Annotated in this window: 47 protein-coding genes (2 of these 47 cut by a window edge); 31 read left to right on the top strand and 16 right to left on the bottom strand. The window is 61.6% G+C overall.

Annotated elements, in window-relative coordinates:
- Together CTATCC11996_RS22105 and map are read right to left on the bottom strand one after the other, a co-directional pair.
- Positions 1 to 2,459, bottom strand: partial view of a [protein-PII] uridylyltransferase gene (locus CTATCC11996_RS22105; RefSeq protein ID WP_042437996.1) — the 5' portion only. 184 nt of this gene lie to the left of the window's left edge; the window shows 2,459 of its 2,643 coding nt (coding positions 1-2,459); it begins with the start codon at positions 2,457 to 2,459; its stop codon lies beyond the left edge, outside the window.
- 189 nt (positions 2,460 to 2,648) lie between these two features.
- Positions 2,649 to 3,461, bottom strand: coding sequence for a type I methionyl aminopeptidase (map, locus tag CTATCC11996_RS22100; protein ID WP_003080687.1), 813 nt, complete (start codon positions 3,459 to 3,461; stop codon positions 2,649 to 2,651).
- A gap of 179 nt (positions 3,462 to 3,640) precedes the next feature.
- On the opposite strand from map, the gene purL reads away from it, so the two are divergent.
- Complete coding sequence (purL, locus tag CTATCC11996_RS22095) at positions 3,641 to 7,651, top strand: phosphoribosylformylglycinamidine synthase (protein ID WP_003080686.1); 4,011 nt, start codon at positions 3,641 to 3,643, stop codon at positions 7,649 to 7,651.
- Positions 7,652 to 7,783: 132 nt separating this feature from the next.
- On the opposite strand, the gene CTATCC11996_RS22090 is transcribed toward purL, so the two are convergent.
- Positions 7,784 to 8,050: a hypothetical protein gene (locus CTATCC11996_RS22090; RefSeq protein ID WP_003080684.1), complete on the bottom strand. Its 267-nt coding sequence runs from the start codon at positions 8,048 to 8,050 to the stop codon at positions 7,784 to 7,786.
- A gap of 503 nt (positions 8,051 to 8,553) precedes the next feature.
- Here CTATCC11996_RS22090 and CTATCC11996_RS22085 point away from each other — a divergent pair.
- The 6 genes from CTATCC11996_RS22085 to CTATCC11996_RS22060 all read left to right on the top strand — a co-directional run bounded on the left by CTATCC11996_RS22085 (position 8,554) and on the right by CTATCC11996_RS22060 (position 17,705).
- Positions 8,554 to 8,901 (top strand): helix-turn-helix domain-containing protein, encoded by a 348-nt coding sequence (locus tag CTATCC11996_RS22085; protein ID WP_003080681.1) that lies wholly within the window; start codon positions 8,554 to 8,556, stop codon positions 8,899 to 8,901.
- Between the two features lie 590 nt (positions 8,902 to 9,491).
- On the top strand, positions 9,492 to 10,871 hold the full coding sequence (locus CTATCC11996_RS22080; RefSeq protein WP_003080679.1) for an SWIM zinc finger family protein: 1,380 nt from the start codon (positions 9,492 to 9,494) through the stop codon (positions 10,869 to 10,871).
- Positions 10,868 to 12,625 (top strand): DUF5691 domain-containing protein, encoded by a 1,758-nt coding sequence (locus CTATCC11996_RS22075; RefSeq protein ID WP_003080676.1) that lies wholly within the window; start codon positions 10,868 to 10,870, stop codon positions 12,623 to 12,625. Before CTATCC11996_RS22080 ends, CTATCC11996_RS22075 begins: the two co-directional genes overlap by 4 nt.
- 37 nt (positions 12,626 to 12,662) lie before the next feature.
- Positions 12,663 to 13,745 (top strand): ATP-binding protein, encoded by a 1,083-nt coding sequence (locus CTATCC11996_RS22070; protein WP_003069729.1) that lies wholly within the window; start codon positions 12,663 to 12,665, stop codon positions 13,743 to 13,745.
- A gap of 178 nt (positions 13,746 to 13,923) precedes the next feature.
- Positions 13,924 to 16,497 (top strand): DUF5682 family protein, encoded by a 2,574-nt coding sequence (locus CTATCC11996_RS22065; protein WP_003080674.1) that lies wholly within the window; start codon positions 13,924 to 13,926, stop codon positions 16,495 to 16,497.
- 2 nt (positions 16,498 to 16,499) lie between these two features.
- Positions 16,500 to 17,705 carry a VWA domain-containing protein gene (locus tag CTATCC11996_RS22060; protein ID WP_003080673.1) on the top strand — a complete coding sequence of 402 codons (1,206 nt, stop codon included), beginning with the start codon at positions 16,500 to 16,502 and terminating at the stop codon, positions 17,703 to 17,705.
- Positions 17,706 to 17,738: 33 nt separating this feature from the next.
- Here CTATCC11996_RS22060 and CTATCC11996_RS22055 read toward each other — a convergent pair whose 3' ends face one another.
- Positions 17,739 to 17,948 (bottom strand): hypothetical protein, encoded by a 210-nt coding sequence (locus tag CTATCC11996_RS22055; protein WP_003080671.1) that lies wholly within the window; start codon positions 17,946 to 17,948, stop codon positions 17,739 to 17,741.
- A 142-nt stretch (positions 17,949 to 18,090) separates the two neighbouring features.
- Here CTATCC11996_RS22055 and CTATCC11996_RS22050 point away from each other — a divergent pair, with 142 nt between their 5' ends.
- The 4 genes from CTATCC11996_RS22050 (at position 18,091) to egtB (ending at position 22,657) form a co-directional block, all read left to right on the top strand.
- Entirely contained in the window at positions 18,091 to 19,110 is a 1,020-nt protein-coding gene (locus CTATCC11996_RS22050) for a DUF808 domain-containing protein (RefSeq protein WP_003080668.1), read from the top strand.
- 203 nt (positions 19,111 to 19,313) lie between these two features.
- Positions 19,314 to 19,928 (top strand): OmpW/AlkL family protein, encoded by a 615-nt coding sequence (locus CTATCC11996_RS22045; RefSeq protein WP_003080665.1) that lies wholly within the window; start codon positions 19,314 to 19,316, stop codon positions 19,926 to 19,928.
- Positions 19,929 to 20,286: 358 nt separating this feature from the next.
- On the top strand, positions 20,287 to 21,342 hold the full coding sequence (gene egtD / locus CTATCC11996_RS22040) for an L-histidine N(alpha)-methyltransferase (RefSeq protein ID WP_370511091.1): 1,056 nt from the start codon (positions 20,287 to 20,289) through the stop codon (positions 21,340 to 21,342).
- Positions 21,329 to 22,657 (top strand): ergothioneine biosynthesis protein EgtB, encoded by a 1,329-nt coding sequence (gene egtB / locus CTATCC11996_RS22035; protein ID WP_003080661.1) that lies wholly within the window; start codon positions 21,329 to 21,331, stop codon positions 22,655 to 22,657. Before egtD ends, egtB begins: the two co-directional genes overlap by 14 nt.
- A 27-nt stretch (positions 22,658 to 22,684) precedes the next feature.
- Here egtB and CTATCC11996_RS22030 read toward each other — a convergent pair whose 3' ends face one another.
- On the bottom strand, positions 22,685 to 23,962 hold the full coding sequence (locus tag CTATCC11996_RS22030; RefSeq protein WP_003080659.1) for an O-acetylhomoserine aminocarboxypropyltransferase/cysteine synthase family protein: 1,278 nt from the start codon (positions 23,960 to 23,962) through the stop codon (positions 22,685 to 22,687).
- Positions 23,963 to 24,170: 208 nt separating this feature from the next.
- Between CTATCC11996_RS22030 and CTATCC11996_RS22025 the strand changes: the two genes are divergently transcribed.
- Complete coding sequence (locus CTATCC11996_RS22025; protein ID WP_003080657.1) at positions 24,171 to 25,367, top strand: GGDEF domain-containing protein; 1,197 nt, start codon at positions 24,171 to 24,173, stop codon at positions 25,365 to 25,367.
- A gap of 72 nt (positions 25,368 to 25,439) precedes the next feature.
- Here the strand turns inward: CTATCC11996_RS22025 and CTATCC11996_RS22020 are convergent, their stop codons facing one another.
- The 8 genes from CTATCC11996_RS22020 to CTATCC11996_RS21985 form a co-directional block, all read right to left on the bottom strand.
- The gene (locus tag CTATCC11996_RS22020) at positions 25,440 to 26,084 is read right to left on the bottom strand and encodes a 3'-5' exonuclease (protein WP_034350006.1); all 645 of its coding nucleotides are present in this window, start codon (positions 26,082 to 26,084) and stop codon (positions 25,440 to 25,442) included.
- Between the two features lie 134 nt (positions 26,085 to 26,218).
- On the bottom strand, positions 26,219 to 27,001 hold the full coding sequence (locus tag CTATCC11996_RS22015) for an enoyl-CoA hydratase/isomerase family protein (RefSeq protein ID WP_003080653.1): 783 nt from the start codon (positions 26,999 to 27,001) through the stop codon (positions 26,219 to 26,221).
- A complete protein-coding gene (locus CTATCC11996_RS22010) occupies positions 27,001 to 28,557 on the bottom strand; it encodes an acyl-CoA synthetase (RefSeq protein WP_003080651.1) in 1,557 nt (518 codons plus the stop codon). Before CTATCC11996_RS22010 ends, CTATCC11996_RS22015 begins: the two co-directional genes overlap by 1 nt.
- A gap of 41 nt (positions 28,558 to 28,598) precedes the next feature.
- The gene (locus tag CTATCC11996_RS22005; RefSeq protein WP_003080650.1) at positions 28,599 to 29,723 is read right to left on the bottom strand and encodes an acyl-CoA dehydrogenase family protein; all 1,125 of its coding nucleotides are present in this window, start codon (positions 29,721 to 29,723) and stop codon (positions 28,599 to 28,601) included.
- Positions 29,724 to 29,761: 38 nt separating this feature from the next.
- Positions 29,762 to 30,592 carry an SDR family NAD(P)-dependent oxidoreductase gene (locus CTATCC11996_RS22000; protein WP_003080648.1) on the bottom strand — a complete coding sequence of 277 codons (831 nt, stop codon included), beginning with the start codon at positions 30,590 to 30,592 and terminating at the stop codon, positions 29,762 to 29,764.
- A gap of 30 nt (positions 30,593 to 30,622) precedes the next feature.
- On the bottom strand, positions 30,623 to 31,036 hold the full coding sequence (locus CTATCC11996_RS21995) for a MaoC family dehydratase (RefSeq protein WP_003080646.1): 414 nt from the start codon (positions 31,034 to 31,036) through the stop codon (positions 30,623 to 30,625).
- A gap of 14 nt (positions 31,037 to 31,050) precedes the next feature.
- Positions 31,051 to 31,491, bottom strand: a complete 441-nt coding sequence (locus CTATCC11996_RS21990; RefSeq protein WP_003080644.1) for a MaoC family dehydratase N-terminal domain-containing protein — start codon at positions 31,489 to 31,491, stop codon at positions 31,051 to 31,053.
- 10 nt (positions 31,492 to 31,501) lie between these two features.
- Positions 31,502 to 32,686 carry a lipid-transfer protein gene (locus CTATCC11996_RS21985; RefSeq protein WP_003080643.1) on the bottom strand — a complete coding sequence of 395 codons (1,185 nt, stop codon included), beginning with the start codon at positions 32,684 to 32,686 and terminating at the stop codon, positions 31,502 to 31,504.
- 125 nt (positions 32,687 to 32,811) lie between these two features.
- Between CTATCC11996_RS21985 and CTATCC11996_RS21980 the strand changes: the two genes are divergently transcribed.
- From CTATCC11996_RS21980 to CTATCC11996_RS21925, 12 genes are all read left to right on the top strand, one after another.
- Positions 32,812 to 33,831, top strand: a complete 1,020-nt coding sequence (locus CTATCC11996_RS21980; protein ID WP_003080641.1) for an AraC family transcriptional regulator — start codon at positions 32,812 to 32,814, stop codon at positions 33,829 to 33,831.
- Positions 33,832 to 33,943: 112 nt separating this feature from the next.
- Positions 33,944 to 34,567, top strand: coding sequence for a TetR/AcrR family transcriptional regulator (locus CTATCC11996_RS21975; RefSeq protein WP_233506260.1), 624 nt, complete (start codon positions 33,944 to 33,946; stop codon positions 34,565 to 34,567).
- Complete coding sequence (locus CTATCC11996_RS21970; protein ID WP_003080637.1) at positions 34,567 to 35,457, top strand: SDR family oxidoreductase; 891 nt, start codon at positions 34,567 to 34,569, stop codon at positions 35,455 to 35,457. Before CTATCC11996_RS21975 ends, CTATCC11996_RS21970 begins: the two co-directional genes overlap by 1 nt.
- Complete coding sequence (locus CTATCC11996_RS21965; RefSeq protein WP_003080634.1) at positions 35,454 to 37,097, top strand: acyl-CoA carboxylase subunit beta; 1,644 nt, start codon at positions 35,454 to 35,456, stop codon at positions 37,095 to 37,097. The genes CTATCC11996_RS21970 and CTATCC11996_RS21965 overlap by 4 nt, the downstream gene beginning before the upstream one ends.
- Positions 37,098 to 37,148: 51 nt before the next feature.
- Positions 37,149 to 38,327 carry an acyl-CoA dehydrogenase family protein gene (locus tag CTATCC11996_RS21960; RefSeq protein WP_003080632.1) on the top strand — a complete coding sequence of 393 codons (1,179 nt, stop codon included), beginning with the start codon at positions 37,149 to 37,151 and terminating at the stop codon, positions 38,325 to 38,327.
- A gap of 10 nt (positions 38,328 to 38,337) precedes the next feature.
- On the top strand, positions 38,338 to 39,171 hold the full coding sequence (locus CTATCC11996_RS21955; RefSeq protein WP_003080630.1) for an enoyl-CoA hydratase/isomerase family protein: 834 nt from the start codon (positions 38,338 to 38,340) through the stop codon (positions 39,169 to 39,171).
- A complete protein-coding gene (locus tag CTATCC11996_RS21950; RefSeq protein ID WP_003080628.1) occupies positions 39,168 to 41,141 on the top strand; it encodes an acetyl/propionyl/methylcrotonyl-CoA carboxylase subunit alpha in 1,974 nt (657 codons plus the stop codon). Before CTATCC11996_RS21955 ends, CTATCC11996_RS21950 begins: the two co-directional genes overlap by 4 nt.
- Positions 41,138 to 42,280 carry an acyl-CoA dehydrogenase family protein gene (locus CTATCC11996_RS21945; protein ID WP_003080627.1) on the top strand — a complete coding sequence of 381 codons (1,143 nt, stop codon included), beginning with the start codon at positions 41,138 to 41,140 and terminating at the stop codon, positions 42,278 to 42,280. Before CTATCC11996_RS21950 ends, CTATCC11996_RS21945 begins: the two co-directional genes overlap by 4 nt.
- Positions 42,281 to 42,382: 102 nt before the next feature.
- Positions 42,383 to 43,249, top strand: coding sequence for a beta-keto acid cleavage family enzyme (locus CTATCC11996_RS21940; RefSeq protein WP_003080624.1), 867 nt, complete (start codon positions 42,383 to 42,385; stop codon positions 43,247 to 43,249).
- A gap of 18 nt (positions 43,250 to 43,267) precedes the next feature.
- Positions 43,268 to 44,809, top strand: a complete 1,542-nt coding sequence (locus CTATCC11996_RS21935; RefSeq protein WP_034350003.1) for a class I adenylate-forming enzyme family protein — start codon at positions 43,268 to 43,270, stop codon at positions 44,807 to 44,809.
- Positions 44,806 to 45,609, top strand: coding sequence for an SDR family oxidoreductase (locus tag CTATCC11996_RS21930; protein ID WP_003080617.1), 804 nt, complete (start codon positions 44,806 to 44,808; stop codon positions 45,607 to 45,609). The genes CTATCC11996_RS21935 and CTATCC11996_RS21930 overlap by 4 nt, the downstream gene beginning before the upstream one ends.
- Before the next feature lie 63 nt (positions 45,610 to 45,672).
- Positions 45,673 to 47,271 carry a class I adenylate-forming enzyme family protein gene (locus CTATCC11996_RS21925; RefSeq protein WP_003080615.1) on the top strand — a complete coding sequence of 533 codons (1,599 nt, stop codon included), beginning with the start codon at positions 45,673 to 45,675 and terminating at the stop codon, positions 47,269 to 47,271.
- 48 nt (positions 47,272 to 47,319) lie between these two features.
- On the opposite strand, the gene CTATCC11996_RS21920 is transcribed toward CTATCC11996_RS21925, so the two are convergent.
- Positions 47,320 to 48,120 (bottom strand): SDR family oxidoreductase, encoded by an 801-nt coding sequence (locus CTATCC11996_RS21920; RefSeq protein ID WP_003080612.1) that lies wholly within the window; start codon positions 48,118 to 48,120, stop codon positions 47,320 to 47,322.
- Positions 48,121 to 48,434: 314 nt separating this feature from the next.
- Between CTATCC11996_RS21920 and CTATCC11996_RS21915 the strand changes: the two genes are divergently transcribed.
- From CTATCC11996_RS21915 to CTATCC11996_RS21905, 3 genes are read left to right on the top strand one after another with little or no spacing between them, the layout of a single operon-like run.
- Positions 48,435 to 49,184, top strand: a complete 750-nt coding sequence (locus CTATCC11996_RS21915) for an SDR family NAD(P)-dependent oxidoreductase (RefSeq protein WP_003080609.1) — start codon at positions 48,435 to 48,437, stop codon at positions 49,182 to 49,184.
- A 9-nt stretch (positions 49,185 to 49,193) separates the two neighbouring features.
- A complete protein-coding gene (locus CTATCC11996_RS21910; RefSeq protein WP_003080607.1) occupies positions 49,194 to 50,657 on the top strand; it encodes a flavin-containing monooxygenase in 1,464 nt (487 codons plus the stop codon).
- Positions 50,658 to 50,713: 56 nt separating this feature from the next.
- Entirely contained in the window at positions 50,714 to 51,655 is a 942-nt protein-coding gene (locus CTATCC11996_RS21905; protein ID WP_003080606.1) for an alpha/beta hydrolase, read from the top strand.
- 258 nt (positions 51,656 to 51,913) lie between these two features.
- Here the strand turns inward: CTATCC11996_RS21905 and CTATCC11996_RS21900 are convergent, their stop codons facing one another.
- Positions 51,914 to 53,920: a peptidase U32 family protein gene (locus tag CTATCC11996_RS21900; protein WP_003080604.1), complete on the bottom strand. Its 2,007-nt coding sequence runs from the start codon at positions 53,918 to 53,920 to the stop codon at positions 51,914 to 51,916.
- Positions 53,921 to 53,979: 59 nt separating this feature from the next.
- Entirely contained in the window at positions 53,980 to 54,714 is a 735-nt protein-coding gene (locus CTATCC11996_RS21895) for an NUDIX hydrolase (RefSeq protein WP_003080602.1), read from the bottom strand.
- A 169-nt stretch (positions 54,715 to 54,883) separates the two neighbouring features.
- Here CTATCC11996_RS21895 and CTATCC11996_RS21890 point away from each other — a divergent pair, with 169 nt between their 5' ends.
- The 4 genes in view from CTATCC11996_RS21890 to CTATCC11996_RS21875 are tightly spaced (each overlapping or abutting the next) and all read left to right on the top strand, a layout consistent with a single transcriptional unit that may run on beyond the window.
- Positions 54,884 to 55,435, top strand: coding sequence for an RNA 2'-phosphotransferase (locus CTATCC11996_RS21890; protein ID WP_003080600.1), 552 nt, complete (start codon positions 54,884 to 54,886; stop codon positions 55,433 to 55,435).
- The gene (locus CTATCC11996_RS21885; RefSeq protein ID WP_003080598.1) at positions 55,432 to 56,055 is read left to right on the top strand and encodes a 5' nucleotidase, NT5C type; all 624 of its coding nucleotides are present in this window, start codon (positions 55,432 to 55,434) and stop codon (positions 56,053 to 56,055) included. The genes CTATCC11996_RS21890 and CTATCC11996_RS21885 overlap by 4 nt, the downstream gene beginning before the upstream one ends.
- A complete protein-coding gene (locus CTATCC11996_RS21880) occupies positions 56,052 to 56,621 on the top strand; it encodes an NADAR family protein (RefSeq protein WP_003080596.1) in 570 nt (189 codons plus the stop codon). The genes CTATCC11996_RS21885 and CTATCC11996_RS21880 overlap by 4 nt, the downstream gene beginning before the upstream one ends.
- Positions 56,552 to 56,819, top strand: the beginning of a protein-coding gene (locus CTATCC11996_RS21875; RefSeq protein WP_395939631.1) for an ADP-ribosylglycohydrolase family protein. The gene runs 710 nt beyond the window's last position; 268 of the gene's 978 nt are visible here — the first part of the coding sequence; it begins with the start codon at positions 56,552 to 56,554; its stop codon lies off the right edge, out of view. Before CTATCC11996_RS21880 ends, CTATCC11996_RS21875 begins: the two co-directional genes overlap by 70 nt.

Below are 56,819 nucleotides of genomic sequence, written 5' to 3'. Positions count from 1 at the left end.
CCGGCGCGGTCTGACGCGGAGATGGACAGCAGCCAGTGCTGGGCTTTTTCATCGGGGCGCAGGATGACGCGCGGAGCGAATGGAAAGCTTTTGACGCGGCGCGACAGCCGTCTTTGCGATGGCGTGGGCAACGGGCCGCCCTGCAGCAGGGTCTGCGTCAGATCGCTTTCCACCATGTGCATGAGTTCGCGGTATTGCTCCTGCATGGTGGGTGCGACGACCTGAAAGGTGTCCAGTGCGTAATCGTTGTTGGCCGTGTGCACGCGCGCATCGAGAATGGAAAACCCGGCCCGATCGAAGTAGCTGCAGATGCGGGCAAACAGATCGGGCTGGTCAGGTGCATAGACCAGCACTTGCAGGCCTTCGCCGGCCAGCGACCGCCGGGCGCGTACCACAGGCTTGCCCTGGCCCACATGGCGTGAGAGATGGCGGGTATGCCAGGCGATGTCGGCCGCTTCATGGCGCATGAAGTAGCTCACATCCAGTGTCTCCCAGAGTTTCTTGTGGGACTCGAAAGGCTGGGCGGACAGGGCCAGCTGTACCAGTGCCTCACGCTTGCGGGCTTCGATTTCGGCGGCGGCATCCGGGGCGCGGCCACCCAGCACGCGCAAGGTCAGGCGGTAGGTGTCTTCCAGCAGCTTGCCTTTCCAGGCGCTCCAGACCTTGGGGCTGGTGCCGCGAATGTCGGCCACCGTCAGCAGGTACAAGGCGGTGAGCTTGCGCTCGTTGCCGACGCGTTCGGCAAAGGCGCGAATCACATCGGGGTCGGACAAGTCCTGCTTCTGGGCCACCTGGCTCATGGTCAGGTGCTCGCGCACCAGAAACTCGACCAGCTCCGCATCGGCCTTGTCGATCTGGTGGGCGCGGCAAAAACGCTTGACTTCGACGGCGCCGATCACGGAGTGATCGCCGCCTCGGCCCTTGCCGATATCGTGGAAGAGAGCAGCCAGATACAGGATCCAGGGCTTGTCCCAGCCCGCGGCGAGCTGGGAACAGAACGGATACTCATGGGCATGCTCGGCCATGAAGAAGCGCCGCACATTGCGCAGCACCATCAGGATATGCTGGTCCACGGTGTAGACGTGGAACAGATCGTGCTGCATCTGTCCAACGATGCGGCGGAAGGGCCAGAGATAGCGACCCAGTACCGAGGTCTGATTCATCAGCCGGATGGCATGGGTGATGCCGCGCGGCTGCTGCAGGATCTTCATGAAGGTGGCGCGATTGACCGGGTCGCGACGGAAGGCGCTGTCCATCACATCGCGGCTGGCATACAGCGCGCGCAGGGTGCGCGTCGACAGACCCGTCAATCCCTCATGCTGCTCATACATGAGAAAGGTTTCGAGAATGGCATGCGGATCGCGCTCGTACAGATCGTCGCTGACCACCTCGATGGTGCCGGCCTTCTCGCAAAAGCGATCATTGAGCTGAATCAGCTCGTGCGATCCGGGGTTCAGGCGCTCTTCGATGCTCATGCGCACGATCTGGCACAGCTGGGTCACCGCCTTGGCGGCCCAGTAATAGTGACGCATCAGGGTCTCGCCAGCGCGCATGGCCAGCTTGCGGCCTTCCGGCGTAGTGGAGCGGTAGCCAAAGGCTTCGGCCACGGCGGTCTGCAGGTCAAAGACCAGCCGGTCCTCATGGCGGCCGGCAGAGGCATGCAGGCGGGCACGGATCAGGCTGAGCAGGGATTCATTGGATTCGAGCTGCTGAACCTCGAAATGGGTGATCAGGTCCTGCTCGGCCAGTTCATGCCAGCTGTTGCCGAAGCCTGCTGCCTTGGCCAGCCAGAGCATGGTGTGCAGATCGCGCAGTCCGCCGGGCGATTCCTTGCAGTTGGGCTCGAGCGAATAGGGCGTGAAGTCATATTTGGCGTGGCGCTGGCGCATTTCCAGCAGCTTGCCTTCGACAAAAGCCTTGGGATCGAGTTGCGCGCGAAACGCCTGCTCGAAGTCGGCAAACAAGGCCTTGCTGCCGGTGATGCGGCGTGACTCCAGCATGGCGGTCTGCACCGTCAGGTCCTGCGCAGCCTCCTGCAGGCATTCGGCGATGCTGCGCACGCTGGAGCCGATTTCCAGGCCTGCATCCCAGCAACTGCTGATGAACTGCTCGATGCTGGCCGCCAATTCCGCAGCCGGCTGTGCACTGCTTTGGGGCAGCAACACCAGCACATCGATGTCCGAATAGGGAAAGAGCTGGGCGCGTCCATAACCCCCCACGGCCAGCAGGGCAGCGCCTTGCGGCATCTGCGCGCGTTGCCAGAGGGTGCGCAGAAGACCGTCGGCCAGTTCACTGAAATGGTGCAGCACTCCGCGCACGCTGCGTCTGCCCAGCGTAGGGTTGCGCAGCAACTCCATCTGCCGGGCCTTGGCCTCACGGTATTGCTCGCGCAGGCCCTGTAGCGAGGAGAGGTCGGAGACGTCGGCAGAGTGGGCGTAGGAGTGGGCAGGGGAGGTCATGCGCAGTAGAAAAAAGCGTTTCAACAGGGCAAGTGCTTGAGCGTCACCTTAACCCAACTGACTTGGGCTTGAGGCCTGTGATGGCAAAAAGATGAGCGCATGGCGCTTGCAGTACAAGGTCTGCAAGCAAAAAATATGCCGCATCCGGCTTTGGCCGGTGCGGCATGCAGGTCAGCGGCGGCAGCGCGCTCAGGTGCGGATGGACGTGATGAAGTCAGGCGGAGTGGGTGAGCCCTCGGACCAGGTCAGCACGTCATAGCCGGTCTTGGTGACGGCCAGCATCAGCTCCCACTGGGCGGTCAGGCTGCGGTCCTTGGTGACGACGGTCCAGCCGTCGGGCATGGCCTTGATGTCGCGCTTGCCCAGATTCAGCATGGGTTCGATGGTGAAGACCATGCCTTCTTCCAGCACCACGCCTTCGCCGGGGCGGCCGTAGTGCAGCACCTGGGGTTCGTCGTGGAACACCTTGCCGATGCCGTGGCCGCAGTATTCGCGCACCACGGACAGGTTGTTGCTTTCCGCGTAGGTCTGGATGGCGTGGCCGATATCGCCCAGCGTGGCACCGGGCTTGACCTGGGCAATGCCCTTCCACATGGCTTCGAACGTGAGCCTGGACAGGCGCTTGGCCGCAATCGTGCCTTCGCCAATGATGAACATGCGGCTGTTGTCGCCGAACCAGCCGTCTTCGGTGATGATGGTCACGTCGACATTGACGATATCGCCCTTCTTCAAAGGCTTGTCGTTGGGGATGCCGTGGCACACCACATGGTTGACCGAGGTGCAGACATAGGCCGGGTAGGGCGTCATACCCGGAGGCTGATAGCCCAGGCAGGCCGTCTTGGTGCCTTGCTCGGCCATACGCTTGGCGCACAGATCGTCGATCTGCTGGGTGGTGATGCCGGGTTTGATGTGGGGGGTGATGTAGTCCAGCACATCCGAAGCAAAGCGGCCTGCAACGCGCATGCGCTCGATGTCTTCGGGGGTCTTCAGTGTGATGCTCATGGCCGCAATTATCCCATTGCGCGCTTGAACATGCAGGGCTTGTGGGTGTGAGCATTCGGACTAACCCCGAGGCACGGTAAAATCCGAGGCTCACCGAATTCAGCGCTTTGGCCAGGTCCTCTCAGGCAGGGGATTGACCAGGACGCTTTTCAACAGCCTTCACATAAACAGGCCGCCACGTGACATTGCATCTGACACAGTTTGAGGGTGGAAACGCCCTGAGCTCGTTCCGCGCCCAACAGCTTCTGACCGATCTGGTCGCCATCCACCCCAAGATCACCGGCGTATCTGCACGCTTTGTGCACCTGGTAGCCACCGAGGGCGCAGTTGCGTCCGCATTGCAAGAGCGCCTGTCGGCGCTCTTGACTTATGGTGACCCCTATACGGGCAATGCTGAAGGCCTGGCCTTCATCGTCACACCCCGCCTGGGCACTATCTCTCCCTGGGCCTCCAAGGCCACCGATATCGCCCGTAACTGCGGCCTGAATGTGTTCCGTGTGGAACGCATGACCGAGTATCGCGTGGACATGAAGTCCGGCCTGCTGGGCGGTAAGCCCGAGCTGTCTACAGAGCAGACCGCTCAGGTCGCCGCTTTGCTGCACGACCGCATGACCGAGTCCGTGTTTGCGACACGCGCAGAGGCCGAGCAACTGTTCACCACCCTGGCGGCACAACCCATGGAGTTTGTGGATGTGCTGGGCGGCGGCCGCGCAGCGCTGGAAGCCGCAAACAAGCAATGGGGCCTGGCCCTGGCCGAAGACGAGATCGAATATCTGGTCAACGCTTTCAACGACCTCAAGCGCAATCCCACGGACGTGGAGCTGATGATGTTCGCGCAGGCCAACTCCGAGCACTGCCGCCACAAGATCTTCAACGCCAAGTTCACCATCGACGGCGTAGAGCAGGAAAAATCGCTGTTCGGCATGATCCGCAACACCGAAGCGGTCTCGCCCCAGCACACTGTGGTGGCCTATGCCGACAACGCTTCCATCATGGAAGGCCATGAGGTCGAGCGATTTGTCGCCAAGTTTGATGCCAAGGCAGATGCAATCAGCGCCCCCAGCTATAAGAAGCAGGCGGCTACCAACCATGTGCTGATGAAGGTGGAAACACATAACCACCCCACGGCGATTTCGCCCTTCCCCGGAGCATCGACCGGCAACGGCGGCGAAATCCGTGACGAAGGCGCAACCGGCCGTGGCTCCAAGCCCAAGGCTGGCCTGACTGGCTTCACCGTCTCCAAGCTCTGGGGCAGCGAAGTGGGCAAGCCCGAACATATCGCCAGCCCGCTGCAGATCATGATCGAAGGCCCTCTGGGCGGCGCGGCGTTCAACAACGAGTTCGGTCGTCCCAATCTGACCGGCTATTTCCGCGAATACGAGCTGCAGGTCGGCGACATCACCCGCGGCTACCACAAGCCCATCATGATCGCCGGCGGCCTGGGCGTGATCGATTCCGAGCTGACCAAGAAGATCGAGTTCCCGGCGGGCACGCTGCTGATCCAGCTGGGCGGCCCCGGCATGCGCATCGGCATGGGCGGCGGTGCGGCAAGCTCCATGGCTTCGGGCACCAATGCCGCGGAACTGGACTTTGACTCGGTGCAGCGTGGCAATCCCGAGATCGAGCGCCGTGCTCAGGAAGTCATCAACCATTGCTGGCAGCAGGGCGCTGGCAACCCCATCCTGGCCATCCACGACGTGGGTGCCGGTGGTATCTCCAATGCCTTCCCCGAGCTGACCAACGATGCCGGGCGCGGTGCACGCTTTGACCTGCGAGCCGTCAAGCTCGAAGAGTCCGGCCTGTCGCCCAAGGAAATCTGGTCCAACGAATCGCAGGAGCGTTACGTGCTGGCCATTGCTCCGGAATCGCTGGAGCAGTTCACGGCCTTCTGCGAACGCGAGCGCTGCCCGTTTGCCGTCATCGGCACGGCTACCGAAGAGCGCCAGCTGGTGCTGGAGGACACGGCGGTCGAGTCCGGCGACCAGAAGTTCCCCGTGGACATGCCCATGAACGTGCTGCTGGGCAAGCCACCCAAGGTGCACAAGGATGTGACCAGCGTGGAGCGCGAGCTGCCCGCCATGGACCTGACCGGTGTGCCGCTGGAAAAGGCCGTGATCGAAGTGCTGGCCCACCCCACGGTGGCTTCCAAGCGCTTCCTGATCACCATCGGCGACCGCGCCGTCGGTGGCCTGACCCATCGCGACCAGATGGTCGGTCCCTGGCAGGTGCCGGTGGCTGACGTGGCCGTGACCCTGGCCGACTACAAGGGCTTCAAGGGTGAAGCCATGGCCATGGGCGAGCGCACACCGCTGGCCGCCATCAACGCGCCCGCCTCGGGTCGCATGGCCGTGGCCGAAGCCATCACCAATATGCTGGCCGCCCCCATCGAGCTGTCCAAGGTGAAGATGTCGGCCAACTGGATGGCCGCCTGCGGCGAAGCCGGCGAAGACGCTGCGCTGTACGCCACCGTCAAGGCCGTGGGCATGGAGCTGTGCCCCGCGCTGAACATCTCGATTCCCGTGGGCAAGGACTCCCTGTCCATGCGCACGCAGTGGAGTGAGAACGGCCAGACAAAGAAGGTCACCTCGCCTGTGAGCCTGATCATCACCGGCTTTGCCGCCATCGACGATGTGCGCACCACGCTCACGCCCCAGCTCGACGCCGAGGTGGAAGATAGCACCCTGGTGCTGATCGACCTGGGCCGTGGCAAGATGCGCATGGGCGGCTCCATCATCGGTCAGGTGCTCAATCAGTCGGGCAACGAAGTGCCGGATCTGGATGAGCCCAAGGATCTGATCGCCATGGTGGATGCAGTGAATGCGCTGCGTGCCAAGGGACTGATCCTGGCCTACCACGACAAGGGCGACGGCGGCCTGCTGGCCACGGCCGCCGAAATGGCCTTTGCCGGCCATGTGGGCGTGGCCTTGAATGTGGACATGCTGATCACCGAAGGTGATGGCATCTCCGACAGCCGCATGGACAGCGGCGAAGGCAAGAACTGGGGCAAGCAGGTCTCCGGCCGTCGCGAAGACCTGACCTTGCGCGCGCTGTTCAACGAAGAACTGGGCGCCGTGCTGCAGATCAGGACCGAGGACCGTGCCGAAGTGCTGCAGGTGCTGCGCGAACATGGCCTGATCCAGTGCAGCCATGTCATCGGCAAGACCCGTCCTGCTTCGTCCCCTGTGGACGCCGGCAAGGGCGAGCTGCAGGTGTGGCGCGATGCGAACAAGGTATTCGGCGCAACCCTGTCCGATCTGCACCAGGTCTGGGATGCCGTGAGCTGGAAGATCACCCAGCAGCGCGACAACCCCGTGTGCGCCGACAGCGAGCATGCTGTGGCGGGCGAACCCACCGACCCCGGCATGCACGTGCATCTGACGTTCGATCCCAAGGAGAACGTGGCAGCGCCCTTCATCAACGTGGCTGCCAAGCCTCGCGTGGCGGTGCTGCGCGAGCAGGGCGTGAACTCCCATGTGGAAATGGCCTACGCTTTCACCGAAGCCGGCTTTGATGCGGTGGACGTGCACATGAGCGACCTGCAGTCCGGCCGTGCGCAGCTCAAGGACTTCGCCGGTGTGGTGGCCTGTGGCGGCTTCAGCTACGGCGACACCCTGGGTGCGGGCATTGGCTGGGCACGCTCCATCACCTTCAACGACCGTCTGTCCGAGCAGTTCCAGGCCTTCTTCGGTCGTACCGACACTTTCGGCCTGGGCGTTTGCAACGGCTGCCAGATGTTCGCCGAACTGGCCGACATCATCCCCGGTGCGCAGGACTGGCCGCGCTTCACGCAAAACCAGAGCAACCGCTTCGAGGCGCGTCTGAGCATGGTGGAAGTGCTGGAGTCGCCCAGCCTGTTCCTGCAAGGCATGGCCGGCTCCCGTCTGCCCATCGCCGTGGCGCATGGCGAGGGCTTTGCCAACTTCCAGTTCCGTGGCAATGCCCAGCAGGCGGTCAAGTCCATGCGCTATGTGGACAACCACGGCCAGCCTACCGAACAGTATCCGTTCAACCCCAATGGCTCGGCTGGTGGTTTGACAGCTGTGACCACGGCCGATGGGCGTTTCACCGCGATGATGCCTCACCCCGAGCGCGTGTTCCGCAATGTGCAGATGAGCTGGACTTCGGGCGATAAGTCTGAATTCAGTCCCTGGATGCGCGTCTGGCGCAACGCCCGCAAGTGGTTGGGTTGATCCCCTGGCACTGCTAGCGCAATCAAAAGGCTCTGCATTCTGCAGAGCCTTTTTTCATGGTTAATGGTCTGCACGGAGGCCGACTTCAAGGATCAGGTGAACTGCTTTCCGCGTCCTGTTGGAAGCGCAGGCCTAGATCGTCTCCAGTTGCTGCATCAGATGCTGGCGCATCAACTCGGCCATCTGCGTGGCTGGCTTCGCATCTGCATGCCAGCGGCCATAGCTGGTAAGGATATCGAAGCCTCGCCGCATGTCCGGCACATGGTGACTCAACGCATAGCCGATCAACTGCGCTTCGAGGCAGGCAATCTGGGCCTGCGGCACGATTGCCGGCACCAACGAAGCTGCTGCCACAGAAGCCTTGCCATCGGCACGCTGATCGAAAATGTTCTGGCTCATGACTCAAAACTCCAGTCGGGCCTGATCTGCAGGTCCTGGCGTTGGTGTTGAATAGCGCATGCTTTCAGCTGCGCCGATTTGCCCGCGACAGTCATGCATGAATAGCTGATGCTTTGACAGCATCAAGTCGGTAAACGCCGGATTCAGACAAAGGCTGAAATTGTCGAGCGCTACAGAACACATTCGTTGAGTGCCTGTTGTCGTAGCAGGCAAGATCCGTTGCCAACACTGCACCGGCTGTTGATAGGACAGCAGCTATCTGGACTGTTTCGTGTCCATTGGGCGACCGTAGGCCTTGGCTCTCAAGTCATGTGCGGGCCTGTGCTTAGGGGTGTGGCTGCTTCATGTCAGAATCTATCGATTGATGTGAATAGGTGTAGTAGCTCTGTGCAAAGGGCTGCTGCTTTTTTGCCTCTAGTGCAGTGTTGTGAAGCGGCACTAGCTTGGCTTTGGTATGGCAATAGTACGCAAATGCGTATATTTGTCAATATTGAGTTGCTCATATGGGTATTGGTGCGCGTTTGCGTGAGGAACGAGAACGCCTTGGCTTGAACCAGGAAGGGTTTGGCCAACTTGGCGGTGTGCGCAAACAGGCGCAGCTGCTCTACGAGAAAGACGAACGAAAGCCGGATAGCGATTACCTTGTTGCGGTTGCCGCAGCAGGTGTTGATGTGCTGTTTGTGCTGACCGGCCGGCGCCAGTCAGATCTGCCTGCGGGGGATGCCAGCGAACAGCTCTTGCTGGAGAACTTTCGACGCTGTTCGTTGGCCGCCAGACAGAATCTCTTGCAGTCCTCTATTTTGTTGGCAGCAAGCTTGCCAGCCGAAGCATCGTCAGTGGCCAGTTCTTAGACCCAGAACCGGCTTCCAAGGCTGTGACACTGGGCGTGTATGGCGACGCAAGTGTCCTGGTCGATTTGACCCAGAGCATTCAGACCCACGGTAGCAGTTTGACAGCCGGATAGGTAGCAAGGTGCAGTTGCGGGCAGCTTGCGCGGTATGAGCACCGAAGCCGGGCTGAGCCATTGGTAAGCAAAAGTAGCAGGGAGGTCGTGGCTTGGCTGCGGCGGAGTCGGCACTTGCATCTGCAGCAGCATCGGCGGACTGAATGATTGCCGGGAACAGCAGCGCCGTAGCTTGGCGAGGAAGTCGGTTGATGCATGTCACCTGGCTTCTCTGCGTTCTGATTTTTTGCACGTTTTCATCGGCACAGTGCCATGGCGATGATAGGCTGACGCATTACGCGCAACAGTTTGCGCGGTCGGTCAAACCACAGTTTTTGCCGCGCTGAATGCACTGTTTCAGCAAAGTGCGGACGAGGTTTTCCGAGGGTGGTCTTGCACTCGCCCTTGGTGCGTTAGCGCCTCGAACTATCAAGATATTGCGTCGATTCGGGACGGGAGACATTGGTGTCGCGTGTATTAGCAACGGAAGCGGAAGTTTTGGCGCTGTCGCCGGACGCTGCGTCGTCCAAGGCGGCCAAGGGACTGCAGTCCCTGAGCAAATGGCCGAACACAGGCAGCAATGATGCTGCGGTCTGGGGGGAATGCCAGGGCAGCGGCAGCAAGCCGTATCAGACTCAGGTCGATCTGAGCGGGCCGGCCTTCAAGTGCTCCTGCCCCAGCCGCAAGTTCCCCTGCAAACACGGGCTGGCGCTGATGCTGCTGCGTGCAGGTGGCCAGGTGCCAGAGGGCGGCGAGCCCCCGGAATGGGTCAGCAACTGGCTGGGTGGTCGTCTGCAAAAAGCCGAGCAGAAAGAGGCCAAGGCGGCCGCCATTGCCGCTGCGCCAGTTGCGGATCAGGAGGCTCTGGCAAGACAGCAGGCCAAGCGCGAGGACAAGCGTTGGGACAAGGTTGCTGGCGGCATGCAGGAGCTGTCGCTATGGATGCAGGACATGGTGCGCACCGGCCTGGCCAATCAGTCTGGCGACAGCCAGACGCGCCAGCACTGGAACACCATGGCTGCACGCATGGTGGATGCACAGGCCACGAGCATGGCCACGCGTATCAGGGAAGCCTGGGAGCTGGTGGACAGCCATCCGACCTGGCCGCGTGACCTGCTGGTGCAGCTTGGCCATTGGCAGCTGCTGCTGGACGCGGTGCAGCGGCGTGACTCGCTGAGCCCGGAGGTGAAGGCTGACGTCATGGCTGCCCTGGGCTGGCCCATGGACAAGGCCGAAGTACAGGCCCGTGGTGAAACCATCAGCGACGATTGGCGGGTGCTGGGTCAGCGCCTGATCGAGCGCGAGGGTCGCCTGCTGGAGCGCCGCGTCTGGTTGCAGGGCCTCAATACCGGCCGCGCCGCCCTGATGCTGGACTATGCCCAGGGTGGGCGCGGGTTCGAGACTGCCTGGGTGAGCGGAGGCGCTTATCGCACAGCCTTGAGCTTCTACCCTGGCAGGGCCAGCCTGCGCGCGGTCGCGGTCAATGGGGTTGAAGCACTCGACAGCTGCGATGCTGCGGCCCTGACGGTCAAGGCTTTGGGTGAGCCGTTGCAGCAACTGGGCGAGCGCATTGCCGCCAATGCGCTGCAGCCGGTGCAGCCGCTGTGGTGCGCGAATGCCCAACTGCTGTATGTGGAGGGGCAATGGCTGGTGAGCTGGCCCACAGGACAGAGTCAGGCGGCGCCCGTGCCTGCGGTGATTGCCGATGACGAAGCCTGGCGGCTGCTGGCGCTGAGCGGCGGCACGCCTCTGGCCCTGTTTGGTGAGTGGGAGTGTGGGCCGCAACTGGGGCGCTGGCGCTTGCTCAGCGCCTGGCAGCAGGATGCTCACAGCCAGGCCTTATCCCCCATCTGGCAGAACCAAGGAGAGATGCGATGAGCAGCGCCAATTTGTGGGCTGCACTGCAGCAGTCCAGTCTGGTCGGCTCGGACAGGCTGGCCGTGCCTGCGGTGTTGACCGCGCAGGTCGATGCCGCAGCCAGCCCCGGTTTGCAAGCCATGCAAGCTGCCTGGCTGCAGCCGGCGGCATCAACGGCTGCACAAGTGCTCAGAGCCAGCGCTGTCGCAGCCGTCCTGGAGCGGGCGGGTTGGCAACCCGGTGCGCAGGTCAGGCTCGGCGCACCTTTGAGCTCTCCGGCATTGCCTGCCGACGAGTCTCGCCGTGCGCCCGAGGATGAGCGCCTGCATGGCCTGATGCGTGATGTGCTGCAGCATGGGCCCGAGAACATGCTGGCTCCCATGTTCCATGCCCTCGATCAGGCTGGACAGCGCTTGCCTTATGCGCTCCTGGTCGAGGCTTTGAACGAAGGCCGCCGTTCGGTGGAGCTGCGTACCTGGCTGACGCCGGTGCTGGGCGAGCGAGGACGCTGGCTGGCAGGGCTCAACCCGCAATGGAGCTATGCCAGCGGTGTGCAGGAGACAGCCAATGCCGAGGTGATCTGGCAGGAGGGCTCCATCGAGCAGCGCGTGGCGCTGCTGCACAGCGAGCGTGAGACGGATGCCGACCAGGCCCGCGCCAGACTGGAAGCCAGCTTGAAGGAGCTCAATGCCAAGGAGCGTGCGCCAATGGTGCTGGCCCTGGGCGTGGGGCTGTCGATGGCGGACGAGCCGCTGCTGGAAAAGCTGCTGACCGATCGTAGCAAGGAGGTGCGTGAGAACGCGGCCCGCCTGCTCTCGCGCCTGCCGCAAAGCGCGCACAGCTTGCGCATCATGGGCTGGCTGCAGTCCATGCTGAGCCGCAATGCCAAGGGGGAATGGCAGATCGAGCCGCCCGAGGAGGGCAGCAAGGACTGGGAGCGCGACGGCATTGCGCTGCAGCCGCCGGCCTATATCAAGGGCGTGAAAGCCTGGTGGCTGCAGCAGATGGTGGAGCTTGCGCCCATCGATTTCTGGCTGCAGACCCTGGAGATGACGCCCGAGCAGCTCTGGGACTGGAGCCGCCGCAGCGACTGGAAGACCGCTTTGCGCCAGGGTTGGCTGGCGGCACTGCGCGATCAGCCCGATGTGCGCTGGATTGCGCTGCTGCAGACCATGGAGCGCGATTCACGAGCCCAGGCGTTGCTGTCGGCCCTGCTGGACCGGCTGAGCCAGCAGGGGCGCGAGGCGCTGTGGCAGACGCAGTTGCAACAGGTCAAGGGCAGCTTGGTGGACCGCATCAACACCATCGAGAGCAGCATGCCGGTGGTTGGCGTGTTTTCTCAATCCATGTCGGAGCAACTGATGGACGCTCTGGACAAGGCGCTGGGCGGCAAGCAGGCTACAGGCAGCTGGCATAGCTGGCAGGCCGACCAGGCCGTGCTGGCCTGCGCGCGCCGGCTGCATCCGGCCGTTCTGCCGCGCTTTGTGTGGCTCTGGCGTCAGCCTGCACAGGCTGAGGAACTTGCCGTGCCGCAGCAGCAGCCCGAAGCAGTAGCCCCGTCAGGGCTGGCCGGGCTCTGGCAAAAGTTGGTATCCAAGGTGGCCGATGCGACCGAAGAGGTCGCCGCAGTGGCTGCGCAAAGCAGTCTGACGCCCGAACAACAGGCGCGGCTGGAGCGCGCCCGCCTGCGCCCCTGGGATGACGAGCGCGTGCTCGAGCAACTCAACCGTATCACCGATCTGCGCATGGCCCTGCATGCAGCGCTGAGCGCCTAAGCCTTCGAATTTTTCTGCATTCAACCCGAAAGTCATCATGAGCCAAGTACTACGTCAGCACGCCGAGGCGCAATTTGCCGAAGAACTCGATGCCCTGCAGAAGGTGGACGACCGTCCGCGCCCGCCCAACTGGAAGCTCTCGCCCTGGGCTGTGCTCCAGTACCTGATGGGCGGCAAGCTCAGCAACGGGTTTGAGCTCAGCCCCAAGTACATCGGCAATCCGCGCCTGATGGAGATTGCCGTGTCCACGCTGGCCACCGACCGTGCTTTGCTGCTGTACGGCGTGCCCGGCACGGCCAAGTCCTGGGTGTCCGAGCATCTGTCTGCGGCCGTGAGCGGCGATTCGACCATGCTGATCCAGGGTACGGCTGGCACCAGCGAGGAGCAGCTGCGCTATGGCTGGAACTACGCCCAGTTGCTGGCCCACGGCCCGTCCGAGAAAGCGCTGATTCCAAGCCCGCTGGTCAATGCCATGAAGCTGGGCAAGATCGCGCGCATCGAGGAGCTCACACGTATTCCCGCCGATGTGCAGGACACGCTGATCACCGTGCTGTCCGAAAAGACGCTGCCTGTGCCTGAGCTGTCCATGGAGTTCCAGGCCGTGCAGGGCTTTTCGGTCATTGCCACGGCCAATAACCGCGACAAAGGCGTCAACGAGTTGTCGAGCGCACTGAAGCGCCGCTTCAATACTGTGGTCTTGCCTGTGCCTGCCTCGCAGGACGAGGAGGTGCAGATCGTCACCAAGCGCGTGGCCGAGCAGGGGCGGGCGCTGCAGCTGCCAACCGAGCCGCCTGCGCTGCAGGAGGTGCGCCGTGTGGTGCAGATCTTCCGCGAGTTGCGCCACGGCCAGACCGAGGACGGCAAGACCGTGCGCGTGAAGTCGCCCAGCTCCACGCTGTCCACGGCAGAGGCCATCTCGGTCATCAACAGCGGCATGGCGCTGGCCGGCCATTTCGGCGATGGCGTGCTGCGCGCGGCCGATGTGGCCTCGGGCCTGCTGGGAGCCGTGATCAAGGACCCGGTGCAGGACACGGTGGTGTGGAAGGAATATCTGGAGACCGTGGTCAAGGAGCGTAGTGACTGGAAGGATCTGTACCGCGCCTGCCGCGAGCAACTGTGAGTTGTGCTGCAGTGAATGCAGCTCTTGATACGTCGTTGCATCAACTTGCCCTAGCCGCCCTAGCGTTGCTACTGTCTTCGGTGATGGCGCCTCGTCTTAACCGCCCATCTGTGATGGGCTGAGCTGTCTTCACTGCCAGAGACCTTGCTATCCCTTTCTTGAGCCGTCTGACAAGCCCATGGCCACTTCCGCTGATTCTGTTCATTTCTTTGGCATACGCCATCACGGCCCGGGCTGCGCTCGCAGTCTGCTGCAGGCGCTTGAGGCTTTGCAGCCCGATTGCCTGCTGGTGGAAGGCCCGCCCGAGGGGGAGGCGCTGCTGCCCATGCTGCAAAGCGCCGAGCTGCGCCCGCCAGTGGCCATGCTGGTCTATATGCAGGACGAGCCCAGCCAGGCCGCGTTCTATCCATTTGCCGAGTTTTCACCCGAATGGCAGGCATTGCAGTGGGCCAGTCGCCTGGGTGTTGCAACCCGCTTCATCGACCTGCCCCAGACCCATGGCATGGCCATCGAGTTTGCCCGACGCGAAGCGCTGAAGAAGGCGGCACAGGAGGCAGAGGATGCTGTGCAGGCGGCGACTGTCCTGGACTCGGAGCAGGATGCACCGGATGTTGCGGAGGCCGCAACGCTGGCGGATATGCAGGACGGTGACGAGCATGAGTTGCAGTTGGACCTCCCGGCACCGCCCCCACAACACCTGCACCGCGATCCGCTGGACTGGCTGGCCCATGCCGCAGGCTTTGACGATGGCGAGAGTTGGTGGAACCGTCTGGTCGAGGAGCGAGGCGACAGCGAAGCACTGTTTGAAAGCATTGGGGAGGTGATGACGGCAGCTCGCGAAGAACTGTCCAAGGACGGCGAACATTGGCGCGGCGAGGAATACATGAAGCGCGAAGCACTGCGCGAAGCCCATATGCGCCAGTGCATTCGCGAGGCGATCAAAGCCGGTCACCAGCGCATTGCCGTGGTTTGTGGCGCCTGGCATGTGCCGGCGCTCAAGGCCAGCGTGACGGCCAAGGCAGATAGCGCCCTTCTCAAAGGCTTGCCCAAGGTCAAGGTGATGGCGACCTGGGCCCCCTGGACTTATCGCAACCTGGCCAGCAGCAGCGGCTATGGCGCGGGTGTGACTTCTCCGGGCTGGTACCAGCATCTGTGGCAGTGCTATCAATCGTCCCAGAGTTTGGAATCAAATCAGCCTCAAACGCTTGATGGTAAAGCGCAGGTAGCTATCAAAAAAGAGGTTTCTCCAGCCACACTGCGCACGGCGGGCTGGCTGACGCGCGTGGCCCATCTGCTGCGCGACAAGGATCTGGACTGCTCCAGCGCTCACATCATCGAGACCACGCGTCTGGCCGAGGGCCTGGCGGCGCTGCGCGGCCAGCCCATGCCCGGCCTGGACGAAATCAACGAGGCCATCGTCACCGTGATCTGCATGGGCGAGGACGCACCGCTCAGGTTGATCGATGAGGAACTGACCGTCGGTCATGTGCTGGGCCAGGTGCCTGCCGATGTTCCTCAGGTGCCGCTGCAGCGTGATATCGAGCAGCAGCAGAAGTCGCTGCGTCTCAAGCCCGAGGCGGCAAGCAAGCTGTTGGCGCTGGATTTGCGCAAGGACACAGATCTGGCACGCAGCCATTTTCTGCACCGTCTGCGACTGCTCGGCATTGACTGGGGCGTGCGCGCCACTGATGCTCAGCGCAACCGGGGCACTTTCCGCGAAAGCTGGCAGCTGCAGTGGGAGCCGGAGCTGGCGGTGCGCATCATCGAGGCCAGCGTGCACGGAGCGACCGTGGCCCAGGCCGCCACGGCCAAGCTGCGCTCCAGCCTGACGCCCGAGACCTCGCTGCCCGAAATCGCGCAGGCCATCGACGATGCGTTGCTGGCCGATTTGCCGCAGCTGGTCGAAGCCCTGATCGCCACGCTGGCCCAGCGTGCAGCCACCACGGGCGATGTGGCCCAGCTGCTGCAGGCCTTGCCACCGCTGGCCAATGTCTATCGCTACGGCAGCGTGCGCCAGACGGATACAGCCCTGCTGGCCGGCGTGATCGATTCGCTGGTGCTGCGCGCGGCCATCGGCCTGCCTGTCGCCTGCATGGCCATGGACGAGGATGCGGCGGCTTCCATGAAGACCAAGGTGCTGGCGGCGCACGAAGCCCTGCGTCTGCGCACCAGCGACGGAGAGGCGCAGCAGGCGGTGGATGCCTGGCGCCTGGCGCTGCGCAGCCTGGCCATGGGGGATGCCGCTGCGGCACTGCTGCGCGGCATGGCTTGCCGTTTGCTGCTGGACGAGCAGTTGCTGGAAAGCGCCGAGATCGTGCGCCAGTTCAACCGCAATCTTTCGCTGGGTGCGGCGCCCATGGATGTGGCGGCCTGGCTGGACGGTTTTCTGAACCGGCAGGCGCTGGTATTGCTGCATGACGAGTCCATCTGGGGTGCTGTCGATGCCTGGCTCAGCGGTCTGGGCGAGGTGCAGTTTGCACAGATTCTGCCGTTGGTGCGACGCAGCTTCTCGACCTTCAGCAATCACGAGCGGCAAAGCCTGGGTGACAAGGTCAAGCGAACTCCTGTGGGAGGCGCAGCGGCACCCGATCCTGCTGTGGGCGCTGCGGACGATGCTGCGCCCTGGGATGAGTCGCGTGCCTTGCTGGCCTTGCCCATGCTCAATGAGTTGCTGGGCTTGAATCTGCCTCAGGCGCTGATGGGACAAGCCCAAGCAGCTACCGATTTTGATGCGGCCGTGGCCAAGGTGTGACGATGAAGCAAACAGCAAATTTGGCGACCGAGCCGCAACAGGAGTCCGAAGAGCTGCAGCCCACCACGCGGCTGCAGCGCTGGCGCATGGTGCTGGGCAGCCCCGCTGACGCCAGTTGCGGCGGTGTGACGGGACACTTGCAGGAGATGGACCAGGCGCTTGCCGCCTTGTATGAGGAAGACAGCAAGCTGGCATCGCGCAAGGGCGGACGCGGCAACTCCTCGCCTTCGGTTTCGCGCTGGCTGGGCGATATCCGCAAATACTTTCCGAGCCAGGTCGTGCAGGTCATGCAGCGCGATGCCATGGAGCGCCTGAATCTGCGCGAGCTGCTGCTGCAGCCCGAGATGCTGGAGAACGTGCAGCCCGATGTGCATCTGGTGGCGGACCTGATTTCGCTGGGCTCGGTGATTCCGCAGAACACCAAGGCCACGGCGCGGCTGGTGGTGCGCAAGGTGGTGGACGAGCTGATGAAAAAGCTCGAGGAGCCCATGCGCAGTGCCGTGGCCGGGGCACTGGACCGCAGCCAGCGCAACCGACGCCCGCGCCATGCAGAAATCGATTGGAATCGCACCATACGCGCCAACCTGCGCCATTGGCAGCCCGAATACAAGACCATTGTTCCAGAGACGCTGATTGGCTATGGACGCAAGGCGCGCCGCCCGCAGCGCGAGGTGATTCTGTGCATTGACCAGAGCGGCTCCATGGCTAACTCGGTGGTCTACTCCAGCATCTTCGGTGCTGTGATGGCCAGTCTGCCGGCCGTGGCCACCAAGCTAGTGGTGTTTGATACGGCCGTGGTCGATCTGACGGAAAAGCTCGACGATCCCGTCGATGTGCTGTTTGGCGTGCAACTGGGTGGCGGCACTGATATCAACGGTGCGGTCGGCTATTGCCAGGGGCTGATCAGCGAGCCGCGCAACAGCATTCTGGTGCTGATCTCCGACCTTTACGAGGGCGGTGTGGAGTCGGGCCTGCTGCGCCGCGCCAACGAGCTGGTGGAAGCAGGCGTGCAGTTCATCACGTTGCTGGCGCTCAGCGACGAGGGAGCGCCAGCCTATGACGCAGAACTGGCGGCCAAGCTGGCGGCACTGGGCGTGCCCTCGTTTGCTTGCACCCCCGATGCCTTTCCACAGCTTATGGCAGCGGCCATCCGTCGCGACGATGTGGCAGCCTGGGCCGCGACGCAGGGCTTCAAGACCAGCAAATAAGAAGACTGCCCGACGAAGGCTGCTTGTTGGGGCTCAGTCCGGCAGATCGATACCAAGCTTGGCCAGCCTGGCGGCCATCACATCGCGGCGGCGTGCGGCCTTGGCTGCGGTTTCGCTGACCGTTGCAATGGTCTTGGGACCTTTGCCCGCTGCGGCCTTGACCAGTTCCGCCTTCTTGGCGGCCTCTGCGGCAAGTTTGCGGTAGCTGGCAATCAGTTCGGCATGAGCGATGGCTTGAGTCACAGGGTTTCCGTTCGATGAGGGTGCTCATTGTCGCTGCAAAGTCCGAGCTACGCCGATCGCACAGCTGATTGGAAATTTCCTGTCGCAGTCTCTGCATGGTTTGCAGGCATGATGGCGACTTTGTAAACCACCAGGAGAAGCGATGGCAGGTGCAGGCCTTTTGATGTTGCTAGACGATATTGCTAGCTTGCTGGACGACGTGGCCTTGATGACCAAGACTGCCGCAGGCAAGAGCACGGCGATTCTCGACGATGTGGCCACCCAGACCAAGGTGGCGGTGCAGAAGACGGCCGGCGTGCTGGGCGACGATCTGGCCCTCAACGCCGAGCAGGTCACGGGTGTCAAGGCCAACCGGGAACTGCCCGTGGTCTGGGCTGTGGCCAAGGGCTCGTTGATGAATAAGGCTATTTTGGTGCCCGCAGCGCTGTTGATCAGCGCATTTGTGCCCTGGTTGATCACGCCTTTGCTGATGGTGGGGGGCGCGTTTCTGTGCTTCGAAGGCGTGGAGAAGATCCTGGATCTGTTTCACAAGCACCAAAAGCATGATGCGCATGAAGCCGTGGTGGATGCCGAAGAGGCCGCCCATAAAGGTGTTGCACCGTCATCGGTGCGTGCCGCGCGTGAAAAGCAGATGGACCCGATGGAGTACGAAAAGCAGAAGGTCAAGGGTGCCGTGCGTACAGACTTTATTCTGTCGGCCGAAATCATGGCGATCGCGCTGGGTACGGTAGCCACCAAGCCCATCTGGGAGCAGGCTGCGGTGCTGATCGCCGTGGCTCTGGGCATCACCGTGTTCGTCTACGGACTGGTGGCCGGCATTGTGCGCATGGATGATGTGGGCGGCTGGCTGATGGCCAAGAGCAGCAGCGCTGCCAAGGCCATGGGCCGGGGTCTGATTGCTTTTACCCCGTGGCTGATGCGCGGGCTGTCCATCGTGGGCACGGCTGCCATGTTCATGGTGGGCGGTAGCTTGCTGGTGCACGGCATAGAGCCTGTCGAACACTGGATAGAGCAGGCGATTGTGCCCACGGGCGGTATTGTTGCAGCGCTGGGGCCGGTGTTGGTGCATGTGCTGGTTGGGGCCGTCATTGGCGGTGCGGTTGTGGTGTGCATGGAGTTGTGGCACAAGCTGCGACCAGCCAGGGTGGCTCATCCGAGTTGACGACTAGCATCACTGCTGACGCACATTTTTGCGCTTCATCAGTGTCTTGGGCGGACGTGGCCGATGGGCAACGTCCGCTTTTTTCTTTGCGGTGTTGGTGTGCGGGTTGACCTGGGACAAACCCGTGTGGCAGTGGCTTTGCTTCAATGGATGCCAAGGGATGCAAAGCATTGCACTCACCCAATTCATCAAGGAAAGAACCCATGAAAAAGACTCTGATCGCGATTGCTGCTGTTGCCAGCGCCCTGACGGCCGGTACCGCTTTTGCCCAATCTTCGTTTGACGGCTCCAGCCCTTGGCAAGTTCGCGTGCGCGCTCTGCATCTGGACAGCGACAACGGTGGCGCTGCCGGAGACGCAGGCGTGAGCATCAATAACAAGTGGATGCCTGAGCTGGACGTGTCCTACTTCTTCACGCCCAACATCGCGGCAGAGCTGGTGCTGACCTATCCTCAAAAGCATGATGTGCGCCTGAATGGCGGCAAGATCGGTTCGCTCAAGCATCTGCCCCCCACCTTGCTGGCGCAGTACCACTTCACCAACTTCGGGGCCTTCAAGCCTTATGTGGGGGCCGGCGTGAACTACACACGCTTCTCGAACGTGGACATCCTGGATGGTGCCGTGACCGTGAAGAAGAACAGCTTTGGCGGCGCGCTGCAGGTCGGCTTCGATTATGCGTTGGACAAGAACTGGTCGCTGAACTTCGACATCAAGAAGGTTTATCTGGGTACCAAGGTCACAGGTGCAGGCGTGTTTGAAAACACCAAGTTCAAGGTTGACCCATGGTTGGTGGGTGTGGGCGTGGGCTATCGCTTCTGATAGCTTCACGACAAAGAGTGTTCTTGTCTGCGGCCTTCTTCCCGCAGGCGAGGCACGCACCGCAGGCTCTGTGGTGCATCGGAGTCAGCAGGTCGGCATGGCCTGATGACTTCGGAGGCTAGGGTGTATGTTTAGATCGGTATTCCGCCTGCGCGGGGTACCGATTTTTTTTGCTGATTTCTTTGACCAGTATTGACTTTGTCAGCATTGCTGCATGCGCATGCAGTAAAAGGATCGCTGGCTTCAGTCCTACTTCTGCCGATTGCCGGCCGCGCTAGGCTGAGGGTCTAAAGCAGGCTTGGCAGTGATGGCGCGGGCAATGGCTGCATCGCGCGATCAGCTCATCAGGAGGATCAGCATGCGCGCGACACCGGACAGGCAGGCAGCATCGATAGAGTTTGCATCACGCGCAGGGCGCATTCCATTGCCTCTGGCGTCCTCGTTGAGACCTCCACCGCTTCAGGGCGAGAGTAGCCCCTTCATGGACGCGTATACCTCCCCGACCCATCTGCGCGATGAACTGGCGCAGGGGCTGATGCAGCGGCAGGCGCAGATTTCCCCCAAGTTCCTATATGACGCGCATGGCTGCGCCCTGTTTGAGCAGATAACCGAGCTGCCCGAGTACTACCCCACAAGAACGGAGGCTGCCATCATGGCCCGCTACGACCTGGAGATCGCCCGGGCCATGGCGGGTTGCCAGGTGTTGATAGAGCTGGGAGCGGGCAATTGCGAAAAAGTGCGACGCCTGTGCCGCAGCGTGGGGCCGCAGCAGTTTCTGGGAGTGGATATTGCGGTCGAGTTTCTGCAGGCCGCTGTGGCCAGGCTGGAGCATGACTTCCCGCGACTTACGGCTCGTGCAGTTGCAGCGGATTTCACGGGAGACTGGCATTTGCCGTCAGGCGTGCCACAGACGCGGCGTGAGCTGTTCTATCCAGGCTCCTCGATCGGCAACTTCGATACGCGACAGGCTTTGCATATGCTCAGACATATGCATTCACTTCTGGGTGGCGACGGCGGGCTGCTGATTGGCATTGATCTGCCCAAGCCGGTACCGGTTCTGATAGCCGCTTACGACGATGAGCAGGGCGTCACAGCCGAATTCAATCTCAATGTGCTCAATCATGTGAACCGTCTGCTTGGCAGTGATTTCAATCTTCAGGACTGGGCGCATGAGGCGCGCTTCGACAGCCGGACATCGCGGATAGAGATGCATTTGCGCGCCCGTCGCCCCGTCATGGTGTGCTGGCCTCAGGGCCTGCGCTATTTTTCTCAGGGCGAGACCATCCATACGGAGAACAGCTACAAATACCCGCTGCCCGATTTCCTCTCCATGCTGGCTTGCGCGGGATTTGCCGAACCCAGGGTCTGGACCGATGAGCAGCAATGGTTTGCCGTCATTCATGCCCATGCCTGAAACCATGGCGCGGCCATTTTTCATGGCACCTGCTGCCAGGGACTGGATAGTGCTGGCGCAGGAGTTCGAGCGGGTGAGGGCCTGCACACAAAAGCTGGCTGCACCCTTGTCTGCAGAAGACGCCTGCGTGCAATCCATGCCGGACGCCAGTCCTGCCAAATGGCATCTGGCCCATACCAGCTGGTTCTTCGAAACCTTTGTACTGGCCGTGCACCAGCCAGGACATCAGGCTTTTGACGGCAGCTTTCGCATGCTGTTCAACTCCTATTACCAGCAGGTGGGTGCACGCCATCCCAGAGCCCAGCGGGGGTTGCTGACCAGACCGGCTCTGGCACAGGTCATGGCCTATCGCGCTGCGGTGGATGAGCAGATGCTGGCGCTGATGGCAGCCACGAAAGAGAAAAGCCCGACGACGCAGCAGGCCGTTGCTCAGCTCGTCGCATTGGGCTTGCAGCACGAGCAGCAGCATCAGGAGTTGATGCTTACCGATATCAAGCATTTGCTTTCTTGTCACCCGTTCTGGCCTGCTTATACAGCGGACTCACTGGCCGAGATGGACTCCGGGCTGGCCCATGCAGACCTCATATGGCAGCCACTTGAGGCTGGCATCTACAGCATTGGTCATGGCGGCGGTAACTTTGCGTTTGACAATGAAATGCCCAGGCACAGCGTCTATGTGCAAGCCGCGCAGATTGCATCGAGGCCCGTGAATAATGGGGAGTTTCTGCGCTTTGTGCTGGATGGCGGCTACAGTCAGCCGCAATGGTGGCTGGCCGAAGGCTGGGATTGGTGCCAGGCCCAGCAACTGAGCCACCCCTGGTACTGGAGGCAAGCTGAAGATGGTGCGGGAGATGTGGGCTGGCAGGAGTTCAGCCTGTATGGCGTGACGGCTCTGCGTGCGCTGAGGCCTGCCTGCCATATCTCCTATTTCGAGGCTGATGCCTATGCGCGCTGGGCTGGTGCGCGCTTGCCGACGGAGATGGAGTGGGAGGTGGCAATGGGTGCGCATGACTGGCCTGTGTCCTCGTCAGTGGGTCATGCCAGCCTGCATCCCGAGGCCACGGTCGGCTGTCATGGAGCAGCAATCGGCCAGGTCTGGGAGTGGACTCATTCGTCCTATGCCGCCTACCCGGGCTTTCGCGTGGCCGAGGGTGCCGTGGGTGAGTACAACGGCAAGTTCATGGTCAATCAGTATGTGCTGCGCGGAGGCTCCTGTCTCACGCCTGCCGGACATGCGCGACTGACCTATCGCAATTTCTTTCCTGCAACGGCTCGCTGGCAGATGACGGGGCTGCGCCTGGCGCGCGATGCCTAAGGCCGCGCGCCAGAGTTGGAACTCGCTTCAGACCTGCTCCAGCGCCTGGTTCAGATCGGCCAGCAGATCGTCAATATGTTCGATGCCCACGGACAGGCGCACCATGCCTTCGGTGACGCCGGCCTTGGCCAGCTCGTCGGCGTCCAATTGGCGATGCGTGGTGGAGGCAGGGTGGGTGGCCAGCGACTTGGCATCGCCGATATTGACCAGGCGGGTGAATAGCTGCAAGGCGTCCAGGAAGCGTGCACCGGCCGCACGGCCTTCGCTGCCTATGAGGCTGAAGGAGAGAATGCCGGAGGCGCGGCCGCCAGACTGCTTTTGCACGATGGCGTGGTCGGGGTGGTCCTTGAGTCCGGCATAGCGCACCCACTCCACTTTTGGGTGTTTTTGCAGGGTTTCGGCAATCTTCTGCGTGTTTTCGCAGATGCGGTCCATGCGCAGGGCCAGTGTTTCGATGCCTTGCAGAATCTGGAAGGCGTTCTGAGGTGAGATGGCAGCGCCCATGTTGCGCAGCGGCACGACGCGGGCGCGGCCTATGAATGCGGCCGCGCCAAGGGCCTCGGTATAGACAACGCCGTGGTAGCTGACGTCGGGTTCGTTCAGGCGCTTGAAGCGGGCCTTGTGCTCCGCCCAGGGGAACTTGCCGCTGTCCACGATCGCCCCGCCAACGCTGGTGCCGTGGCCGCCCAGGTATTTGGTCAGCGAATGCACGACGATGTCTGCGCCATGTTCGAAGGGGCGCAGCAGATAGGGAGAGGGCACGGTGTTGTCAACGATCAGCGGCACGCCATGCTGGTGGGCCACATCGGCCAGCGCACGGATATCGGTCACATTGCCCAGCGGGTTGCCGATGGACTCGATGAATACCGCCTTGGTCCTGCCGTCGATCAGCTTGCCGAAGCTGGCCGGATCGCGTGGATCGGCAAAGCGCACCTCGATGCCTTGCTGCGGGAAGGTGTGGGCAAACAGGTTGTATGTGCCGCCATACAGCGTGCTGGCAGACACGATGTTGTCGCCCGCTTCAGCCAGAGTCTGGATGGCGGCGGTGATGGCAGCCATACCCGATGCCAGGGCCAGTGCGGCAATGCCGCCTTCGAGCGCTGCGACGCGCTTTTCCAGCACGTCGGTGGTGGGGTTCATGATGCGCGTGTAGATATTGCCCGGGACCTTCAGATCAAACAGATCGGCGCCATGCTGGGCGCTGTCAAACGCGTAGGCCACCGTCTGATAGATGGGCACGGCCACAGCCTTGGTGGTGGGGTCTGGTGAATAGCCGGCATGTACGGCGAGTGTCTCTATGCGCATGTGTGTGTCTCTTTGGCAAGTTATTCGAACGCCACAGCCAGAGCTTTGGCGTCATTGATTATGGGCAGGACGCTGACTCAGGCGAACGACCTAATGGCTATGTGCTTATGCCAGAGTGAAAGCGAGCGCTGTACTGGAATATTGGAGATACTTCTCGCCGGAGAATGGATGACGTTGAATTCACAGTTTCCTGCGCGGAGAACCTAAATTGGGCCAGCCTGCAGATTTGTACTTTGCCTTGATTGCTCCGGCTTGCGTGGTGTTGTTCGGGTTTGCCTTGTTGGCTTGCTGGTATGTGCAGCGCCGACAGCCGCGCGCGCTGTTTCTGCTCTGGCTGGTGGGCGGTTATGTGCTGCTCGCGACGGCTCTGGCCGCGCAAAGCCTGATGAGCAATGCCCAGCTGAGCCATTTCGCCCTGATGACGGCATGCCTGTATTTGCTGGGAACCTGGTCACTGGCGCAGGGCATGTCCTTGCGGCTGGGGTCGGAAGGGGCAAGCGTGCCCGGCGGCCTGTTGATCGTGGTCGTCACCCTGTCCCTGCTGTTCTATTTTTCCCGGGTCGAGAACAATTTATGGATCCGAGTGCAGTGCCTGGCTCTGGCCATGGCCTTGCAGCTGACCCTGGCCATGCCGGCATTTCTCAAGGCCGATTCGTCAAAGGACTGGCTTGAGCGTGGTGTGCGCTGGGCCTATGGGCTCAACGTCTGCAATGCCTTGTTCCGGCCGGCGGCCGTCAGTCTGTTGCCTGTGCATGAAGTGCAGGAGCTGACCCGGTCCGGATACTGGCTGCTCACCCAGGCCATAGCGCTTCTGTTTGCAATGTGGTTTGCCGTAGGACTGCTGGCCTGTTCGGTCAGGGATGTGATGACGACATTGCGCGAAGAGCGCAACCGGGACTCTTTGACGCGCCTGCTCAATCGTCGCGCCTTCATGGAGGCCGCAGAGTTGCGCTTGGCCGATCAGCGGCTGGTGCCCTGGGCCGTGGTCGCCGTGGACATCGATCATTTCAAGTACATCAACGACAACTGGGGCCATGCGGCCGGCGATCAGGTGCTGCAGCAGCTGGCACAGCTGCTGACCCAGCAGGTCAGAGACTGTGACCTGGTTGCTCGCTTCGGCGGAGAGGAGTTCGTCTTGCTGCTCTCGCGAGTACAGCTGTTCGAAGCGCAAGCCGTTGTGGAGCGTGTGCGTGAGCGCTTGCAAAGTCAGGTACTCGGAGGATTGGCTGCACAACTCAGAGTGACAGCCAGTTTTGGCATTGCTGCACTCAGCTCCACGCAGGATTTCGAGCAGGCACTGGCTCGGGCCGATGCGCTGCTCTACAAGGCCAAGAAGGCGGGGCGAAATTGTGTCATGAGCTCTGCGCAAGACGAGAGCGAGCTGCAATGGAAAATGTTTGCCTGAATCCCGCTATCAGATGCAGAGCCCATGGCGCTTTGCGGTTTGGGTTCTTTTTGCGATTTGAGGATTGAACGTTCACGACCTCGGACCCCTGGGGCCGCGTCGGGGAAGGACGGGTATTGTGCTTTCCCAGGCGGGCAGGTGGGCGTAGATGACGACTGGAGCATGGGCGTCATTGGCGGCATAGCGTCGCTGGGCGGGACTGAGTTCCGTGGCAGCCCAGTTGGAGGTGGTGGTGCGCTTGGACTTGCGAAAGCTCTGCTGGAGTACCAGTGCTGCGGCGGCACGCACACCCACCGATGGGCCATAGCCGAGCCTCTTGAAGCGGCTGTCCAGATCCTGAATATTGATCAGTGGTGCCCCCAGCCTGCGGGGCAGGGAGTGCTTATCGTTATCGAGCCCGAAGCCGACCTTGCAGATATGTTCTGCAGCCAGCACCATGCGCGACACTTCCAGAGCCATGGGCCTGTGCAGCTGCAGCAGCCAGACCTGGCTGGCCGTGGCGAGCTGCACCAGATGAGGTCCGTTGTCCTGCTGGCCGATATTGAAGATGGGTTTGCTTTCCGTGTCAAAGCCGAGCACCGGCTCTGCATTCATGGCCTTGAAGGCGGCTTCAAATTCGGCTTCGGACTGCGGAAGGTGGATTGCATGTTCGGGCAATTCCAGAAACGGAGGGAGCAGGGCACTTTCGTCCTTGCTGGGAGCAATCAATCGGGGCATGGGGGTGATTACACAACAGCTTCGTGCTTATCCCCAGAACATGTGGTCTGGCCTGTGGGTAAATATCGGAATAAATGCGCAAAGCCTTGACTGGCAAGGCTTTGCATGTTTCGCCTAAAAAACAGGCAATCGATTCAGCGACGCTGGAATACGGGCTTGCGCTTTTGCAAAAAGGCAGTCACTCCTTCGAGGCTGTTGCCGGAGAGGGCGCAGGCCAGCATGGCTTCGCGCTCGGCACCCAGTTGCAGCAGAAGGTCCTGCCGATGTGCCGAGTCACAGAGTTTTTTGATGCCCGCTAGGGAGTTGGTGGGGCCGCCGGCAAGCTCCTCGGCCAGCGCGGTTGCCGCAGTGAGTAGCTGCTCGGGCTCGTGCAGCTCGTCGACCAGGCCCATGCGCAGACAGTCCTCGGCCGCGATGGCGCGGTTGCTCATCAGAATGTATTTGGCCCTGGCAGCCCCAGCACGCCGGGTGAGATAGGCCGATACACCCAGATCCGGGCTCAGACCGATGGCCGAATAGCCTCCGCGCAAGAACATGTGACGGCTGGCCAGTACCAGGTCCGCACACAGTGCGAGCCCGATGCCGCCACCTCCGACAGGGCCCTGCACGGCACTGATGACTGGCAGCGGCAAGCTGGCCAGCTGATGCATGACCGGATTGAGCACATCCAGCATGGCGCCGATCAGCGGTGCCAGCTGCTCGCGATGCTCGCCAAACTCGCTGATGTCTCCTCCGACGCAGAATTGTTTGCCGCTTGCGGAAATGAGCAGGGCACCGATGTCTGCGTTGCAGGCCCGCTCTACCACCGTCTTCAGGTCGTGAGCCATGGCCGTGCTGATCACGTTGCCCCGCTCGGGCTGGTTCAGAACCACATGACCTACGCCGTTGCGAACTTCCCAGAGAACCAGATCAGACATCAGGCGACCTTTCTTTCATGATGGGCCCAGAACGGGGCCCGCAAGCTGGTCTTGAGGATCTTGCCAGCTCCGGATAGCGGCATGGCCTCGACAAAAGAAACATCACGGGGACATTTGTAGCCGGCGATGCGTTCCTTGCAGAAATGGATCAGTTCCTGGGCTTCCAGGCTCTGTCCGGGCTTAAGCACGATGAAGACATGGACCTGCTCGCCCCAATGCTCATGGGGAATGCCTATGACAGCGCATGAGGCCACAGCAGGATGGGTGGCAATAACGCTCTCCACCTCAATGCTGTAGACGTTCTCGCCACCGGTTACGATCATGTCCTTGATGCGGTCCACGACAAAGACGTAGCCTTCGTCGTCCATGCGACCGCCGTCGCCCGTATGCATCCAGCCATCGCGGATGGCAGCTTCGGTTTCGGCAGGCTTGTTCCAGTAGCCCAGCATCACGCCAGGGCCCCGAACCACGATTTCTCCTACCTCGCCGCGCGGCACCTCCCGCCCCTCGGGATCGACGATACGCACCTCGGTGCAGGCCGTGGCGCGTCCGGCGCTGCGGTGACGCCCCCTGGCCCGGCCTGGTTCGCGGTGCATCTCGGGGGAAAGAATGGTGGCAATGGGGGATACCTCCGTCATACCATAGGCCTGCACAAAGCCCACATCGGGGATGGTCCGCATGGCGCGGTCCAGCAGCCCCTCGGAAATGGGAGAGGCTCCATAAGCCATCTGACGCAGCGAACTCAGATCGTATTTGTGCACATCGGGGTGGTCTACCAGCATCTGGATCATGGTGGGAACCAGCAGCGTATCGGTCACGCCGGTGCTGGCAATGGCCTGCAGCACCGCGATGGGGTCGAAGCGCGGCACCATGACATGGCAGCCGCCTGCGGCAAACAGGGCATTCATGAACGCACCGTCAGCCAGGTGGAACATGGGGGCTGCGTGCAGACCAATGCTGCCTGCGCGCACGATCTGTGACGACAGGCCCGAAATGGCATTGGTATAGAGATTGCGGTGGCAGAGCATGACCCCTTTGGGGGAACCCGTGGTGCCGCCGGTATAGAAGACGCCGGCCAGGTCGTCGCCGCTGCGCATGGCGTCTTCAACCGGGCTGCTGTCTGCCACCAGCGCTTCGTAGGAAAGCATGTTCTGCGGGGCAGGGCCATTGCCCAGGTGTATCAGCGTCTTCAGAGAGCGAGACAGCTTGAGTATCTCGGGCATCAACGGCGCGAAGCTGTCATCCACCAGCAGAATGCAGGTGTCGCAATCGTCGAGGGAATAGGCGATTTCGTTGGCGCTCCAGCGGATATTGATGGGGTTGACGGCCACGCCTGCCCAGTAGCATGCCATGTAGTACTCCAGATACCAGTCGGAGTTGAGGCTCAGAATTCCCACCCGGTCACCTGCCTGGGCACCCAGCGCCTGCAGTGCGCCGGCGAAGCGGGCGACCCGCTCTCCCAGTTGCGCAAAACTGCGTTTGCGACCGTTGTAGATACTGGCTGTGGCATGGGGCGTCTGCTGCACGGCGCGACGCAAGCTTTGCGTGAGATACATGGCTGGCCTTTCTTGAAACAGAGAAAGCGATCAATGCGAGGCTATTGGGCGAAAAGGCGTCTGGCGATCAGGTCCTTCATGATTTCATTGGTGCCGCCATAAATTTTCTGAATGCGGGCATCGGTGTACATGCGGGCAATCGGGTACTCCTGCATATAGCCATAGCCTCCAAACAGCTGCAGGCATTCATCCATCACCTTGCACTGCTGCTCGCTGCACCACCACTTGGCCATATAGGCGGCCTCGTTATCCAGAGTACCGTCGAGCAGGCGCTGTATGCAGTCGTTGACAAAGCTGCGCACCACATGGGCGGTGGTTGCGCATTCGGCCAGCTTGAAGCGGGTGTTCTGAAAGTCGGCAATCGCCTGGCCAAAGGCCTTGCGCTGCAGGGTGTAGTCCACTGTCAGTTCCACGGCGCGTTCAATGGCTGCCGCCGCAGCCACGCCCAGCAGCATGCGCTCATAGGGCAGCTGGCTCATCAGTTGCTTGAAGCCCTGGCCTTCGATGCCACCCAGCAGGTGGCTGGCGGGAATGCGCATGTCTTCAAAGAACAGCTCTGCCGTGTCGGAGGCATGCTGGCCGATTTTTTCCAGCCGGCGGCCCACGCGAAAGCCGGCAAGGTTTTCAGTCTCCAGAACCACCAGTGATACGCCGCCACTGCCCACATCGCCGGTACGTACTGCGACGACCAGCAGGTTGGCGGTGAAGCCGTTGGTGATGAAGGTTTTGGAGCCATTGATGACATAGTCGTCTCCGTCGCGCACGGCGCGGGTGCACATGGCCTTGAGGTCGGAGCCCATGCTGGGCTCGGTCATGGCAATGCCGGTCAGCATCTCGCCGCTGCACAGTTTGGGCAGCCAGCGCTGCTTTTGCTCGGGCGTTCCATAGGCCGAGATGTAGTGTGCAGAAATGGTGTGCACGCCGGTGATGGAGGGGATCTCAGCCTTGGTTAGCTCATCTTGCACGACGAGCTGATAGGCCATGTTGCCGCCGCCACCGCCCCATTGTTCATCCATCTCAGGCAGTAGAAAGCCATGCTCGCCAAAGCCGCGCCAGGTTTCGCGTGGCACATAACCCTGAGCGCGCCAGGCTGGGAGGTGGGGTGCGAGCTCACGCTCAACATAGCGACGAACCTGCTCGCGAAAAGTCTCTATGTCGCTATCCATCCACGGGTGTTGAAGGACTCTGGGCAAGATGTTCACGCTCACACTCCTGTCAGGCCGCCGGTACACATCAAGGTCTGGCCGCTGATGTAGTCCGACTCAGGCTGGCAAAACAGATAGACGGCTCCTGCCGCTTCTTCGGGGGTGCCGCCACGGCCCAAAGGAATGGTCTGCTCCATGGCTGCCATCAGGCCGGGGTTCACGCCGACCTTGATTTCTCGCCCTTCAATATTGGCAGTTTCACCTGCTGCAGCTGAGTTGGTGAGGCGGGTCTTGATAAGGCCAAAAGCCACGCAGTTCACGTTGACGTTCAGGCGACCCCATTCCTTGGCCAGTGTCATGGTCAGGCCTGTAATGCCGGCCTTTGCGGCGGAGTAGTTGCTCTGCCCCGCATTGCCAAACAGGCCAGCAACGGAGGAGATGTTGACTACTTTGCGCATCACGCGCTGGCCTGCATCCATCTCAGACTTGGACAGCGCTTTGATAACGGGCTGGGCCGCTCGCAGTATGCGAAACGGCGCAGTCATATGGCAGTCCAGCATGGCATACCACTGCTCGTCCGTCATTTTCTGAATCACGTTGTCCCAGGTGTAGCCCGCGTTGTTGATGATGATGTCCAGCCCTTTGAACTCCTGCACAGCGGTGCCCACAAAGCGTTCGGCAAAGTCGGTGTGGGTGACATTGCCGGCGCAGGCCACGGCATCGCCGCCCATCTCGCGGATCAGGGCAATGGTTTCTTCGGCGGGTTCGGAATCCAGGTCGTTGATGACCAGTCTGGCGCCTTCACTGGCCAGTTTGAGTGCGATGTTGCGGCCAATGCCGCGGCCTGAGCCAGAAACCAGGGCCACCTTGCCGTCGAGTTTTCTTGTCATTGCTGTCTCCTTGGGTGCGTCAATACGTTCTCAGAACAATCTGATCCAGGCATCGCCCGCGATCTTGGTCTGGCCATGCTGGTTGCTGCTTTGCACCTCGATGCGGACGCTGCGATCTGCATCGCGCTTTTCCACAACGCGGCCCGTGCACGAGATCGCATTGGCCAGATGGGTAATGCCCTGAAAGCGCACGTCGAAGCGGCGCAGCTGTGACTGAGGTACCCATTGAGTGATGAGACGGCCCAGCCATGCCATGCTCAGCATTCCCTGCGCAAAGACATCGGGCATACCGGCCTTGCGGGCAAAGTCGGTATCGATATGAATGGGGTTGTGATCGCCAGAGGCGCCTGCAAACAAGGCCAGAGTTGTGCGGCTGATGGGCGGAAGATTCAATGCGGGCAGGGTGTCTCCCACCTGAATCTCATCAAAACGAGGAGTCTTCATCTTGTCTGATTTCCTCAGTTGCGCACCACGATGACTGTGCGCATTTCCGCCACAAGCTGGTCGTGCTGGTTGGTGGCGCGTGATGACTTCACGATGAACTCCAATGCACCATTTTTCTTGTCATAGATGTCATCCACCCTGGAGCGCACGGTGATGGTGTCTCCCGCACAGGCGCTCTGGTAGTAGCAAAAGCTTTGCTCGCCATGCAAAATTTTGGCAATCGGTACCTCCAGCTTTTGCAGCAGCTGGTCGCTGGCGCCGCTGTCCAGTTCTGCGGCGAACAGAAAAGTGGGCGGTGCAGGCAGGTCGGCATAGCCCGCATTGCGCGCGACAGTCACATCGGTATAGAGGGGGCTGGTCTCGCCAATGGCTTTGGCAAAAAAACGCAGGCGGCTGCGGTCAATACTCAGCTCGGACGTGGGCAGTTCAGACCCTATCCATTTTTTGTCAATCATGCGAAGCCTTTCAGACGCGTTCGTACAAAGTCACCACGCACGCACCGCCCAGTCCGAGGTTGTGCTGCAGCGCCAGGCGGGCATTGGCAACCTGCCGCTGGTCGGCGCGGCCACGCAGTTGCTGAACCAGTTCTGTGCACTGCGCAAGTCCCGTGGCACCTAATGGATGGCCTTTAGATAGCAGACCGCCCGACGGATTGGTCACGAACTTGCCGCCGTAGGTGTTGTCGCCGTCGCAGACAAACTTTTCCGCGCCGCCCACGGGGCACAGGCCCAGGGCTTCGTAGGTCAGCAGTTCGTTTTGCGCAAAGCAGTCATGCAGCTCCACCACGTCCACGTCCTGGGGACTGATGCCCGCCTGCTCATAGACCTGGCGCGCAGCGTCCTGTGCCATGCTGAAGCCCACTACTTCGCGCATATCGTGAGCCTCGAAGGTCCTGGGGCTGTCCGTGGTCATGGACTGGGCGCGGATGCGCACGCTGTGATCCAGGCCATGCTTGAGCGCATAGGCTTCGGACACCAGCAGGGCGGCGGCCGCGCCACAGGTGGGTGGGCAGGCCATGAGCCGGGTCATCACGCCGGGCCACATCACGGGGGAGGCCATGACCTCTTCCTCCGTAACCTCGGTGCGGAACAGGGCCAGGGGATTGTGCGCCGCATGGCGGCTGGCCTTGGCGCGGATCTTGGCGAAGGTGGAAAGCTGCGTGCCGTACTGTTCCATATGCGCCTTGCCTGCTCCGCCGAAGTAGCGCAGGGCCAGTGGCACGCCGTTGTCGCCGACCAGGGCATCGGTTTCCGCTTCGAATCGGTCAAAGGGGCTGGGCCGGTCGCTGAAGACCGAGCCCAGTGCGCCGGGGGTCATCTGTTCGAACCCCAGGGCCAGCACGCAGTCTGCAGCGCCGCTGGCCACGGCCTGGCGTGCCAGGAACAGTGCGGTAGAGCCGGTAGAGCAGTTGTTGTTGACGTTGACGATGGGAATGCCGGACATGCCCACCTCATACAGCGCTCTCTGGCCGGAGGTGGAGTCACCGTAGACATAGCCCACATAGGCTTGCTGCACTGCGTCATACGCGAGGCCCGCATCTGCCAGCGCCAGGGACGTGGCGCTGGAGCCCATCTGGAAGTAGGGATCACTCTTTCCGGGCTTGGCAAATGGAATCATGCCTACGCCGGCAACAAACACATCGCGACTCATGGGGGCTCCTTGGGAAAGTGGCAAACAGGTGTCGAGCAATGAGAGCCATCGTAGGATTTACCGATGCGCAAACCCATTGCCGAGCGCATCTTTCGTATGTCATAAGACCTCAAGGTGATCTTTTCATGGCTGCTGCTTCTATCGTTCCTTTTACGATCTCCATGGCATTGGTGCGGGGTATTGCTGCCGGGGTGAGAAGACGAGGGCATGACTGCGAGGAGCTGCTGCTGCGTGCAGGCATAGCCCCTTTGCTGTTGGTGCAGGAAGGCGCCAGAGTCACGGCAGACCAGTATGTGGCGCTGATGTGGCGAGTGGTGGAGATGCTGGGAGACGAGGCCATGTGCCAGTTCTCCAGACCGCTCAAGCGCGGCAGTCTGGAGCTGATTGCGCGTCAGGCCCTTTCAGGGCACGGAATGGAGACCGCGCTGCAGCGCATGTGCCAGGCCCATGTGCTGCTGCAGGACCAGGTGGATGTGCAACTGGTGCGTGATGGAGCGCTGGCTGGCATTGTGCTGCGCCCGGTGGAGGATGAGCCGCTGCCCAATTTCCTCTATGAGTTTTCCCTGCGTGTGCTGTGGCGGCTTACTGCCTGGCTGATGGGCGGTACGCTCAAGGTGCAGTACTTTGACTTTGCCTTCGGGCAGCCCGATTACGCCAACGACTACGGCGACACCTTTCCTGCGCCTCTGCATTTCGGCCTGCCGTTTTCGGCATTCTGGTTTGATGCGCGCAAGCTCGCCCGTGTCTGCAGCCGCGACGAGCAGGCTTTGCAGACCTTTGTGGCCAGCTGGCCGGCGGCGGCCATCATGCCGCCGCGTACCGGAGAAGGGGTGGATGCCCGGGTGCATGCCCATTTGCTGCAGTCGCGTCCGCAGTGGGCAGGACTGGAAGCTACGGCCGCCGAGCTGAACATGTCCGCCCCCACGCTGCAGCGCAAGCTGGCTGCTGCAGGCACGTCCTTTCAGGCCATCAAAGATGAGCTTCGCCGAGACATCGCGGTCTCTCGGCTGGGGACCAGCAAAGTCAGCTTTACAGAGCTGGCGGCAGATCTGGGGTTCGCCGACGCGGCGGCGTTTCAACGTGCATTCAAGGGCTGGACGGGCAGCTCTCCTGGCCTTTACCGCGCCAGGCCGCTCGAGAGCTGATTGCTTGAAAACCCTTGCGTGAAAGCCCTAGTTATTTTTACAGAGCAAATGATTGGTAAAAATAAAAAAGGCCGATATGCTGCATCTCATGCAAATAAGTCATGAAGCAGTCATGGAAAAAAAGCGCGGTCGAGGCAGGCCTCCGAAATCGGCCGATGAGCGCAATGAAAGCATGCGTCGTGGCGAACTGGTGAAGGTCGCGGCGCAGCTGTTCAGGCAGCGCGGATTTCATGGCACCAGCACACGCGATATCGCTGCAGCTGCAGGTATGCAGCCAGGTTCCCTGTTCTATTTTTTCGAGAGCAAGGAGGCCATCCTGCATGCGGTCATGCGCGATGGAATGGCACAGGCTGCCGCCAGCCAGGCCGCTGCACTGGATGGGCTGACGGCGCGTGCCAGCGGTGTGCAGCGCCTGCGGTCCCTGGTGCGCAATCACCTGCAGATCATGGTCGGCCCGGAGAGTGACTTCATTCCCGTCATGCTGTACGAATGGAGACTGCTCAGTGATGAGCAGCGCGTGGATGTGGGAGCGCAAAAAGACGAATACGAGGCGCAGTGGATGCCCGCACTGCAGGCCCTTCACCACACGGGAAAGCTCAAGGCAAGTCCCGAGATTGCACGCCTGTTGATCTTCGGTGCGCTGAACTGGACGGCTCAATGGTTTACCGAGGGCCGTGGGCTGACGCTGGATGAGCTTACCGAGCAAGCCCTGGCCTTATTCATTGGAGAGCGTTGATGTACCAATCCGTATTCCGTGCCGCACTGTTTGCGGGGCAGGTGGTTGTGGTGACCGGTAGCGGCTCGGGAATCGGTCGCTGTGTTGCGCACGAGCTCGCATCCCTGGGGGCCACAGTCGCCCTGGTGGGACGCAATCAGGACAAGCTGGCTGCGGTTCAAGCCGAGCTGCAGCAGGTCGGAGTACCTGAGGATAGAGTCAGCTGGCACAGAGCGGATATACGGGATGAGGCTGCCGTCAAAGCGCTGGTGGCCGAGGTTCTGGCCCGCCACGGGCGCATCGACGCCCTGGTCAATAACGCGGGTGGGCAGTACATCGCGCCCCTGGCCAGCATCGGAGCCAAGGGCTGGCAGGCCGTGCTGGACACCAATCTCACAGGCGGCTTTCTGATGGCGCGCGAATGCTTTGTGCAACACATGGCAGAGCATGGTGGCTCCATCGTCAACATGGTGGCCGACATGTGGGGCTCGATGCCGGGCATGGGGCACAGCGGTGCGGCGCGAGCGGGCATGGTCAGCTTGACCGAGACGGCGGCTGCGGAATGGGCATCCCATGGCGTGCGTGTGAATGCCATTGCACCCGGCTACATCGCCTCCAGCGGCATGGATCAATACCCACCCGAAGCGGCTGCCATGTTGCGAAAGATGCCCGCTACCGTGCCGGCTGGGCGCTTTGGCAACGAGGCCGAGGTTTCCGCCTCCATCGTGTTTTTGCTCAGTCCCGCAGCCAGTTTCATCAGCGGCACGGTTTTGCGCGTCGACGGTGCCCGTCCCCAGGTGCGCATGGGCATGGGCACGGTGGCTGCCAGCGCCGAGGTGCAGCAGCGCGGCGCAGTGCGTGCCTTTGACGGCTTTTCTCTCTACCAGACTCCCAAGGTGTTTCAGTCATGAGCGTCTTTGCATCGCAATGGAATGCAGCCGGCGAACAGGCGCAGCAGCGCCGGGCTGCCACGCTGGCGCGCATCGCCGCGCTGCGAGAGCTGGAGCAGCGGGCGGCCCAGGCGTCGCAGCGGGCCAAGCCGCAGTTTGAAAAGCGCGGCCAGTTGCTGCCGCGAGAGAGAGTTGCCTTGCTGCTGGATGCAGGAACGCCATGGTTGCCGCTGTGCACGCTGGCGGGTTTCATGCTGGACCAGGAAGACCCCGCCAAGTCGGTTCCCGGAGGCGGAATGCTGGCGGGCATCGGCTTTGTCAGCGGCGTGCGCTGCATGGTGGTAGCCAGCGACTCTGGCATCGAGGCGGGAGCCATCCAGGAAAAAGGCCTGGACAAGATGCTGCGCGTGCAGGAGATCGCGCTGCAGAACCAGCTGCCCTTCATTCATCTGGTGGAGAGTGCAGGCGCCAATCTCATGCGCTACCGCGTCGAGGGCTTTGTGATGGGCGGAGCCTTGTTTCGCAACCTGGCGCGGTTGTCGGCGGCAGGTTTGCCTGTCATCACCGTGCAGCATGGCTCGGGCACGGCCGGCGGTGCCTATATGCCCGGATTGTCGGACGTGGTCATCATGGTGCGCGGTCGCTCGCGCGCCTTTCTGGCCGGGCCGCCCCTGCTCAAGGCGGCGACCGGCGAGATCGCGACCGAGGAAGAGCTGGGAGGTGCCGAAATGCACACCAGTGTCTCGGGGCTGGGCGAGTATCTGGCGGAGGACGATCGCCATGCCCTGGGAATGGCGCGCGCTGTGGTGTCTCAGCTGTTGCAGTGGAAAAGGCCTGAAGCGCTTGATATATCCAAACAGGAGGCTATTGGTTCAGGAATCGTCGAGCCGCGTTACGAGGCCGATGAGCTCTTGGGGCTGATGCCGGCGCACCATCGCGAGCCAGTGGATATGCACGAAGTCATGGCGCGGCTGGTCGATGGTTCCGAGCTGCTGCTGTTCAAGTCCGGCTACGGTGCGGCCACGCTGTGTGCGCAGGCGCATATCGGGGGCCATGCCGTGGGCCTGATCTCCAACAACGGTCCCATCGATGTGGCTGGTGCCAACAAGGCTGCGCATTTCATCCAATGGATGTGCCAGCTCGGTCATCCCATCATCTATCTGCAGAACACCACGGGCTATATGGTGGGCAAGGACAGCGAGCAGGCCGGCATGATCAAGCACGGCAGCAAGATGATTCAGGCCGTGACCAATGCCAGCGTGCCGCAGATCACCATCCAGTGCGGGGCCAGCTTCGGTGCGGGCAACTACGGAATGTGCGGCCGCGGCTATGCACCGCGCTTTCTGTTCAGCTGGCCCGGCGCCAAGACGGCGGTGATGGGCGGCGAGCAGGCGGCCAGCACCATGCGTCAGGTCACCGAGGCTGCCATGGCACGCAAGGGCTTGCCCGTCGATGCCGAGCAGATGCAAAAGCAGTACGACCAGATCGTGGCCATGTTCGAGGCCCAGGCCGATGCGCTGGTGACCAGTGGGCTGCTGCTGGATGACGGCGTGATCGATCCGCGCGACACCCGCGAAGTGCTCTCGTTTTGCCTGCAGACCTTGCACGAAGCGCAGCAGCGCACCTTGCGTCCCATGCAGTTCGGGGTCGCGCGCATGTAGTGCGGCACCTCTTCCCTTTTTCTTCCAAACAGGACTCGACGGAGACAAGCCATGCAATGGACCCATGAACATCTGGAAGTGCGCAAGACCCTCAAGCGCTATATAGACGAGAAGATCAATCCCTATGTCGACGCATGGGAGGAAGAGGAAATCTTTCCCGCACACCAGGTCTTCAAGGGTCTGGGCGATCTGGGCTTGCTGGGCCTGACCAAGCCCGAAGCCTATGGCGGCTCGGGTCTGGACTATTCCTATAGCCTGATGATGGCCGAGACACTGGGCCATATCCGCTGCGGCGGCGTGCCCATGGCCATTGGTGTGCAGACCGATATGTGCACGCCCGCACTGGCACGCTTTGGCAGCGATGCCTTGCGCGAGCAGTTCCTGGCTCCCGCCATTGCGGGCGATATGGTGGGCTGCATAGGCGTGAGCGAGCCCGGTGCGGGCAGCGATGTATCGGGCATCAAAAGCCATGCCCGCAAGGATGGCGATGACTACGTCATCAGCGGCCAGAAGATGTGGATCACCAACAGCATTCAGGCGGATTGGATGTGCATGCTGGTCAACACCGGCGATGGACCGGTGCACAAGAATAAAAGTCTCATCATGGTGCCGCTGCGTGACGGCCCGCGCGGCAAGCTGACCAAGGGCGTGGAAGTGGCGCAGAAGCTGCGCAAGATCGGCATGAACTCCTCGGACACGGGCCTGCTGTTTTTTGACGAGGTGCGCGTGCCGCAGCGCTATCTGGTGGGGCAGGAGGGGCAGGGCTTCATCTATCAGATGCAGCAGTTTCAGGAGGAGCGGCTCTGGGCATCGGCCAGTGGCCTGCTCGCCATGGAGGATTGCATTCAGCAGACCATCGAGTGGGCGCAGCAGCGCCAGATGTTCGGCAGCACCCTGATTGATCAGCAATGGGTGCAGTTCAAGCTGGCCGAGTTGCAGACCGAAGTCGAGGCCCTGCGGGCACTGACCTATCGTGCTGCCCAGATGTATATGGCGGGCCAGGATGCGCTGCAGCTGGCCAGCATGGCCAAGCTCAAGTCGGGGCGGCTGACGCGCGAAGTGGCCGACACCTGTCTGCAGTTCTGGGGTGGTATGGGCTTCACCTGGGACAACCGCGTCTCGCGCCTTTACCGCGACGGGCGCCTGGGCTCGATAGGCGGCGGTGCTGACGAGGTCATGCTGGGCATCATCGGCAAGACCATGGGGCTGATCAAGCGCCAGGCGCACTGAGGAGCGGCGCATGACTCAGGTGCTTGAAATCGAACGCCTGCCCTTGGGCAACGGCTTTGTGGAATGGTGGCGGCTGAACTCGCCGCAAACCCGCAATGCGCTGACCGATGAGATGGTGCAGGCCTTGCGCGATCAGGCCACAAGAGCGCAGAAGGATTCACAGCTGCGCGTGGTCGTGCTGTGCGGCAACGGCGGGCATTTCTGTGCGGGCGGCAGCCTGGGAGGCTTTGCCAGCAGCATAGGCTCGCCGCTGCCTGAGGGGGCGCAGGACCCGCTGGTTCAGGTCAACCGCGAGTTTGGTCAGCTGCTGCAGCAACTGGCAGAGCTGCCCCAGTTGCTGATCGCTGCCGTGCAGGGCGCAGCCATGGGCGGCGGTGTGGGGCTGGTCTGCGTGGCCGACTGGGTGGTGGCGGATCAGCAGGCCGTCTTTGCCACACCCGAGGTGACGCTGGGCATTGTGCCCGCGCAGATCGCGCCTTTTGTGTTGCGCAGGCTGGGCGATGGCTTGGCTCGCCAATGGCTGCTGGGCGGTCAGCGCTGGTCCGCAAACCAGGCGCAGCAGGCAGGCCTGGTGCAGACCGTGATCCAGGCCACAGACACTGCCCACTGGCACAGTCAGCTGCAGCAGCAGCTCGAGATCTGCGCGCAGGCAGCACCGCAGGCGGTGGCTGTCACCAAAAAGCTGCTGGCAGCCATTGGCGGGCAAAGTCTGGATGCATCGCTGAACCAGGGTGCGCAGGCCTTTGCCAGTGCGCTGCGCAGCGCTGAAGCGGGGGCCGGGCTCAAGGCCTTTTCCAGCAAGCAGCCCGCTCCCTGGACCTGCAATGCAGGAGGCACATCATGAAGCGCATTCTGATTGCCAATCGTGGCGAGATTGCGCTGCGCATCATGGCCACGGCCAGGCGCATGGGCTTAGAGACCGTGGCGGTGTACTCGGATGCGGATGCGCAAAGCCTACATGTGCAACAGTCCACGCAGGCCTATGCACTGGGCGGGCTGACATCGGCACAGAGCTATCTGGACGTGAACAAGCTGCTGGCGGCCGCCAAGGCGACAGGGGCTGATGCCATTCATCCCGGTTACGGCTTTCTCAGTGAGGATGCGGGCTTTGCCCAGGCTGTGCAGGACGCGGGCCTGATCTGGATTGGCCCACCGCCGGCCGCGATCCGCCAGCTCGGCAGCAAGGCGGCCGCCAAGCAACTGGCCAAGACCCATGGCGTCCCCTGTCTGCCGGGCTATGAGGGCGATGACCAGAGCGATGCGCGCTTTGCCGACGAAGCAGCCATGATTGGCTACCCTGTCATGGTCAAGGCGGTGGCCGGTGGCGGCGGGCGCGGCATGCGGCTGGTGGAAAGTGCCCAGCAGCTGCATGCCGCTCTGAACAGTGCACGTTCGGAAGCGCTGGCTGGCTTCGGCAATGGTGACTTGCTGGTGGAGCGTGCCGTCATGCACCCGCGTCATGTGGAAGTGCAGGTGTTTGCCGACGGGCATGGCCATGTGATTCATCTGGGGGAGCGCGACTGCTCGGTTCAGCGTCGCCACCAGAAGATCATCGAGGAAGCCCCCAGTCCGGCCGTCAACGCCGAGCTGCGCGAGCACATGGGCAGCTGCGCCGTGGCCCTGGCCAAGGCGGCAGGCTATGTGGGGGCGGGTACGGTGGAGTTTCTGGTCGAAGGCCGACAGTTCTATCTGATGGAGATGAATACCAGACTGCAGGTCGAGCATCCTGTGACCGAGGCCTTGACGGGCCTGGATCTGGTCGAGTGGCAGATTCGCGTGGCGCGTGGCGAGGCCTTGCCGTTAACGCAGCGGCAGGTTCGGCTCGACGGCCATGCCATCGAGGTGCGGTTGTGCGCCGAAGACGAGAACTTTCAGCCCCATACCGGCGTGGTACGGCATTTCTCAGCCCCCGAGGCCGCCGTCTTCAACCGCGCGCCGCTGCGCTTTGACCACGCATTGCATACCGGCAGCGAAGTCACACCCTATTACGACGCCATGCTGGGCAAGCTGATCGTCCATGCGCCAACGCGAGAACAAGCCATTGACAGGCTGATTCATGCACTGGGCCGGCTCACGGTACTGGGCTTGCCGACCAATCGAGCTTTTCTGATTGAATGCCTGAACGACGAGGTGTTCAGGCGGGGCCAGGCTCTGATCTCCTATCTGACGGGGGATGCGTCACGCTTGCAGCAACTGCTGCGAGAAAAGGAAGCTCTGGCGCACCAGTATTGGGGAGCGCTGTGCGCCGTGGGCCAAAGGCCGGGGCCGCTGGCTTGCAGCTATGCCCAGTTGCGCAAGCTTCAGCACCGGGGCCGGGCACAGGAGCTGGCGCTGCGGCCCGAGACTGAACAAAGCTGGCTGCTGCACCGGCACGGCGCAGAGCCTGCGCTGCTGCAGGTCGACGAGTTGCTAGCCTATGGCTGGCGAGTGAGATCGGCGGGCCTGACCCAAACCGTGCATGCAGTGCAACTGCCCGCAGGGCAGGGCGGGACGCGCTGGCATCTGCAGGCTGGCGCTGTGGACTGGTGGGTCGAAGATGTGAGCTATGCCCCGCCCGAGAATGTGGCTGCAGCGGGCCAGACTGCAGAGCTGCGCGCACCGTTCAACGGCCGTGTGGTGCAACTGGGCGTGGAGACCGGGCAGGCGCTGAAGGCCGGAGATGTGGTCGTGGTCGTCGAATCCATGAAGCTGGAGCACAGCCTGAGCGTGAAGGCCGACTGCCGGGTGGAGGCCGTGCTGGTCAATGCCGGCCAGCAGGTTGCGCCGGGCCAGGTGCTGCTGAAACTGGCGCCCAAGTCTGGAGACACTGCATGACTGATGCCACTGAACGCGACATGCTCTATGACATGGTGCGCCGCTTTGCGCGTGAGCATATCGCTCCTCATGTCACTGCCTGGGACGAGGCGGGAGAGTTCCCGCGCCAGCTCTATCGCCAGGCCGCCGAGCTGGGGCTGCTCGGCATTGGCTACCCCCAGGAGCTCGGTGGTACTGTGGCCACGCACGGTCTGCGCGCCGTTTTGTGGCTGGCGCTGTGCCGCCACGGGGGCAGCGGCGGAGTGCTGGCCAGCCTGTTGTCGCACAACATCGGCCTGCCGCCTGTGGTGGCTCTGGGCAGCGATGCGCTCAAGAAGCAGGTGGTGCCCGATGTGCTGGCAGGCCGCAAGATAGCGGCCCTGGCGATTACCGAGCCTGGCGGTGGATCGGACGTGGCGGCACTGCGCACCAGGGCCAGGCGCGATGGCAACGAGTATGTGATCGAGGGCGAGAAGACCTTCATCACCTCGGGCATGCGTGCGGACTGGATCACGGTGGCGGTGCGCACGGGCGAGCAACGAGGTGCATCCGGTATCTCTCTGATCCTGGTGCCCGGCGAGAGTGCGGGACTGCGCCGCAGCCAGCTGCACAAGATGGGCTGGCAATGCTCGGATACCGCCCATCTGTTTTTTGATGGCGTGCGCGTGCCTGCCAGTCATCTGCTCGGGGCTGAGGGCGAGGGCTTTCGCGCCATCATGCAGAACTTCAACGGCGAGCGCCTGGGCATTGCCTGCGCTGCGCTGGGCTTTGCCCAGGCCTGTTATGACGAGGCGCTGGCCTGGGCGCAGCAGCGCCAGACCTTTGGCGTGACGCTCAATCAGCATCAGGTCATACGCCACAAGTTGGTGGACATGCAGCAGCGCCTGCGCAGCACCGAAGCCTGGCTCAACGCCGTCTGTGCACGTGCCGATGGCGGCGATAGCGGTGCGGACTGGGTGGGCGAGGTCTGCGTGCTCAAGAACCATGCCACCCAGACCATGCAGTTCTGCGCCGATACGGCTGTGCAGATCCTGGGCGGCATGGGCTTTATGCGCGGCACGCTGAGCGAGCGCATTTACCGCGAAGTCAAGGTGCTGACGATTGGCGGCGGCACCGAGGAAATCATGAAAGAGCTGGCCGCGCGCCAGTGGCGTATCTAGCGCGGCTGTCGCAGCATCCTCAGCTGTTGCCGGGAGGTTTGAGCGAAATCAGCCTGAAACGCTTATGTGTAAAGCGTTGTCAGCTTCTATTCAAGGAGCAATATGTCCGATAAAGCCATTATTACCTGTTCCATTACCGGGGTGCTGACCGACCCGAATCAGCATCATGTGCCCGTGACGCCAGAGCAACTGGCGCAGGAAGCACGCCGAGCCTATGACGCGGGCGCATCGGTGGTGCATGTCCACTTCAGGCGCCAGGAGGAGGGCAAGGGCCATCTGCCCAGCTGGGATCCGGCAGTGGCCAGGGCCTGCGTGGATGCCATGCGTGCAGCCTGCCCGGAGCTCATCATCAATCAGACCACCGGGGTGGTTGGCCCCGATTACCAGGGACCGCTGGACTGCCTGCGTGCCACGCGACCCGAGATGGCGGCTTGCAATGCAGGCTCGCTCAACTATCTCAAAACCCGCAGCAACGGAAGCTGGGCCTGGCCGCCCATGCTGTTCGACAATCAGCCCGCCAAGGTGCAGGACTTTCTCGATGTGATGGCCGAGACCCAGACGCTGCCCGAGTTCGAGTGCTTTGATGTGGGCATTGTGCGCTGCGTGGGCATGTATGTGGAGACCGGCATGTACCGGGGCCTGCCCGAATACAACTTCGTGATGGGGGTGGAGTCAGGTATGCCGGCAGACCCGGATCTGCTGCCAATCCTGCTCAGGCTCAAGATCAAGGATGCGCCCTGGCAGACCACGCTGATCGGGCGCAGCGAGATCTGGCCCACCCATCTGCGCACGGCCGAGCTCGGCGGGCATCTGCGCAGCGGACTGGAAGACACTTTCTATCTGCCGGACGGTAGCAAGGTCACATCCAACGCTCCGCTGATCGAGCAGTTGGCGCGCTATGCGCGTGATGTGGGCCGTGAAGTCGCCACTCCCAGTGAGGCCAGGCAGATGCTGCACCTGGCGGCCTGAATCGAGGAGAGGTGGCAGATGAACACTTGTACTCCTCCTCGGACCGTGGCGCAGGCACTGGCGCAGACCGTGGCCGCTCATCCCCACAGGGATGCCTACATTGATCAGGGGCGCAGCTACAGCTGGCAACAGGTGGATGTCATGGCCAGCTCCTGGGCTGCCCATCTGTCCTCGCTGGGCCTGCGGCCCGGTGAACGCATCGGCATCATCCTGCCCAACGGTCTGCCCTGGGTGCTGAGCTATCTGGCAGCGGCGAAGACGGGGCTGGTCGTGGTGGGCCTCAGCGTCCGATACCGGGACGCCGAGCTGGACTTCATGCTGCAGGACAGCCAGGTCAAGGCCGTGCTTGCGCCGCGCGAGTTTGCCGGTTTCGACTACCAGAACTATCTGGCGCAGGCCCGTCGGCGTTTTGCGGCGCTGGAGCACCTGTTGTGGGTGGATGAAGGATTCGAGCAACCGCTGCAGTCCGGCGCGAAAGTCTTGCATGAAGGCACCGGTCCTGAACCGGATGACCTGCTGATGATCATCTACACCTCCGGCACCACAGGCAGGCCCAAGGCGGCGGGGCTGACGCATCGCTCCCAGTTGGGCTCAGCGCTGGCGCAGCACGCGCATGTGAGGGCTGTGGTGGACGATATGGTGCAACTGGCCATGCCGCTCAACCATGTGGGCGGCATTACCTGCGGCGTGCTGACCATGCTCCTGGCGGGCGGCACCTGCGAGCTGGTTCCCATGTTCAGCCCCGAGGCCGTCTGGAAGATGGCGCACCGGCATCCGCCGACCTGGCTGGTGGGCGTGCCCACCATGCTGACACTGCTGCTCATGCATCCGCTTCTGGCCGAGGTTGATATGAGCCGGCTGCGACTGATCGTGGTGGGTGGATCCAATGTGGAGCCAGTGTTGCTGCAGCGGCTGCAGCAGCAGTTTCCGGTCGTGAGCATCATGAATCTCTACGGTCTGTCCGAGACTTCGGGGGCGATCGTGATGACGCCCTGGCAGGCGGATCAGCAGGCCCTGCTGCACAGCATAGGCACGCCGCTGCAAGGGGCGCAGCTGCGCGTCGCGGGGGCTGATGGAGAGGAGCTGCGGAGTGGCGAGGTGGGAGAGCTGTGGTTTCGCGGTGCGGGGGTGATTCCGGCCTATGTGGGGCAGCAGCAGGACCAAGAGGTGTTTGCCGGCGGCTGGCTGCATTCTGGGGATCTGGGGCTTGTCGATGAGCGGGGCCTGGTCTACCTCAAGGGGCGGCAAAAAGACATGTTCATACAGGGCGGTTTCAACGTCTATCCCAGCGAGGTGGAGAGCGTGATTGCCGGTCATGCAGGCGTGCTGATGGTCGCCGGCATCGGCGTGCCGGACCCCGTGCTGGGCGAGGTGGGGCGCTACTACATCGTGATCAGACCTGGTGCCAGCGTGAGTGAGGAGGAGCTGCTCGCGCATTGCCGCCAGCAGCTCGCTGACTACAAGCTGCCGCGCCAGCTGGTGTTTCGCGCCGAATTGCCGCTGACCCCGGCAGGGAAGATCCAGAAAGCCTTGTTGCGAGCAGAGGAGTGCTGTTCATGAATGTGCAATTTGATTTTTCGGGCCGCCATGTGATGGTGTTTGGCGGCACCACAGGCATCAACCTGGGCATTGCCCAGCACTACGCGATGGCAGGAGCCAGGGTCTCGGTCGCCAGCCGCAAGCAGGCCAATGTGGATGCGGCCCTGGCGACGCTGGGGGCACAAGCCTTTGGCGTGGTGGCCGATGTGCGCGATGAGCAAGCGGTGGGCGCGGCGCTGGCGCAGGCCGTAGCCTGCCATGGGCCGCTCGACGTGCTGGTGTCTGGTGCGGCAGGCAACTTCCTGGCACCTGCAGAGCAGATGTCGTCCAACGCCTTCAAGGTGGTGGTGGACATCGATCTGCTGGGCAGCTTTCATGTCGCGCGTCAGGCTCTGGCGCATCTGCGGCAGCCGGGCGCCAGCCTGATCTTCATCACTGCGCCGCAGTCCACCGTGCCGATGATGTACCAGGCCCATGTCTGTGCCGCCAAGGCTGGAGTGGACCATCTGGCGCGGGTGCTGGCGTTGGAGTGGGGTGCCAGGGGCATTCGTGTGAACGCCATTTCCCCCGGCCCCATCGAGGGCACGGAGGGCATGCGCCGTCTGGCCCCGCAGGGCGCAGAAGGAGACGCTCTGGTGCGCAGCATGGTGCCGCTGGGGCGCATGGGCACAACCGCAGATATTGCCCGGCTGGCCATGTTTCTGGGCAGCGATGCGGCCAGCTACATCTCCGGCACGGTCATTGCCTGTGACGGCGGGGCGCAGGGCCAACTCTCGCCCATGGTTGCCGCCGCGGCGATGGCCATGCCGAAGCAGGATTAGAGACACAACAAGAAAAAGCGTGGGTTATGGGTTCCGGGTTGCACACTATCAAGGAGACAAACCATGATCGAGATGAGTCTGACGAAGGAGGCACGGCGCATCCGGCGCATTGCGCTGGGTGATCTGCTCTACCGCACGGCGCGCAAGTTCGGCAGCCGCACGGCGCTGGTCGATGGTGCTGAGCGCATCAGCTATGCCGAGCTGGATGCACGAAGCTCGCGCTTCGCGCATTATTTGCTGTCGACGCTGGGGACTGGCAAGCAGATCGGCATGTTGTGCGCCAATTCCATAGACATGGTGGTGGCCTGCAATGCCATTCACAAAGCGGGTCAGGTGTGGGTGCCCGTCAATATCAAGCTGGAGGTATCGAGCATCGACTACATCCTGCGGCATGCTGAGGTGTCGGCAGTGGTGCTCGATCAGGAGTTGCTGGCCCTGCCCGGACTGGCCGAAATTCTGCAGCAATTGCAAGTGCCGCTCATCATCACGCGCCTGCAAGTGCAGCAAGTGCAGCAAGTGCAGCAAGGACTGCCGGGCATATCGTTGACACAGGCCGAAGCAGGCCAGTCCGATACTTTGCCCGAGGTTGACATTGACGACAACCAGGCGGCCTTGCTCATGTACACCAGCGGCACTACGGGCAATCCCAAAGGCGTCGTGCATTCCCATCTGTCGGTATATGCGGCGGTCAAGGGCAATATCGACGAAATGAAATATGGCGAGGCCGATGTGCTCAGCGGCTGGTTGCCCCTGTTTCATTGCGCCCAGCATGCGCTGGTGCAGACTGCGCTGGCGGCAGGCGCTTGCACCGTGCTCACGCGACAGTTTGTGCCAGCGGAGGTGGGGCAGCTGGTAATGAAGGAAGGCGTGACGATCTTTGTCGGGCTGCCCCTGATGTATGCAGCGGTGCTGGCTGATCCGGGTTTTGCGCCCACCACGATCCGGCAATGCATCTATGCCATGGCTCCCATTCCGAAGCCCTTGATCGCCCAGATTGCGCAGCGCATGTGCCGCAATATCTCTCTGGCCACGGGGCAGACCGAGATATATCCGGCCACCATGACTTTCTACCCCTTGCTCAATGCCGAATGCGATGCCAATTTCTGGGGGCGCTCTCTGACTACTTGCGAGACCGCCGTTATGGATGATGATGGCAATCTGCTGGGAGCCTGTCAGATCGGCGAGATCGTGCATCGCGGCCCCAACGCCATGCTGGGTTATTTCAAGGATTCCAAGGCAACGGCCGAGGCACAGAAGTTTGGCTGGCACCATACCGGCGATCTGGGCAGGTGGGACGAGCAGGGCCGCATGGAGTTCATAGATCGCAAAAAGGACATGATCAAGACCGGCGGCGAGAACGTCGCCAGCGTGAAAGTTGAGGCCGTGGTGCTGGCACATCCCGAGATCGCGGCCGCTGCCGTCTTCGGCTTGCCGCACCCGCATTGGAGCGAGGCGGTCTGCGCATTTGTGATGCGCAAGCCCGGAACCTCGGTCGATGCTGACTCGGTGCTTGCTCACTGTCGTCAGCATCTGGGGGGCTTTGAAGTGCCAAAGCTTGTGCACTTTGTCGATGCCTTCCCTTCCACGGCAACAGGCAAGGTACAGAAGAACGTGATGCGCAGGCAGTTCGAGCAGATTGCCAGGGATCTATGGGGGGAGTGATGCTCGCCGTGGATTGAAAAAGGCCGGCGATAGCTGGCCTTTTTGTCATCATTCCACGGTTTCCGGTACCCAGGCAAAGACGGGGGGAGTGCGTTCGGCAATGACCTTGTTGCGAGCCTCCAGCAAGGGGTAGAGCATTTCCGGTTGGGGAACAATCCAGTATTCGCCGCGTTCGATCGCCGCAAAAACCAGGCTGGCAAACTCGTCGCTGTCCAGACCGTTTGCATCAAGCAGATGTCTCATCATGCCGTGAAACTGGGCCGACGCGGCGGATGGTGCTTCTCGGAAGATAGCAGTCTTGACCGGACCGGGAGCCAACAGCGAGACTTTGATATGCGGGGTCAGAGCGGCCAGCTCGCTGGCCAGACTTTCGGTCAACGCCACCACGGCAAATTTGGTGGCCGAGTAGGGGGCCATCAGCGGGCTCGGCAGAAAGCCGCCTACCGATGCTGTGTTGATGATACGGGCAGGTCGGTTGGCCCTGAGCAGGCGCGGCACAAAAGCGCGCAGGCCGTTGACGATGCCGTTGACATTGACCTGCCAGGCTTGCTGCCATTGGGCATCGCTGATCTCCCAGCTATTGCCGGTGCTGAGAACGCCTGCGTTGTTGAAAAGCAGATCGACCTGACCGAAAGCTGCATAGGCCTTGTCGGCCAGCGCATCCAGCGACGCCTGGCTGGTGACATCGGTGGCCACGGCCAATGCCTGATCTCCCAGCTCCAGCGCGACTTTTTCAAGGCCCGTCTGGTCGCGGTCTGCAACCACGACCTTCATTCCAAGAGAGACTGCCTTTTTGGCAAGGCCTGCACCAATTCCACTGGCGGCGCCGGTGATGACTGCAACTTTCATGATTTCCTCTTTGGCTAAATACGAATGAATTAAAGCATTCCCGGCTTATCTATATTTCTCACGAAATCCCGCTTGACAGTTATTGAAGGTGTTTACAGTCTTCGTTGATTGATTTAATAAATGCAAATAATTGCTTGACATATAAAAAACCAGGGCACAGTACGTCCGAATGGATTAATGGTTTCCACTAGGGACTGTAAACACAAACTTATTTTGTAAAGAGGAAAACTCAGAGTGATTTGAATTTGAAAAGAACAAAGAATATCAATCCTCATCGCCAATTGGTGGCGGTCAGTCAGGATTGAGGTTTGAAAATGAATCCATGCATCAGTGGTTTGGAAGGAAAAGTGGTTCTGGTCACAGGTGGTGCCTCGGGCATTGGCTTGGCCAGTGCCCAGGCCCTGGCCTCCAGCGGAGCCAAGGTGGTGTGCGCCGATCTGCAGCAAAGCCAGGACTTGCCGCAGGGCTGCGAATTTCGCAAGCTCGACGTGAGCAGCGAGAAGCTGACCAATGAGTTGGTTGCTTACATGCTGGAGCGCTATGGGCAGATTGATGGACTGGTGACTTCGGCTGGCATTTCCCGCGTGGGTGATCTGCAGAGCATGCCCTTGCAGGAGTGGGAGCAGGTACTGCAGGTCAATTTGACAGGGACCATGCTCAGCGCACGTGCCGTGGCCAGCCACATGAAGCAGCGCGCTCAGGGCTCCATCGTCACCATCGCCAGTATCAACGGCATGCTGGGTAACCCGACCAATCTGGCCTATTGCACCTCCAAGGGGGCAGTGATCCAGATGGTGCGCAGTCTGGCAGCAGATCTCGGTGCTTACGGCGTGCGGGTCAACAGCATCAGCCCCGGCTATATCCATACGCCCATGACCACCATGCTTGATGAACTGCCTGTAGGCCAGGCTTTCGAGGCCATGCATCTGCTCAAGCGAGCGGGCAAGCCGCAAGAGGTGGGTAATGCCGTGGCATTTTTGCTATCCGATATCTCTTCATTTATTACCGGGGTCAATCTTCCAGTGGATGGTGGATTCTCTGCAGCCAAAGTAATTAATATTTAAGGAATTCCAATGAAATATGATGTCATAGTGATTGGTTGCGGAATGTCCGGCATTCTGGCTGGTATTCACCTGAAGAATAGCGGAAAGAAATTCATTATTCTGGAGAAGGCCGAGACATTAGGAGGAACCTGGCGGGATAATACTTATCCTGGCCTGACTTGCGATGTGCCGTCGCACGCCTATACCTACTCTTTCGAGCCCAACCCCGAATGGTCTCGGGTACTGCCGCCCGGAGCCGAGATTCAGCAGTATTTCGAAGGTGTATTCCAGAAATACGGTATTGGCGATTTTTCGCAGTTCGGCACCGAAATCACGCGTGCCCAATGGACGGGCGATGCCTGGACGCTGCAGGATCAGCATGGCAAGCAATACCAAGGCAAGGTGGTGGTTGCTGCCACAGGTGTGCTGCACCACCCCAACTATCCGCAGATCAAGGGCCTGGAGGAGTTCGAGGGGAACACGATTCACAGTGCGCGCTGGGATCATTCGGTACCGCTGGACGGTAAAAGGATCGCCATCATCGGCACCGGATCAACGGGCGTGCAAATTGTCTCGGCACTGGCGTCGCGTGCCAGGGTGCGGCATTTCCAACGCACGGCCCAATGGATTTTCCCGGTCGAGAATCCGGCGTTCAGCGAAGAGCAGCGTGCCGAATTCCGCAGCAACCGCGATCTGCTGGTTTATCTGCAGCGCGAACCTACTTATGTGGCCAATGTTGAACGCTTTACCGAGGGTGTGCTGGATCCGAATTCGGAACAGATTCAGGAAATTCAGAGAATCTGCCAGGACAATCTGGATGGGTCTGTTACAGACGCAAGCCTGCGTGAAAAACTGCAGCCTCATTACCGGGCCGGTTGCAAGCGCCTGATTTACTCGCCCGACTACTACCAGGCGATCCAGCACCCCAACTCCGAGCTGATCACCGAAGCTATTGCCAAGGTCGAGAAAAAGGGAGTGCGTACCAGCGACGGCGTACTGCATGAGGTGGAGGTCATCGTCCTGGCCACGGGATTCAAGACCGACCGCTATGTGCGCCCCATGAATGTGACGGGCCTGAACGGAGCCACGCTGGAGCAGGCCTGGTGCGATGTGCCCACAGCATACAAGTCCATCTCGGTGCCGGGCTTTCCCAACTTTTACTTCATGAACGGGCCGACCTCTCCCGTGGGTAACTTCTCGTTGATCGATACCTCGGAAATGCAGTGGGGCTATATCTCGCAGCTGATAGAGCGTGGCCAGCAAGCCGGTGTAGCAGGGCTTTCGGCCAGGCCCGAAGCCCTGGCTCAGTACGACCAGGAGCGCTTGCAGGCCGCCAAAGGCTCGGTCTTCGGCTCGGGCTGCAACAGCTGGTATCTGGACAGAAACGGTGTGCCCAACACCTGGCCTTGGTCGCAGTCGCGCTTCAGGCAGGAGATGAGTGCGCCGGTGTGGCAGGACTATATCCACCACCAGACCGAAGAGCTTGTGGCCTGAGTGCCGCCTTGCGCCCGTCCTGGTCGGGCGCGTTCCATCAACTTCAAGGAGTCCCAATGCAGATTCACCCCGAAATGGCTGCCGTGCTGGAGCAGTTCAAGGATGCTCCGCCCATGGATTTTGTGGCCACTCCGGTCCCCGAAATCCGCAAGCTCATGGACCACATGGCCTTCCCGCCTGCCGACCTGCCCATGCATGAGGTGCGTGAGATCGACATCCCCGGGGGTGACGGCCAGCCGCTCAAGCTGCGTCTGTACCGTCCCAGCACCGCGCAGGCAGCGCCGGTCATGGTCTATTTTCACGGTGGTGGCTGGTGCATAGGCACGCTGGAAACGCATGACAACCTGTGCCGCCACCTGGCGCGCCTGACTGGCATGAATCTTGTGTCGGTCGATTACCGTCTGGCTCCCGAGCATGTCTTTCCCGCCGCGCTGGACGACGCCTATGCCGCCACTCGCTGGGTGGCGCAGCATGCGGCCGAGCTGCATTGCGATGCGCAGCAACTGATGGTGGCGGGGGACAGCGCGGGGGGCAATCTGGCCATTGCCACCTGCCTGCGGGCAAAAGAAGACGGCTGGAAAGGCATAGCCCAGCAACTGCTGCTCTATCCGGTCTGCGATGCGCATATGGATGCGCCATCGTATGCGCTTTATGGGCAGATGCCGTTTCTCACCACCGAAGCCATGGCCGCGATGTGGCGTCACTATCACCCCGCCATGCCTGCACACCCGCTGGCTTCCATCATGCAGTACCCCGATCTCGCTGGTTTGCCAGCAGCGGTGCTGGTGACTGCGGAACTGGACATATTGCGCGACGAAGGAGAGGCCTTTGGCCTGCGCCTGCATCAGGCCGGAGTGCCGGTGGCCTGCCTGCGGGCTCAAGGCATGTTGCATGGGTTTGCAAATTTCAGCACCCTGGTGCCGGCGGTGGCAAGCTTGCTCGAAGAGGCTTGTGCAGAGCTCCACCAGGTCAAGTCCTTGGGGCTTGCTCAGCCTTGAATTTTGCAACTGTTCATGTATACAGTTGTGTGTGATGGATGCCTCAGTTTTATCCCCGCATCATGTGGACGCTCTTGTGGAAAACTATGCTTTCAAGCCTTGAAACCCGCGCCAGATGGCGCTTTGCACGGATTGCTTAAAAAATAGACGATTTGAGCGAAGGCACTGAACCAAGGGTTTTTACCAGTGGTTCTGAGGCTGTAAAAAAGCCCGCCAACCGTTGCCGGTAGCGGGCTTTTTTTGAGGGCTCAAACCTGCTCAGGAAAGTTGCTGAGGCGTGGGGCGTGTGCGGTAGAACTGCATGGGAGACTCTTTCATTTCCTTGGCATGCTGGTTGAGCACGGACTTCTTCATCTTGCCCACCACATGCATCTCGCAGGGCTTGCAGTCAAATCGCAGTGTGAGCTTTTCCTTGCCGTTGATCAGCTGCAGCGGCTCTGCCTTGATGGTGCCCTTGACGCCGATCACGCCTTTGGCCTGCTTGGGGCACAGGCTCATCGAGAAGCGCACGCAGTGCTTGGTGATCATCAGCGAGACTTCGCCTTCCTCTTCCTTGCTTTCGTAGGCGGCGTCGATGATCTTCACGCCATGCTTCACATAGAAGTCATGGGCCTTCTGGTTGTAGACATTGGCCAGATAGGTCAGCGTGTCTTCAGGAAAAGGCACGGGTGGCTCCACGGGCTTGGCGCGGGGCAGGCGCACAAAGCCGTCGGCGCGGGCCTGCTCCAATGCGGCCACGGCATCGCGGCGTAGCTGGTTGAGCACCGATGCCGGGACAAACCAGGGCTGGCTCAGGCTCAGTGAGATATCGTTCACCTCGAAAACCGTGGCGCCAAAACGCCCCAGCTGCTCGCGCAGCGAGGCCTGGGCCTTTGCGGTATCGGTAGCGCTCTGGTGCTCCTTGTCAATGGCGGCCGCGCCGACAAAGCCGTCCTCATCGGTCAGCGTCAGCGCGAAGCCTGAAGCGGTCTCCTTAAACTCGGCCCACAGACCGATGCGGCGCTCGCTGGACTTTTTCTCCAGCGTACGCACCCAGTCCATATCGCGGTTGCGGTTGATTTCCAGGCCCTTGCGCAGGTCCTTGAATTCGGCAATCTCGTTCTTGGGGAAGACACGCCAGATGCCTTTTTTGGCACTCACGCATTCGGCACGGTTGATGTGCACGCCCACCAGTTCCTTTTGCAGATCGTAGTAGCACAGACCGTCGCCGTTGTGCAGCTCGGTGGCCTTGTCGCTGGTCTCGATCTCGAACCATTTGTCGCCGACCTGGGTCACCCAGCCGATGGCACGACCCGGTGTCTTGGGCGTGTCGAAGGCGCCGATGTCATCCTTGCGTCCGTTGACGAAGTAGTCGGTGAACTCGCGGTTGAAGTTCTGGTCCGGATCGGGTTCGAACGAGAAAGTGGTGCGGCCTGACGACGAGCGCGCCAGCGGCTGATCGGAGAACTCGCGCTCCTCGATGATTTCGTCTAGCAGCTTGCGGTAATGGGCCGTGATGTTCTTCACATAGCCCATGTCCTTGTAGCGGCCCTCGATCTTGAAGCTGCGCACGCCGGCATCGATCAGCGCACGCAGATTGTCGCTCTGGTTGTTGTCCTTCATGGACAGCACGTGCTTTTCATGCGCGATGATGCGGCCGCTGGCGTCCGTCACCTCATAGGGCAGGCGGCAGGCCTGGTTGCAGTCGCCGCGGTTGGCGCTGCGACCCGTGTGGGCATGGCTGATGAAGCACTGGCCCGAGTAGGCCACGCACAGTGCGCCATGCACAAAGTATTCGATGGTGGTGCGGCTCGGGTCTGTCGCGGCGCGCACGGCGGCAATCTGCTTCAGATCCAGCTCGCGCGCCAGCACGATCTGCGACAGACCGGCGTCCTGCAGAAAGCGGCCCTTCTCGGGCGTGCGGATGTCGGTCTGGGTGGACGCGTGCAGCTGGATGGGTGGCAGGTCCAGCTCCAGCAGACCCATGTCCTGGATGATCAGTGCATCGGCTCCGGCGTTGTAGATCTGCCAGGCCATATCGCGCGCGCCCTGTAGTTCATCGTCGCGCAAGATGGTGTTGAGAGTGATGAAGATGCGGCTGCCGAAGCGGTGGGCATGCTTGATGAGCCGCTCCAGGTCGCGGATGTCATTGCCTGCCGTCGCGCGCGCACCAAAGGCCGGTCCGCCGATATAGACGGCGTCCGCGCCGTGATTGACGGCTTCGATGCCGATATCGGCGTCGCGCGCCGGGGACAGGAGTTCGAGCTGGTGGGGCAGGAGAGACATAGGGGCAGGATTATCTCAGCAAGCCCTGGTTTCGGCACAGTGGCGGGTAATCGCCTGTATCAATGGCCGCGTGGGCTGAAGGTTCGGGGGAAAACCACGGCTTCGCTGCGGTCCGCCAGCCGGTAGCCCATGGCGGGGCGGTTCGATGTGCCTTCCACATGGCCGGCCTCGACCAGAAAGTTCGCTGCCAGCATGCGGGTGCGAAAGCCGCTCTTGTCCACGCTGCGCCCCAGCACGGTTTCATAGACTTGCTGCAACTGGGGCAGGGTGAAGGGCTCGCTGAGCAAAAAAGCGGGGAGAGAGGTGTATTCGACCTTGCTGCGCAGACGTTCAACCGCCGTCTGCAAGATGGTGCCATGGTCGAATGCCAGAGCAGGCCGGCGCAGCAATTCATCCACTTCGAACCAGGCCACATCGGCCGCATTGGCGCCTTTCGTCAGTTGCAGCTCATGTGCGGGAATCAGCGCAAAGTACACATGAGTGGCCGACCAGCCGCGCGGATCACGGGTCGCACCACCCCAACTGCCAAGCTGCTCCAGATAGGGGCTGTCCACACCCGTCTTCTCCTTGAGCTTGCGCGCGGCGCAGGCCTGCAGATCGGCATCCAGATCCACGTTCACAAATCCGCCAGGCAAGGCCCAGAGGCCGGGAAACGGATCGTCTTCATGGCCTGGGCGTTGCACCAGCAATACATTCAGGCGGCCCTGGGCAATCGTGAAGATCACCACATCCACCGTGGTGTAGGGGCGGGGAAAGTCCGGCGCTGGCTTGGAGTGACGCTGTGTAACGGTCATGAATCAGGCTTGACTGGATGAATGTTGGGTTGTATTGTACAACTTGCTTAAGTTGTTCAATGCAACTTAAGCGGGAAAGACCAGGCGGTCCCTGGCTGCTCAGGCAGCGCAAGCACCTGTCGGGAGCCAGGCAGGCCGCCTGGAACAAAGAGAAAAAGAGAACAAGAAAATGAAAGACCAAAACACCACCGCGCGCAGCAAATTCCTCAGCCTGGTGCTCAGGCACAGTCCCGAGACCATAGGGCTCAAGCTCGACGAAGCGGGCTGGGCCCGGACCGATGAGCTGCTGGCCTGCCTGGCGCGCTCCGGCCGGCCGACCCGTCTGGAGGAACTGCAGCGCATCGTGGCGGACAACAACAAGCAACGCTATTCCTTCAGCGCGGATGGCAAGCGCATACGTGCCAATCAGGGCCACTCCATCAAGGTCGAGCTGGGCCTTGAGGCAAGGCGCCCTCCGGCTGTGCTCTACCACGGCACGGCCACGCGTTTTCTGGATGCGATTTTTCATGAGGGCCTGAACCGGCAGTCACGCCACCATGTCCATCTTTCCGAGAGCCAGGCAGTGGCTGCTCAGGTCGGCAGTCGTCACGGCAAGCTGGCCATGCTGCAGGTGGACGCCGAGCGCATGCAGGGCGAGGGCCATGTGTTCTACCGCTCCGACAACGGTGTGTGGCTGACCGATGTCGTCCCTGCCCGGTATCTGCTGAAGCTGGCGCCATGAATGCCTCGGGAATCATCGCCGTCGACGCAGATGGCGTGTTGCTGGACTACAACCTGGCATATGCATCAGCCTGGGAGCGGGTATTTGGCGAGCGACCTGTATTGACGCAGCCTGACGCCTACTGGGCCATGGAGCGATGGGGTGTCGCCAGCTTGCAGGGCGAGGCTCTGAACCGTTTTCGAGCCGGCTTTGATGCGCAGTTCTGGTCAAGCATTCCCGCGATTGACGGAGCGCTCCAGGCTTGCGAGCAGCTGTGCGCTGCGGGGTATGAGCTGGTCTGCGTGTCGGCGATTCAGCCGCAGTTCGCCGAGGCTCGGCAGACCAATCTGCGCAAGCTGGGCTTTCCCATATCGCGTGTGGTCGCCACCAGCGGCCGTGCCGATCCGGGTCCCAGCCCAAAGGCACAAGCCCTGGCGCAGTTGAGACCTCTGGCATTTGTCGATGACTTTCTGCCGTATTTCGACGGCGTGGATGCCCGGATTCACAAGGCGCTGGTGCTGCGCGAGCAAGGCGGGTCACCCAATGCCGGGCCGGGTCTGCAGGCCATTGACTCCACTCATGCCACTTTGGCGGACTTTTCCCGTTGGTGGCTGACTCATTATCAAGAAGAACAGACATGAACCGAGATTACGATATTCGATCCGTAGCCGATCTGGTGGCCCAGCTCGACCAAGGCTACCGCCCCAAATACCTTTGTTTCTGGGGCCATCAAGCCGAAAGGAATGGCTCGGTGGGCAAAGGCTGTCTGAGCCAGTGGTTTTCTGCTCCATTCACCGTCCAGGGGGATCGCTTTGCCACGGCGGAGCATTTCATGATGGCAGGCAAGGCACGGCTGTTCGGGGATGAAGAGGCGCGCGCGCAGGTGCTGGCTGCACCGTCTCCTGCCAGTGCCAAGCAGATAGGGCGCAGCGTGCGCAATTTCGACGAGGCTCGCTGGAAGGCGGAGTGCTTCGACATCGTGGTGAGTGCCAATGTCGCCAAGTTCTCCCAGAACCCGGCCATGGGGGAGTTTTTGCTGAGAACCGGCGAGCGTGTGCTGGTCGAGGCCAGTCCGCGCGACCGCATCTGGGGCATAGGCCTGAGCGCCGCCCATCCCGACGCCGAGCAGCCGCGCAAATGGCATGGACAGAACCTGCTGGGTTTCGCCCTGATGGCCGCGCGCGCGCAGCTGAGGGCTGGACAATGAGCACGCTGGACCGTTTTGAAGGCGCTCTGCTGGGGCTGGCTTGCGGCGATGCCGTGGGTACGACGCTGGAGTTTCGGGCGCGCGGCAGCTTTGTGCCGCTGACCGATATGGTGGGGGGCGGGCCGTTTTCACTGAGGGCCGGACAATGGACGGATGACACGTCCATGGCTTTGTGCCTGGCCGAGAGCCTGGTCGCCA

Source organism: Comamonas testosteroni ATCC 11996, from assembly GCF_000241525.1.
Classification (GTDB): domain Bacteria; phylum Pseudomonadota; class Gammaproteobacteria; order Burkholderiales; family Burkholderiaceae_C; genus Comamonas; species Comamonas testosteroni.
The sequence above is the reverse complement of the archived record's forward strand: the minus strand, read 5'-3'. Positions and strand labels throughout refer to the sequence as shown.

Excerpts from the sequence above, each read along its gene's own strand:
- map (WP_003080687.1), bottom strand. The coding sequence starts at position 3,461 with ATGAGCATCACACTGAAGACCCCCGAAGACATCGAGCGCATGCGCGTT.
- CTATCC11996_RS22090 (WP_003080684.1), bottom strand. The coding sequence starts at position 8,050 with ATGAGCCAGAACATTTTCGATCAGCGTGCCGATGGCAAGGCTTCTGTG.
- CTATCC11996_RS22085 (WP_003080681.1), top strand. The coding sequence starts at position 8,554 with ATGGGTATTGGTGCGCGTTTGCGTGAGGAACGAGAACGCCTTGGCTTG.
- CTATCC11996_RS22075 (WP_003080676.1), top strand. The coding sequence starts at position 10,868 with ATGAGCAGCGCCAATTTGTGGGCTGCACTGCAGCAGTCCAGTCTGGTC.
- CTATCC11996_RS22070 (WP_003069729.1), top strand. The coding sequence starts at position 12,663 with ATGAGCCAAGTACTACGTCAGCACGCCGAGGCGCAATTTGCCGAAGAA.
- CTATCC11996_RS22065 (WP_003080674.1), top strand. The coding sequence starts at position 13,924 with ATGGCCACTTCCGCTGATTCTGTTCATTTCTTTGGCATACGCCATCAC.
- CTATCC11996_RS22060 (WP_003080673.1), top strand. The coding sequence starts at position 16,500 with ATGAAGCAAACAGCAAATTTGGCGACCGAGCCGCAACAGGAGTCCGAA.
- CTATCC11996_RS22050 (WP_003080668.1), top strand. The coding sequence starts at position 18,091 with ATGGCAGGTGCAGGCCTTTTGATGTTGCTAGACGATATTGCTAGCTTG.
- CTATCC11996_RS22045 (WP_003080665.1), top strand. The coding sequence starts at position 19,314 with ATGAAAAAGACTCTGATCGCGATTGCTGCTGTTGCCAGCGCCCTGACG.
- egtD (WP_370511091.1), top strand. The coding sequence starts at position 20,287 with ATGCGCGCGACACCGGACAGGCAGGCAGCATCGATAGAGTTTGCATCA.
- egtB (WP_003080661.1), top strand. The coding sequence starts at position 21,329 with ATGCCCATGCCTGAAACCATGGCGCGGCCATTTTTCATGGCACCTGCT.
- CTATCC11996_RS22030 (WP_003080659.1), bottom strand. The coding sequence starts at position 23,962 with ATGCGCATAGAGACACTCGCCGTACATGCCGGCTATTCACCAGACCCC.
- CTATCC11996_RS22020 (WP_034350006.1), bottom strand. The coding sequence starts at position 26,084 with ATGCCCCGATTGATTGCTCCCAGCAAGGACGAAAGTGCCCTGCTCCCT.
- CTATCC11996_RS22015 (WP_003080653.1), bottom strand. The coding sequence starts at position 27,001 with ATGTCTGATCTGGTTCTCTGGGAAGTTCGCAACGGCGTAGGTCATGTG.
- CTATCC11996_RS22010 (WP_003080651.1), bottom strand. The coding sequence starts at position 28,557 with ATGTATCTCACGCAAAGCTTGCGTCGCGCCGTGCAGCAGACGCCCCAT.
- CTATCC11996_RS22005 (WP_003080650.1), bottom strand. The coding sequence starts at position 29,723 with ATGGATAGCGACATAGAGACTTTTCGCGAGCAGGTTCGTCGCTATGTT.
- CTATCC11996_RS22000 (WP_003080648.1), bottom strand. The coding sequence starts at position 30,592 with ATGACAAGAAAACTCGACGGCAAGGTGGCCCTGGTTTCTGGCTCAGGC.
- CTATCC11996_RS21995 (WP_003080646.1), bottom strand. The coding sequence starts at position 31,036 with ATGAAGACTCCTCGTTTTGATGAGATTCAGGTGGGAGACACCCTGCCC.
- CTATCC11996_RS21990 (WP_003080644.1), bottom strand. The coding sequence starts at position 31,491 with ATGATTGACAAAAAATGGATAGGGTCTGAACTGCCCACGTCCGAGCTG.
- CTATCC11996_RS21985 (WP_003080643.1), bottom strand. The coding sequence starts at position 32,686 with ATGAGTCGCGATGTGTTTGTTGCCGGCGTAGGCATGATTCCATTTGCC.
- CTATCC11996_RS21980 (WP_003080641.1), top strand. The coding sequence starts at position 32,812 with ATGGCTGCTGCTTCTATCGTTCCTTTTACGATCTCCATGGCATTGGTG.
- CTATCC11996_RS21975 (WP_233506260.1), top strand. The coding sequence starts at position 33,944 with ATGGAAAAAAAGCGCGGTCGAGGCAGGCCTCCGAAATCGGCCGATGAG.
- CTATCC11996_RS21970 (WP_003080637.1), top strand. The coding sequence starts at position 34,567 with ATGTACCAATCCGTATTCCGTGCCGCACTGTTTGCGGGGCAGGTGGTT.
- CTATCC11996_RS21965 (WP_003080634.1), top strand. The coding sequence starts at position 35,454 with ATGAGCGTCTTTGCATCGCAATGGAATGCAGCCGGCGAACAGGCGCAG.
- CTATCC11996_RS21960 (WP_003080632.1), top strand. The coding sequence starts at position 37,149 with ATGCAATGGACCCATGAACATCTGGAAGTGCGCAAGACCCTCAAGCGC.
- CTATCC11996_RS21955 (WP_003080630.1), top strand. The coding sequence starts at position 38,338 with ATGACTCAGGTGCTTGAAATCGAACGCCTGCCCTTGGGCAACGGCTTT.
- CTATCC11996_RS21950 (WP_003080628.1), top strand. The coding sequence starts at position 39,168 with ATGAAGCGCATTCTGATTGCCAATCGTGGCGAGATTGCGCTGCGCATC.
- CTATCC11996_RS21945 (WP_003080627.1), top strand. The coding sequence starts at position 41,138 with ATGACTGATGCCACTGAACGCGACATGCTCTATGACATGGTGCGCCGC.
- CTATCC11996_RS21940 (WP_003080624.1), top strand. The coding sequence starts at position 42,383 with ATGTCCGATAAAGCCATTATTACCTGTTCCATTACCGGGGTGCTGACC.
- CTATCC11996_RS21935 (WP_034350003.1), top strand. The coding sequence starts at position 43,268 with ATGAACACTTGTACTCCTCCTCGGACCGTGGCGCAGGCACTGGCGCAG.
- CTATCC11996_RS21930 (WP_003080617.1), top strand. The coding sequence starts at position 44,806 with ATGAATGTGCAATTTGATTTTTCGGGCCGCCATGTGATGGTGTTTGGC.
- CTATCC11996_RS21925 (WP_003080615.1), top strand. The coding sequence starts at position 45,673 with ATGATCGAGATGAGTCTGACGAAGGAGGCACGGCGCATCCGGCGCATT.
- CTATCC11996_RS21920 (WP_003080612.1), bottom strand. The coding sequence starts at position 48,120 with ATGAAAGTTGCAGTCATCACCGGCGCCGCCAGTGGAATTGGTGCAGGC.
- CTATCC11996_RS21915 (WP_003080609.1), top strand. The coding sequence starts at position 48,435 with ATGAATCCATGCATCAGTGGTTTGGAAGGAAAAGTGGTTCTGGTCACA.
- CTATCC11996_RS21910 (WP_003080607.1), top strand. The coding sequence starts at position 49,194 with ATGAAATATGATGTCATAGTGATTGGTTGCGGAATGTCCGGCATTCTG.
- CTATCC11996_RS21905 (WP_003080606.1), top strand. The coding sequence starts at position 50,714 with ATGCAGATTCACCCCGAAATGGCTGCCGTGCTGGAGCAGTTCAAGGAT.
- CTATCC11996_RS21900 (WP_003080604.1), bottom strand. The coding sequence starts at position 53,920 with ATGTCTCTCCTGCCCCACCAGCTCGAACTCCTGTCCCCGGCGCGCGAC.
- CTATCC11996_RS21895 (WP_003080602.1), bottom strand. The coding sequence starts at position 54,714 with ATGACCGTTACACAGCGTCACTCCAAGCCAGCGCCGGACTTTCCCCGC.
- CTATCC11996_RS21890 (WP_003080600.1), top strand. The coding sequence starts at position 54,884 with ATGAAAGACCAAAACACCACCGCGCGCAGCAAATTCCTCAGCCTGGTG.
- CTATCC11996_RS21885 (WP_003080598.1), top strand. The coding sequence starts at position 55,432 with ATGAATGCCTCGGGAATCATCGCCGTCGACGCAGATGGCGTGTTGCTG.
- CTATCC11996_RS21880 (WP_003080596.1), top strand. The coding sequence starts at position 56,052 with ATGAACCGAGATTACGATATTCGATCCGTAGCCGATCTGGTGGCCCAG.